The 57,439-nt window shown below is 39.1% G+C and carries 58 protein-coding genes, 2 tRNA genes and 2 pseudogenes; 39 read left to right on the top strand and 23 right to left on the bottom strand.

Features of this window, described 5'->3' with window-relative positions:
• Positions 1-2,383: 2,383 nt before the first annotated feature.
• From V3564_RS05090 to V3564_RS05080, 3 genes are all read left to right on the top strand, one after another.
• Positions 2,384-3,064 (top strand): alpha/beta fold hydrolase, encoded by a 681-nt coding sequence (locus V3564_RS05090; RefSeq protein WP_455481459.1) that lies wholly within the window; start codon positions 2,384-2,386, stop codon positions 3,062-3,064.
• Entirely contained in the window at positions 3,061-5,235 is a 2,175-nt protein-coding gene (locus V3564_RS05085) for an isocitrate/isopropylmalate family dehydrogenase (protein WP_455480511.1), read from the top strand. The genes V3564_RS05090 and V3564_RS05085 overlap by 4 nt, the downstream gene beginning before the upstream one ends.
• 938 nt (positions 5,236-6,173) lie before the next feature.
• Complete coding sequence (locus tag V3564_RS05080) at positions 6,174-7,067, top strand: N-acetylmuramoyl-L-alanine amidase (protein WP_455480510.1); 894 nt, start codon at positions 6,174-6,176, stop codon at positions 7,065-7,067.
• A gap of 874 nt (positions 7,068-7,941) precedes the next feature.
• On the opposite strand, the gene V3564_RS05075 is transcribed toward V3564_RS05080, so the two are convergent.
• Positions 7,942-9,144 carry a porin gene (locus tag V3564_RS05075; RefSeq protein ID WP_455480509.1) on the bottom strand — a complete coding sequence of 401 codons (1,203 nt, stop codon included), beginning with the start codon at positions 9,142-9,144 and terminating at the stop codon, positions 7,942-7,944.
• A 309-nt stretch (positions 9,145-9,453) separates the two neighbouring features.
• Between V3564_RS05075 and V3564_RS05070 the strand changes: the two genes are divergently transcribed.
• Positions 9,454-9,544 (top strand) — tRNA-Ser (locus V3564_RS05070).
• 274 nt (positions 9,545-9,818) lie between these two features.
• Here V3564_RS05070 and V3564_RS05065 read toward each other — a convergent pair.
• The 10 genes from V3564_RS05065 to V3564_RS05020 all read right to left on the bottom strand — a co-directional run bounded on the left by V3564_RS05065 (position 9,819) and on the right by V3564_RS05020 (position 18,667).
• Positions 9,819-11,060, bottom strand: coding sequence for an MFS transporter (locus V3564_RS05065; RefSeq protein ID WP_455480508.1), 1,242 nt, complete (start codon positions 11,058-11,060; stop codon positions 9,819-9,821).
• A gap of 264 nt (positions 11,061-11,324) precedes the next feature.
• Entirely contained in the window at positions 11,325-11,564 is a 240-nt protein-coding gene (locus V3564_RS05060) for a hypothetical protein (protein ID WP_455480507.1), read from the bottom strand.
• A 1,319-nt stretch (positions 11,565-12,883) separates the two neighbouring features.
• The gene (locus tag V3564_RS05055) at positions 12,884-13,927 is read right to left on the bottom strand and encodes a tyrosine-type recombinase/integrase (protein WP_455480506.1); all 1,044 of its coding nucleotides are present in this window, start codon (positions 13,925-13,927) and stop codon (positions 12,884-12,886) included.
• Between the two features lie 7 nt (positions 13,928-13,934).
• Positions 13,935-14,153 carry a hypothetical protein gene (locus tag V3564_RS05050; RefSeq protein ID WP_455480505.1) on the bottom strand — a complete coding sequence of 73 codons (219 nt, stop codon included), beginning with the start codon at positions 14,151-14,153 and terminating at the stop codon, positions 13,935-13,937.
• Positions 14,154-14,267: 114 nt separating this feature from the next.
• Entirely contained in the window at positions 14,268-14,891 is a 624-nt protein-coding gene (locus tag V3564_RS05045) for a lambda exonuclease family protein (RefSeq protein ID WP_455480504.1), read from the bottom strand.
• A 1-nt stretch (position 14,892) separates the two neighbouring features.
• Positions 14,893-15,720 (bottom strand): recombinase RecT, encoded by an 828-nt coding sequence (locus tag V3564_RS05040; RefSeq protein ID WP_455480503.1) that lies wholly within the window; start codon positions 15,718-15,720, stop codon positions 14,893-14,895.
• 145 nt (positions 15,721-15,865) lie between these two features.
• Positions 15,866-16,642 (bottom strand): hypothetical protein, encoded by a 777-nt coding sequence (locus V3564_RS05035; RefSeq protein ID WP_455480502.1) that lies wholly within the window; start codon positions 16,640-16,642, stop codon positions 15,866-15,868.
• Between the two features lie 17 nt (positions 16,643-16,659).
• The gene (locus tag V3564_RS05030; protein WP_455480501.1) at positions 16,660-17,418 is read right to left on the bottom strand and encodes an antA/AntB antirepressor family protein; all 759 of its coding nucleotides are present in this window, start codon (positions 17,416-17,418) and stop codon (positions 16,660-16,662) included.
• A 95-nt stretch (positions 17,419-17,513) separates the two neighbouring features.
• Complete coding sequence (locus tag V3564_RS05025) at positions 17,514-17,894, bottom strand: hypothetical protein (protein ID WP_455480500.1); 381 nt, start codon at positions 17,892-17,894, stop codon at positions 17,514-17,516.
• 155 nt (positions 17,895-18,049) lie between these two features.
• Positions 18,050-18,667: a LexA family transcriptional regulator gene (locus tag V3564_RS05020; RefSeq protein WP_455480499.1), complete on the bottom strand. Its 618-nt coding sequence runs from the start codon at positions 18,665-18,667 to the stop codon at positions 18,050-18,052.
• A gap of 110 nt (positions 18,668-18,777) precedes the next feature.
• Between V3564_RS05020 and V3564_RS05015 the strand changes: the two genes are divergently transcribed.
• From V3564_RS05015 to V3564_RS04995, 5 genes are all read left to right on the top strand, one after another.
• A complete protein-coding gene (locus V3564_RS05015; protein ID WP_455480498.1) occupies positions 18,778-19,032 on the top strand; it encodes a helix-turn-helix transcriptional regulator in 255 nt (84 codons plus the stop codon).
• A gap of 68 nt (positions 19,033-19,100) precedes the next feature.
• A complete protein-coding gene (locus tag V3564_RS05010; protein WP_455480497.1) occupies positions 19,101-19,580 on the top strand; it encodes a crossover junction endodeoxyribonuclease RuvC in 480 nt (159 codons plus the stop codon).
• Complete coding sequence (locus V3564_RS05005) at positions 19,570-20,715, top strand: hypothetical protein (RefSeq protein WP_455480496.1); 1,146 nt, start codon at positions 19,570-19,572, stop codon at positions 20,713-20,715. The genes V3564_RS05010 and V3564_RS05005 overlap by 11 nt, the downstream gene beginning before the upstream one ends.
• Positions 20,672-21,160, top strand: a complete 489-nt coding sequence (locus V3564_RS05000) for a hypothetical protein (protein ID WP_455480495.1) — start codon at positions 20,672-20,674, stop codon at positions 21,158-21,160. Before V3564_RS05005 ends, V3564_RS05000 begins: the two co-directional genes overlap by 44 nt.
• A gap of 171 nt (positions 21,161-21,331) precedes the next feature.
• Positions 21,332-21,658, top strand: a complete 327-nt coding sequence (locus V3564_RS04995; RefSeq protein ID WP_455480494.1) for a hypothetical protein — start codon at positions 21,332-21,334, stop codon at positions 21,656-21,658.
• A gap of 72 nt (positions 21,659-21,730) precedes the next feature.
• On the opposite strand, the gene V3564_RS04990 is transcribed toward V3564_RS04995, so the two are convergent.
• The gene (locus tag V3564_RS04990; protein ID WP_455480493.1) at positions 21,731-22,021 is read right to left on the bottom strand and encodes a HigA family addiction module antitoxin; all 291 of its coding nucleotides are present in this window, start codon (positions 22,019-22,021) and stop codon (positions 21,731-21,733) included.
• A 16-nt stretch (positions 22,022-22,037) separates the two neighbouring features.
• A complete protein-coding gene (locus tag V3564_RS04985) occupies positions 22,038-22,319 on the bottom strand; it encodes a type II toxin-antitoxin system RelE/ParE family toxin (RefSeq protein WP_455480492.1) in 282 nt (93 codons plus the stop codon).
• Between the two features lie 180 nt (positions 22,320-22,499).
• Between V3564_RS04985 and ssb the strand changes: the two genes are divergently transcribed.
• From ssb to V3564_RS04965, 4 genes are read left to right on the top strand one after another with little or no spacing between them, the layout of a single operon-like run.
• A complete protein-coding gene (ssb, locus tag V3564_RS04980; protein WP_455480491.1) occupies positions 22,500-22,937 on the top strand; it encodes a single-stranded DNA-binding protein in 438 nt (145 codons plus the stop codon).
• A gap of 10 nt (positions 22,938-22,947) precedes the next feature.
• Positions 22,948-23,499 (top strand): hypothetical protein, encoded by a 552-nt coding sequence (locus tag V3564_RS04975; protein WP_455480490.1) that lies wholly within the window; start codon positions 22,948-22,950, stop codon positions 23,497-23,499.
• Between the two features lie 53 nt (positions 23,500-23,552).
• On the top strand, positions 23,553-23,810 hold the full coding sequence (locus V3564_RS04970) for an AbrB/MazE/SpoVT family DNA-binding domain-containing protein (RefSeq protein WP_455480489.1): 258 nt from the start codon (positions 23,553-23,555) through the stop codon (positions 23,808-23,810).
• A complete protein-coding gene (locus V3564_RS04965) occupies positions 23,810-24,142 on the top strand; it encodes a type II toxin-antitoxin system PemK/MazF family toxin (RefSeq protein ID WP_455480488.1) in 333 nt (110 codons plus the stop codon). The genes V3564_RS04970 and V3564_RS04965 overlap by 1 nt, the downstream gene beginning before the upstream one ends.
• Before the next feature lie 32 nt (positions 24,143-24,174).
• Here the strand turns inward: V3564_RS04965 and V3564_RS04960 are convergent, their stop codons facing one another.
• Positions 24,175-24,771: a hypothetical protein gene (locus V3564_RS04960; protein WP_455480487.1), complete on the bottom strand. Its 597-nt coding sequence runs from the start codon at positions 24,769-24,771 to the stop codon at positions 24,175-24,177.
• 66 nt (positions 24,772-24,837) lie between these two features.
• Entirely contained in the window at positions 24,838-25,323 is a 486-nt protein-coding gene (locus tag V3564_RS04955; protein WP_455480486.1) for a hypothetical protein, read from the bottom strand.
• Positions 25,324-25,631: 308 nt separating this feature from the next.
• On the opposite strand from V3564_RS04955, the gene V3564_RS04950 reads away from it, so the two are divergent.
• The 20 genes from V3564_RS04950 to V3564_RS04855 all read left to right on the top strand — a co-directional run bounded on the left by V3564_RS04950 (position 25,632) and on the right by V3564_RS04855 (position 45,624).
• Entirely contained in the window at positions 25,632-25,949 is a 318-nt protein-coding gene (locus V3564_RS04950; RefSeq protein ID WP_455480485.1) for a hypothetical protein, read from the top strand.
• Entirely contained in the window at positions 25,930-27,255 is a 1,326-nt protein-coding gene (locus tag V3564_RS04945) for a PBSX family phage terminase large subunit (protein ID WP_455480484.1), read from the top strand. The genes V3564_RS04950 and V3564_RS04945 overlap by 20 nt, the downstream gene beginning before the upstream one ends.
• Positions 27,240-29,261: a portal protein gene (locus V3564_RS04940; protein WP_455480483.1), complete on the top strand. Its 2,022-nt coding sequence runs from the start codon at positions 27,240-27,242 to the stop codon at positions 29,259-29,261. Before V3564_RS04945 ends, V3564_RS04940 begins: the two co-directional genes overlap by 16 nt.
• A 22-nt stretch (positions 29,262-29,283) precedes the next feature.
• Positions 29,284-30,180 (top strand): hypothetical protein, encoded by an 897-nt coding sequence (locus V3564_RS04935; protein WP_455480482.1) that lies wholly within the window; start codon positions 29,284-29,286, stop codon positions 30,178-30,180.
• 99 nt (positions 30,181-30,279) lie between these two features.
• Positions 30,280-31,416 (top strand): N4-gp56 family major capsid protein, encoded by a 1,137-nt coding sequence (locus V3564_RS04930; RefSeq protein ID WP_455480481.1) that lies wholly within the window; start codon positions 30,280-30,282, stop codon positions 31,414-31,416.
• Positions 31,417-31,449: 33 nt separating this feature from the next.
• The gene (locus tag V3564_RS04925) at positions 31,450-31,881 is read left to right on the top strand and encodes a hypothetical protein (protein WP_455480480.1); all 432 of its coding nucleotides are present in this window, start codon (positions 31,450-31,452) and stop codon (positions 31,879-31,881) included.
• 54 nt (positions 31,882-31,935) lie between these two features.
• Positions 31,936-32,634 carry a phage adaptor protein gene (locus V3564_RS04920; RefSeq protein ID WP_455480479.1) on the top strand — a complete coding sequence of 233 codons (699 nt, stop codon included), beginning with the start codon at positions 31,936-31,938 and terminating at the stop codon, positions 32,632-32,634.
• Entirely contained in the window at positions 32,634-34,091 is a 1,458-nt protein-coding gene (locus tag V3564_RS04915) for a hypothetical protein (protein ID WP_455480478.1), read from the top strand. Before V3564_RS04920 ends, V3564_RS04915 begins: the two co-directional genes overlap by 1 nt.
• The gene (locus tag V3564_RS04910) at positions 34,088-34,516 is read left to right on the top strand and encodes a hypothetical protein (protein WP_455480477.1); all 429 of its coding nucleotides are present in this window, start codon (positions 34,088-34,090) and stop codon (positions 34,514-34,516) included. Before V3564_RS04915 ends, V3564_RS04910 begins: the two co-directional genes overlap by 4 nt.
• A 1-nt stretch (position 34,517) precedes the next feature.
• Positions 34,518-35,573, top strand: coding sequence for a tail fiber domain-containing protein (locus V3564_RS04905; protein WP_455480476.1), 1,056 nt, complete (start codon positions 34,518-34,520; stop codon positions 35,571-35,573).
• Complete coding sequence (locus V3564_RS04900) at positions 35,573-37,396, top strand: hypothetical protein (protein WP_455480475.1); 1,824 nt, start codon at positions 35,573-35,575, stop codon at positions 37,394-37,396. The genes V3564_RS04905 and V3564_RS04900 overlap by 1 nt, the downstream gene beginning before the upstream one ends.
• On the top strand, positions 37,389-39,632 hold the full coding sequence (locus tag V3564_RS04895; RefSeq protein ID WP_455480474.1) for a hypothetical protein: 2,244 nt from the start codon (positions 37,389-37,391) through the stop codon (positions 39,630-39,632). The genes V3564_RS04900 and V3564_RS04895 overlap by 8 nt, the downstream gene beginning before the upstream one ends.
• Positions 39,632-40,555, top strand: coding sequence for a transglycosylase SLT domain-containing protein (locus V3564_RS04890; RefSeq protein WP_455480473.1), 924 nt, complete (start codon positions 39,632-39,634; stop codon positions 40,553-40,555). Before V3564_RS04895 ends, V3564_RS04890 begins: the two co-directional genes overlap by 1 nt.
• Positions 40,548-41,528 carry a tail fiber protein gene (locus V3564_RS04885; RefSeq protein ID WP_455480472.1) on the top strand — a complete coding sequence of 327 codons (981 nt, stop codon included), beginning with the start codon at positions 40,548-40,550 and terminating at the stop codon, positions 41,526-41,528. The genes V3564_RS04890 and V3564_RS04885 overlap by 8 nt, the downstream gene beginning before the upstream one ends.
• Positions 41,529-41,537: 9 nt before the next feature.
• Positions 41,538-41,798 carry a hypothetical protein gene (locus tag V3564_RS04880; RefSeq protein ID WP_455480471.1) on the top strand — a complete coding sequence of 87 codons (261 nt, stop codon included), beginning with the start codon at positions 41,538-41,540 and terminating at the stop codon, positions 41,796-41,798.
• 17 nt (positions 41,799-41,815) lie between these two features.
• Positions 41,816-43,825, top strand: a complete 2,010-nt coding sequence (locus V3564_RS04875; RefSeq protein ID WP_455480470.1) for a hypothetical protein — start codon at positions 41,816-41,818, stop codon at positions 43,823-43,825.
• A 14-nt stretch (positions 43,826-43,839) separates the two neighbouring features.
• A complete protein-coding gene (locus V3564_RS04870; protein ID WP_455480469.1) occupies positions 43,840-44,505 on the top strand; it encodes a lysozyme in 666 nt (221 codons plus the stop codon).
• On the top strand, positions 44,502-44,729 hold the full coding sequence (locus V3564_RS04865) for a hypothetical protein (RefSeq protein ID WP_455480468.1): 228 nt from the start codon (positions 44,502-44,504) through the stop codon (positions 44,727-44,729). The genes V3564_RS04870 and V3564_RS04865 overlap by 4 nt, the downstream gene beginning before the upstream one ends.
• A 128-nt stretch (positions 44,730-44,857) precedes the next feature.
• Positions 44,858-45,076: a hypothetical protein gene (locus tag V3564_RS04860; RefSeq protein WP_455480467.1), complete on the top strand. Its 219-nt coding sequence runs from the start codon at positions 44,858-44,860 to the stop codon at positions 45,074-45,076.
• Between the two features lie 179 nt (positions 45,077-45,255).
• Complete coding sequence (locus V3564_RS04855; RefSeq protein WP_455480466.1) at positions 45,256-45,624, top strand: helix-turn-helix domain-containing protein; 369 nt, start codon at positions 45,256-45,258, stop codon at positions 45,622-45,624.
• A gap of 100 nt (positions 45,625-45,724) precedes the next feature.
• Here V3564_RS04855 and V3564_RS04850 read toward each other — a convergent pair.
• The 8 genes and pseudogenes from V3564_RS04850 to rpmH form a co-directional block, all read right to left on the bottom strand.
• Positions 45,725-45,809: transfer RNA gene (locus tag V3564_RS04850), tRNA-Leu, on the bottom strand.
• Positions 45,810-45,921: 112 nt separating this feature from the next.
• Complete coding sequence (locus V3564_RS04845) at positions 45,922-46,542, bottom strand: 2,3-bisphosphoglycerate-dependent phosphoglycerate mutase (RefSeq protein WP_455480465.1); 621 nt, start codon at positions 46,540-46,542, stop codon at positions 45,922-45,924.
• 28 nt (positions 46,543-46,570) lie between these two features.
• Positions 46,571-47,383, bottom strand: a complete 813-nt coding sequence (gene dapB, locus V3564_RS04840; protein ID WP_455480464.1) for a 4-hydroxy-tetrahydrodipicolinate reductase — start codon at positions 47,381-47,383, stop codon at positions 46,571-46,573.
• Positions 47,384-47,700: 317 nt separating this feature from the next.
• A complete protein-coding gene (locus V3564_RS04835; RefSeq protein WP_455480463.1) occupies positions 47,701-48,393 on the bottom strand; it encodes a glutathione S-transferase family protein in 693 nt (230 codons plus the stop codon).
• 139 nt (positions 48,394-48,532) lie between these two features.
• Positions 48,533-49,180, bottom strand: a complete 648-nt coding sequence (gene yihA / locus V3564_RS04830; protein ID WP_455480462.1) for a ribosome biogenesis GTP-binding protein YihA/YsxC — start codon at positions 49,178-49,180, stop codon at positions 48,533-48,535.
• A complete protein-coding gene (gene yidC / locus V3564_RS04825) occupies positions 49,177-51,015 on the bottom strand; it encodes a membrane protein insertase YidC (protein WP_455480461.1) in 1,839 nt (612 codons plus the stop codon). Before yidC ends, yihA begins: the two co-directional genes overlap by 4 nt.
• Positions 51,005-51,395: pseudogene (gene rnpA, locus V3564_RS04820) on the bottom strand (ribonuclease P protein component). Before rnpA ends, yidC begins: the two are co-directional and overlap by 11 nt.
• 118 nt (positions 51,396-51,513) lie before the next feature.
• Positions 51,514-51,648 carry a 50S ribosomal protein L34 gene (gene rpmH / locus V3564_RS04815; protein ID WP_208436117.1) on the bottom strand — a complete coding sequence of 45 codons (135 nt, stop codon included), beginning with the start codon at positions 51,646-51,648 and terminating at the stop codon, positions 51,514-51,516.
• Between the two features lie 602 nt (positions 51,649-52,250).
• Here rpmH and V3564_RS04810 point away from each other — a divergent pair.
• The 6 genes and pseudogenes from V3564_RS04810 to V3564_RS04785 all read left to right on the top strand — a co-directional run bounded on the left by V3564_RS04810 (position 52,251) and on the right by V3564_RS04785 (position 56,601).
• On the top strand, positions 52,251-53,345 hold the full coding sequence (locus tag V3564_RS04810; protein ID WP_455480460.1) for an Mrp/NBP35 family ATP-binding protein: 1,095 nt from the start codon (positions 52,251-52,253) through the stop codon (positions 53,343-53,345).
• A gap of 69 nt (positions 53,346-53,414) precedes the next feature.
• Positions 53,415-54,094 (top strand): annotated as a pseudogene (pyrF, locus tag V3564_RS04805) (orotidine-5'-phosphate decarboxylase).
• A gap of 52 nt (positions 54,095-54,146) precedes the next feature.
• Entirely contained in the window at positions 54,147-55,034 is an 888-nt protein-coding gene (gene rsmI, locus V3564_RS04800) for a 16S rRNA (cytidine(1402)-2'-O)-methyltransferase (protein ID WP_455480459.1), read from the top strand.
• Between the two features lie 4 nt (positions 55,035-55,038).
• Positions 55,039-55,407 carry a YraN family protein gene (locus tag V3564_RS04795; protein WP_455480458.1) on the top strand — a complete coding sequence of 123 codons (369 nt, stop codon included), beginning with the start codon at positions 55,039-55,041 and terminating at the stop codon, positions 55,405-55,407.
• A 104-nt stretch (positions 55,408-55,511) separates the two neighbouring features.
• Positions 55,512-55,757 carry a hypothetical protein gene (locus V3564_RS04790; protein ID WP_455480457.1) on the top strand — a complete coding sequence of 82 codons (246 nt, stop codon included), beginning with the start codon at positions 55,512-55,514 and terminating at the stop codon, positions 55,755-55,757.
• A gap of 52 nt (positions 55,758-55,809) precedes the next feature.
• Positions 55,810-56,601, top strand: a complete 792-nt coding sequence (locus V3564_RS04785) for a pyrroline-5-carboxylate reductase (RefSeq protein WP_455480456.1) — start codon at positions 55,810-55,812, stop codon at positions 56,599-56,601.
• Positions 56,602-57,439 lie beyond the last annotated feature (838 nt).

The raw sequence follows: 57,439 nt of genomic DNA, 5'->3' as shown, positions 1-57,439 counted from the left end.
ATAGCATCAGAATAAGTCGTTCTACTTTGAAGATACTTGATGTTATAACGGGATTAATGGAGACTCATTCTCAAAATACTCACAAAAGGGGTCGAGCCTGTTGCTCTCACAAGTGCTCCGATAGCTCTAAAAATAATATGAAAGGGTATGGGGCAGAATAACGCGCTAAACGTTCATGGCGAAGCCTATTTTATGATTTGCAAGGCGCACAACTTTTTTTATTTCTTAAATGCATGCTACATTCCACAATTTAATGCAGAAAAAAGGAAAGAATTTTTAAGTCTTTTTTACAAAATTCTTGAGGATGAAGATCAGCATGTTTAAAAAAAGATGACCATAAAAAATGCAACTTTTATACTCTGTCAAAACCCAACCCATGCACTGCACTTCAGCATAAAAGAAAAATTCAATTTGGTCGATAAAAAAATGGATAGAGCCCTTATTTAATATGAAGCTATTGAGTAAAATAATGCAATCTTTAAGTTGTCTTGGCTAGCTCAAAGTATCAAAAGCCAAGGGCAAAGGGATATGCAGATCATAAATAAAAAACATAGAAATTAAGAAAAATAGTGTATCAGTTGTTTCCTTATATGGAAAACAATGGTGGTTGAGATAAATTTTTCAGGATGCCTCCAATACATTTGCTGTACACAAAACCGCGAACTCTGGATTTTTTTCTACTTCTTCCAATGCTCTCTCGATTTCAATTTTTACTGCGGAGTACCCATTTTTTGCAGCCTCTTTTTGCAATGCCTCTGTAGATAGGGAAGCACTTCTGGTGATATATCCTCCACGACAATATATTAATCCATCTTTTTTTTAAGTTTCTAAAATTTGATGTTTATCGTTTTCTAGCTGTTGAATATCTCTGGTTTGTAATTTTGCATCAAATTCATTTGGATTGTAATGCTCTTGATCCATACAGTTCCCAAGCATAGTGCCAAGGACATCAAGCGGTTCAGGGCATTTAACATTGATTGTGTGTCGCTATTTTGTGAACTTTTCGAGTTTTGTAGCGTCGGGAAGTGGATCAAATTCGTGATAGGCATGTGATGCCATAAATAAGTTATCCAATTGTTTATGCGTATAATAGTGCGATAATATTTTAGATAGTAGGTTAATTGTTGCAGGGGGGCTGACGAAACAGTTGTTTTGGTGAAGATAATTGCACTTCTTACTTTTATTATACTATAGGTTGATGTGTATGCTGGTTTGTTAGACTATATCTCTACTCCTTCTAGCCCATATTCTTCTAGTTAATTTGCAGTTCAAAATAAAGTTTGCTGAATTATTATTGTGTGTGTTTTCTATGGAAAAATTGTTTTTATATTCGCATAAATTGCATTTTTGATGCTTGTAGAACGCACTGTATCAGTCAATTAATATTCAATCATTCATTTGTCCTGATTTAAAAAATGATAGGCAAGATTAAGAGATAGAGTGGAAGAGGGGCATGCTTAAACATATAAATGTTATTTTGTATGATGGGGGATACAGGATAATTTTTTCTTCTCTTAAGTTATACTAATCGAGAGTATGAAAAATCTAATTGCAGCTTGGGTGCAACATACTAGAATCAGCTATCGAAAGGGTTCGAAACCTATGATGAATAAAAGTGCAGCAGGTTTGTATTTGAGTAATTATATCCAGTTTATGCAATGCTGTTCCTAATATTAAGTTTTTTGTAACTGTAAATTCGTGAATTATTAATTAGGTATTTGTCAGCTAAAGGCGCTAGGAATTGCGTTTTTACACTTTGGCTTAAATGAAAGTGATATTAGATCCATAACTTGGCTGCTATGTTAGCTCTTTGGATCTATACGGTAGTATCAAAATCATAAAAATAGGCTATGTAGATGCGAGTGCTTTTTGTCGTATGGCAATAAGTTGTGGAGTTTATATTTTTAATTTTGCTAACTTTAATAGAAAGCCTCTTTTCTGGTACGATGATGCAAATGTGTACAAAAATAAAAGATATTTCGTCCTTAAAGATTTGCTTTTGATTTCAGTAAACAGTATAGCAGCTATGAAATAAGCATAGGGTTTATTGATGTTTCATGAATGAGAATGGAAACAGAAAGTAGGTAGGTTTGCTATAGAGGTATGGTTAGCGCTTTTTATGTATATGAAAAGAGTGATATTATCACAGGTAGAGATTTTGGAGAAAATTTTCAGGGTCGTTCCTGTCTTTGTCTATACACTGAAGTTTTATAATACTTTTGGGTTTAAATAATTGACGATAAGCGTTGAATATTAAGCTTTATTGGTTGGAGTAAAAATATATTTGAATATAGGGGAGGGATTTATAATTTGACAACTATACAAGCTTTTAAAACAAAAAGAGAAAGAAGTGCGAATGGTGTGAAACCACATTTCGCCTGTGATGTCCCTCTGGGATGAGGGGGCTTTTTGTTCTCCTTTTCAAAAGCTATGCTTGGAAAAAGGATTTCATGTTACTCCATTGGATATATTATCTCTTTTTTCCAGTGGTTCTGCGACAGAGGTTATTCCTTTAATCACAGAAAAACTCAAAAGTCGTTTTCGAGAACCCTTGTTGCTAGTGGGGTTTTCTACGGGTGGAACATTGGTACAGATTTTGGCCGCAGGGCTCCCAAATATACAAGCTGTACTTGCTGTGAGTGCACCGGGTTATCCAGATTTGCTTTTGCAACAGCGATTTAAACATGTTCTTACTTTATTGGATGATGGTGATTTGTCAGGGGCTCTAGAAACTTTATATGCTTTTTTACAACCTATGGGAGAAACTGCAAGAAAAGTATATATAAAGATTCCTGATGAGCAAAAAAGCACGGCACTTGAACGTATGCAAAGGGGATTTCGATTTTTGTTAGAAATGGATGCGCGCAGCGAGATCGTCAAATATGCTGGAAAATTTTTATGCTTGGTGGGAGAGAAGTCGCAACTAGCAACTATAGATAACCAAACTCAAAGCCATCGTTTGAATCATGAATATAAGATTATCTCTGGTGCAGGTACGCGTCTATGGGATGATAATCCTGCTATGATGCATGCAATTGTTAATGAATGGATCGATAGATTATGAAAAAGAAAGTTCTTGTATTATCTGGTGATGGCGTGGGACAAGAAGTTTGTGATACTGCGTTGATGGTCTTAGAGCAGTTTCAGTTACCGATTGAATTAACCTATGGCGACATTGGGTGGGAATGTTGGAAACAGGAAGGGGATCCGGTTCCTCAAGCAACGTGGCAAAAAATTGCTGAAAGTGATGCCGTTTTACTTGGCACCGTGACCAGTAAAGAAAAAGAAGCAGCTTTAAAAGAGCTTGCACCGCATTTAAGGGACAGTAAACCCACGTATATTTCTCCTGTTATTCAACTCCGCCAAAGATTAGGTTTGTTTGCTAATATACGACCTATAAGATACATTGTCGGTTCAAGAAAACCTTTTCATTTTTGTGTTATCAGAGAGAATACTGAAGGTCTCTATGCGGGATTAGATTTTCGCGGTATAACTTCTGAGACAGCGACATGGTTAAAACATCCCAATTTAAAAAAATATGGTCTTAATGAAGCTGCGTGGACGGTACGTTTACAGACACGTTTTGGTTTAGAGCGATTATTTGAATATGCTTTTTCTTATGCGCGTGCACATAGTTTCAAGCGAGTTACTTTTGCCGATAAGCCAAATGCTATGCGGGAAAGTGGTCAATTTGCTCGAGAAATTTTTGAACAAGTCGCTCAGAATTATCCAGAAATAGAAGCAGGTATTTATAATGTTGATACTGTTGCTTTATGGATTGCAACTAAGCCAGAACATTTTGGGGTGATTGTTGCTGAAAATATGTTTGGCGATATTCTCTCCGATCTTGCTGCTGGAATGATGGGGGGATTGAGGTTTGCACCCAGTGCAAATGTAGGGAACAAAATTGCTTGTTTTGATTCTGTTCATGGGAGTGCACTGCGTATTGCTGGACAGAATAAAGCAAATCCTTCTGCCATGCTTTATACCACTGCTTTACTTTTAGACTATCTAGGTTTTCAAGATGTAGCACAACAGTTGTCTGATAGTGTTGACCAGGTTATTCGCACTGGAAAAACTGTTACCTATGATCTGGGAGGTTTAGCCACCACACGTCAGATGGCTGAAGCTGTTCTCAGTTCCTTTGTGAATCCTGTTTCTGTTTGTCGTGCTGCGGTTATTACTGTTGGTGATGAACTCCTCTCAGGACAATATTTGAATACGAATTTGCAGGATTTGAGTCAAAGCTTAGAAAAGAGAAATATTCAAGTGACACGCCATTTCGTTTGTGCCGATCAATTACAGCAAATTAGTGAGACTGTTATTGCTTGTCTTGGGCAAGAAGATCTTATCGTTATCAGTGGGGGATTAGGGCCGACATCAGATGACAAGACACGCGATGCGATTGCTCAAGCTGTGCAGCAGCCATTGGTTCATGATGAAGCTGTTTGGCAAACGATAAAAGGCCAATTGCAACGCTTAGGTATCGCTCCGGATACCAATAATGCTCGTCAAGCATTGTTTCCTGAGACGGCAAAAGTGCTTGATAATCCTACTGGTACTGCACCTGGTTTTTACCTCTCTTGTGATGGAAGTTCTCTTGTGGTTTTGCCTGGTCCACCTACGCAAGCTCTTGCGCTTTTAGAAGATTATTTAGAATATAGCGAGAAGAAGTATTCTCCTGTATCGCGCGTTCAATATGCGTGGACTTTTATTGGAATTGATGAAAGTACAATTGCGCATTGGGTTGATTGTCATTTCGCAAATGAGCCATTTGAACGGCACTTTTTATGGAAGAGTCCTTATATTCTTGTACAATTGATTGGAAAGTTATCGACACCTTTGGCACAGCATTTAATCGAAGAATTTGAAAATCATTTTCGTCCATACTTTGTTGGCGCAGAAATTACCACTGCTTGTAAACAATTAGCGAGGCAAGTTGAGGTTCGTTGGTCGTCAAATGATCCGATGCTTTTAAAATATTTTCAGTCTACAGAAAAGAGTGAAAAAAATGTTCCACTGCTTGAGGTTGAAGTTAGCTTATCGCCTTCTTTGGAGACATTAGAAAACCAAGAAGAAAGCCTTGGAAATGCCACAATGACTATACGGATTAAAGACTATGGTGATGATCATATTTCTTTTCCTTATACGCGACCGCTTTTAGGTGTGGTCTTACAGGAATATGCAGCTTGGTTGGTTTTAAAAAGATATCTGCAAATGAAGAAAAGCAAATGATATTTGATGAAAATGTAGAAACACTCAAAAACAATTTCTGGTATTAAACACAGTAGCTGTTTCTAATGCTACAGATAGTTTATATTTGCATGCAGCTTTTTGGGGCATCATACAACAGTTCAATGGTGTCAAATAACTGGGAAATATTTTACTCTACAGCCTCACAGAAAAATGCGGGTGTTGTCGTTCAGATTTTTTCGGGATATTATTGAGGTTAGAACTCTATATTATTTTTTGCTTTGCAAAAAGATTTATTTAGTTCAGAAAAAATTCTCGTTACTTGTTAGCTAGAGATGAGAGATATGTTTTCAAGAGGGATGACAAGGAAAGCCTCTTTGTGAAAAAACAAGAAAGCATTTTGATTATTTGCGACATGTACAAAAAAGTTTGCAAGTTTTGTTGAAAAATATGCCAATGAAGAGTTAATCGGAAATATGCGTTATTAATTGCTCTGTCAATAAATTGCCACAAAGATTTTATAAACTGCTTCTTGTTGTTTTCATATGATCGCATGGAAGTTAGATGTCATATCTCGTGTGTAGTAGTGTTGGTCATGTGTTTTTGCTCAAACTTTAAGAGAAAGAACTGTTTTACGTACAAGATACGAAGAAATATTTGAACAGCGGTCTTGCTATACTTTGTGTCTGTTTTTTTATGGGCAATTCAGGCATTTGTTTGGGGAGATATGTGAGCTGTTGGTTTGTCGAATATTCTCAGAAACGCTTTTCTGGCTGCGTGTAGAGCGTTGAAGATATGTATTATTTTTGGTAAGAGCTTTGGTGTTTTTGATGGGGTAGTTGTAGGCATTATTCCTGGTCTTTAGATGGTGGAATGTGTTGCAAAAATTTTCAAAATTCGCTTCAGCACTAATTTTTGTGCTATCTGTTTTGATGAGATGTGCGATGGTGTTTGTGAACTAAAGAAAAGGAAGAATTTCGATGTATCAGATTGATTACAACAGTTATCGTTCTATCAAGAGTTTTAATCGTCGTGTTCGTTTCCTAGTAATGCATTATACTTCACTTGATTTTAAAGCGTCAGTTATGGCTCTGACAGGAGAAAATGTTAGCGCTCACTATCTTGTTCCTGATCCATCAGAGCAGACGTATATTGAGTCAGGATTTAAGGGGATGCGTATTTTTAATCTGGTTGATGAAAACGAGCGGGCATGGCATGCAGGTGTAAGTTCATGGGCTGGGCGCAGTAATCTCAATGATACATCGATTGGGATTGAAATAGTTAATTTAGCAACGAGCCACTCTAATTCTTCAGAGAAGACGTATGTTGATGAAGCATCTTTAAAGGATACGTGCATTTTAAATCCAGTTAATAAAGATGGGTATGAATTGCAGTCTGAGACAGTTAATTTAATTCCTCGTAACAATGAGAGCTTTACATTTCCCCCTTATAATCCGACGCAAATTGATGCAGTTAAGGAACTTGCATTGAATATTCTTCAACGGTATCCAGACATTATGCCAACCGATGTTGTCGGACACAGTGATATTGCTATTGGAAGGAAAAGTGATCCAGGGGCTGCCTTCCCGTGGAAACAACTTTATGCGGCAGGCATAGGGGCGTGGTATGATGATGAACTGAAGAGTCACTATCAGGAGCAGTTTTGCAAGAGTTTTCCATCCAAAGCGGATGTCTTAGCTAAGTTGAAGTGTTATGGATACGATATTTCGGTTGCATGTACTGAAATGGGGTATAAAGATTTGATTCGAGCATTTCAGCTTCATTTTCGTCAAAAAAATTATGATGGGATTTTGGATGTTGAAACAGCAGCGATTATCTATGCTTTGGTAGATAAGTATTTTCCGTCGAGTTAATTCAACTCAAATTTAATTTTAATACATGTAATTACTGAACTAGATGTTCTTTAAGGATGTTTTCTGCTTTTGGCCGATTGGGTTCGTAAAAGAAGCTCATTTATGTTGTAAAAATTACATGTAAAGACATTATGGGAAAAGAAAGAAGACACGTGACTTCCAGAGGTGAGCTTTGGGATTCCATTTCTTTATGTGTATGTAGAGCCCTCATTTAAAAAACACGTAAAATTAAGATGTTGTGTGTAATATAAAAAAAGCATAACGTTCGAGAATTGCATAAAAAAGAGGGAGGGAAGCAGATGATTTTCTCTCATAATCATTGGGTTAAAAAGAATGGATTGCAGTTTTGCACTTGTGGTGTGCAGGTATCATTCAACAATAATTGAAAGAAGAGAACAAGCAAGGCATGCACACTGTAAAGAATATAGGTGCGTTGTTTACAGAGCTTTGAGAAATGTACATCACTTTTTCTCTTGAGTAAATATTTTGAGTGTACCCACAAAACACTAAAGTTTTAAAGAACTCTATTAGCTAAATTAGCACTGTCATTTTTACTAAGGGTATTTCTGAAATTTATTATCTAACAATTTGAAGATATATTTATTATCTTTGATTGCTTTCGAGGATATTTGCATGATTTTTATAACAAAAATCAATATATGCAATTATTTTAATGGCATGTACATGTGCAAGAGTTATGAAGGCGATTATCAACACTCATCTTCTTCATTTTCTTAGAATATTTTTGCAAAGTAAGAAATTTTTATCAGAGACAGTAGAAGATCAATATCATGAGATATTGTTATGTTATTATAGACGATTTAAAAAACTAGCAACATATGTTGCTAGTTTTTTGAAGTGTAGTCCAAAAGGATTAGAATGAACGTTGGACGCGAATCATAGCTTGCAAAGCACTTTTTCCATGCAGAGCATGTGGTATATCATTGTTTAGACCCTTGAAAACGCGATTATCGTTCCAAGAAACATAAGTTAATTCAGGTGTAATTACAAAACCTGGAACCAGTGTGTATGCAACATTTATAGAAGTTGCAAAGGTTTTTACAGTACTATAAGAAACTTGAACGTTTAAATTTGCTTTTGGAGTAAATTTGTAAGTTGCTCCACCCCAAGCAGCCCATTTTCCTCCCCAATTTGCATAGATCGTTGTACTTTGTCGTGATAGCACATTGTCCTCATCCTTTGTGTAGTAATCAACACTATTTTTATAACCACCCATCATCCATAGATTGAAACGATCATTCAAATTGAAATCTACACGAACCTTACCAGCCCATTTTTTGTAGTAAGCATCATAAGCAGTAACTGTTGAAAAACCACCCCATTTTTGCATAAATTTTATACCAAAAACAAAATTTGGGGTGTAATTTTTTATTTTTTTACTTGGAAATTTATCGTCAGGAACGGCAACAATTGTATTATCGGGATCAATATAATAGTATGCGTCTCCGGTAGGTTTATCTGCATTGCCTAATTCAGCTCCAATAATGGCAGAAAAGCCAGTGTCACCACTAAAGGTATAAGAAATAAAGTTAGTGCGTGTAATACCTGCTGGCGCTATGCTGTCGTCGTTTATAACATTACCATAGTCACCAGTCCAACTGTTGAAAATTGTATCATCAAGACCTACACGAAAACCACCAAGTTCGATGTAAGCGGCTCCAAGTCTTGCAGAAGCTTTGTCAGCACCATTGCCCCAGCTCGAGTAGATTCGTGCATAGGAACGAAGTGTTCCTAATTCTGTTTCAGAAGCAGTCTGAAAAACGAGGCTTAATCGTGACGATGCGCCATAGGTTTTCCTTTTGTTAGCTAACTCGGCATCAGTTGTTGCATCAATGTTATCTCCCCCTAGAAGATCAGCGCGAACATTTCCTGACAAACGCATGCAGGTCTCTGTTCCAGGGATATAGAAATATCCTTTTCCGTATGCATCACAAACGCGAATATACCCTGCAGGCTTTTCTTCAGCAATCGATGTTGAAGTTGCTTGTGCTTCAGGAATTGCTAAAAAAACTGCTGCAGAGCTTAAAGAGCTTAAAAAGAGGATCTTAGTATTCATAGTGAATCTCCAATGAAAGGTAATTTAAACTTCGTTAGAGGGTATTATCTGCTCAATTCATTAGAGGTAGAGCAAAATACGTGACATTTAATAATTCTAGCCATACTGATTTTTTTTCTAATATACAAATATGAGATTATCTCTTTGAAGGATATTCATGCAATATTCAAGGCAATATGGTAAAAAAAAGAAAAATTCGTATTGTTATTAACGTATTATTGAATCAATAAGAAAGAAAAACTTCAGATATTTTTGAAAAAAATCGAAAATGTCTTGAACTTTCTATTGATACCATTTATGCACTTCCTTGGAGAGGTGGCCGAGTGGTCGAAGGCGCTCCCCTGCTAAGGGAGTAGGGCTCAAAAGGCTCTCGAGAGTTCGAATCTCTTCCTCTCCGCCATTCCCAATAAAATCAGTGCGTTATAAATAAGATCAAAGATTTTGAGTGCGTTGATTCGCTTAATTTATTTTTTGCCTGCCCCGAATCTTTTTATTGCTTCGAGAGCGTATCTCTTACGGTTTGTAGTTTTTTGTGTATAGTAAAGACAATAATAACCTTCTTATTGATGTATTTAATCTGTTTTTCATCATGATACGTCGTATTTTGAAACGTCGATGTATCGATAGTTCAAAGAAGTGTAGGGCGTATTTCAAGAGAAATTATTTGGGAACGGTCATTGTTGTATGTTTTTTTCTAATATAGAGTTACGAAAGTGCGTCATCCACCTCATGATAATCCAGCCACACATAAAAAAAGTCACGGTTGGTAATATAAGATAATAAGACGGTGGGACTGTTGCAGGAAGAAAAGAGATAACACTTAACACCAATACTGAACATATTCTTCCGCAGAAAGAGGTGGCGCCGATAATGCCGGAAATATGTTGGCTTTGTTTTTGGTTTAGCTCTAAAAAAAACAGGCTCTTTGCACCTATCGGTACGATACAAATAAATCCATGGATTAACGAGAACGCGATGACTGATGCGGCAATTTGATTATCATGAACTAAGAGATAAAGTGCTATGCACATGATGGCAGAAAAGAACGAAGAACATTTTATAGAGTTCTTATATTTTTTATCAAGAACATGATATTTAGACATCAATAAATTTGAAAAATATTGCGCTGAGAAGGCTCCTATATGACAGCACATCAGTACTAGCATCTGCGTGCTGTTGAGATGATCAATTTTGCCACCCGAGAGTATTATCGGTTGCCAAAAATGATAGATAATCTGAATGCCGGCACTGAAAAGGCACATAAGAAAAATAAACCATGCTCCTCCTACGGTGTTTTGAAAGATCCAAAGCGTTTCTTTAGTATTTTGCAGAATAGTTTTCGTTTTATTCTTTTCAATCATTGGTTTTGTTTCTTCAGGAACAGTGAGAAATATCAAAAAAATGATGCCCATAAACAGGCATGAAATGATATATCCTGTGAAATATTCTCCGGAATAGTATATCGTTCCAATTCCTACAATACCGCTGATAATGCTACCGAAGCAGTTTATCTGGTGATAAAGATGTGCATAATGCGAAAAGTGATCCTGTTTATTGCTCAGAGAATGGTAAATCCATCCGTCAATGGCGCTGGCAATGAGGCAGATCCCGGCTGCATAGAGGATTTGTGCAATGATAAGTAACGTCATATTGGGGACTTGAAGACATAGGAGATAAAACACTCCCGTCATAAAGACTCCAGCTATGACGGAGTATTTACGCCGATATCTGTCAGATAGAACAGCGCAGGGGAAGTCAAGAAGAATGATGGTAACGGAAAAGGCAACCTGAAGCAGAGCCAATTGTGCCAGACTAACACCCATAGACATTAAAAAAATCGCATGGTAGGAACCAATTAGCATTCGTACTGCGTTGTAGGATCCATAGGTTACAGCGAGCGTTCGAGGTCTGTTCATTGTTGCATTTCCTAGACTTTATAGCGAGGATTCTTTTTTAGATAATGCTCTTCTACAAAGAGCTGGCTGCTCCATATCCTCCATACGGCGATCAGTGAAAAGCAGATTGCCATAACCACTCAAAAATTTAAGAGCATCATTGGTGCAGATGGAATCTAAAAGAGCTTTAACGGGAGGAAATGTTGCGACTTTGAAGTTATTCTTGGTAGCAGCATACAGCATAGACTTTGTAGATTAAGCGGTCGTTTGTTTTGGGGAAACTTCCTATGGATGGTTGCATGAATAGCAACCGGTTTTTCCAGGTATGTAAAAGGGTTCAAATACAGCTATGTCATTGACATAGACAGAATTTGTATAGGCTTGTTTATTTTTTATACACCATTCATTTATCCATGGTACTAGCCGATCAGGTGCATCAGCAGAAATGATCCATAAATCAGCTTTGGACAATTTATTGATATCCTCTTTCACAGTGATCGACATTTGTAATTTACTAATCTCCATCTGGCTGTTTCTCCGTATCAGTTTATGTCGTAGTTGTTTTGGGAAGCTCTATATCTCGTTCAGTAAAAAGATTTTTTTTGGTAAGATTGGTTATCTCGATCAGATCATTTGTATAGAGAAAAATACCAAATTTTTTTTAAATTTTTCTCTTATTGATGAAAAACTGCTTTGAGTTCGCACCAAAAATTGCATCTTCTTCATGCATAAGGACACGTATGTGTATTTTCCAAAAACATATTGCTGTTCCATCGTTTTCTCTACACTTACTCATCAAATCAACTGTTCCCTGAAAAACAACTCCAAGGAGAAAAATCTTCTTATCAGTTAAAACATATATGATCCGTGATATCCCCCTTAACTTCTATGTCTTCATTATTAGCCATTCATTATGGTAGAGTGGGGACTACATAAAAATGTCATTATTGTAAATACACTTTTATGATGTAGAGTGAATGTTTCTATAAAAATATTCACGAGGACGATTTAGAAAAAGGAAGATATTTTACGTTAAGGTTTATTTTTGTGTTTGAAAAATAAGTGAAGTTTGTTTTTGGTAGGTTTCTCTTCTGTGGCGCTTAGTTAGTGAATTCTAATAAAATTCAAGTGATGTGCTACAGAATATTTACTTTACCGTTTCATGTTGCTCTAACATGGGAGATGACATCGGTTTTCTTCCTAATTGAAATATTAGATATCACTTTGTTTAAGTTATTCCTATTCTTTAACTTGATGGAATTACTTTTTGCATTCCGAAAAATAAATAGAGGAGTATAAAAGTAAATTTTGTCATTGATCTTTATTTGCATTTGTGCGGTTATCGAATGCAGTGTGTTCAAGTACATCTTTTTCTGGAATGAATTTTGAATAGCAGTTTTTTATGGTTTAGGATGTAAGTCTACCGATTAAACAATGACTTTTAAAAAGTTAAGTTGCTGTTTATGATTTTGTTAAAATAGTATACTTTTTCAAAGAGATCCAAGAAAAGTTTTTTTTGAGTCTCAATGATTATGATGAATAAGAGAGATTTTTAAAGGTTTTGATTATTTGAAAATGCAAACACTTTGAACATCTGAAGTGACTGAAAACACCCCCAAAAGAAATTCTGATTCAGAGTAGGCTATAAAGATACGTTTAAAGATCCTATTTCCTAACTTTTATTTGCGCACTTTGAGCTTTTATATATAAAAAACCAATCATTTATTCACAGCTTAGATGCATATGGTGCCCAAAAGAGGGGCGATATTTTATAATAAATTCAATATGTTAACTCAATATTGGGGAGTTTTGCGATTATTGATTCTATTGAATTTTTTAGAGTTCTATCCCTCATGTTTTTGTAGCTTTTTTATCGCTTCGAGAGAAAGTCTTCTGCGGTCAGCGCTTTTGGTGTAAAGAGATGCCATTTTATCTTCTGTCCAGCCAAAAAGCGCTTTCATTTGAGAAACTGTGGCGCCTGAATTAGCAGCACGTGTTGCTGCTAATTTTCTCAATCCATGTGCTGACTTTTTTATTCCTGCTGCGTTACACGCTTCACGAAATAGATTGCCAAAACTTTCTTTAACAAGTTTATTTCCGCTTTTCCCACAAATGAATGTTTCATCACCGGCAGGACCAATTTTAAGGGTTTCTGCGAGTTCAGGCAAAATGGGAAGAAAAACATCTGTTTTAAATTGGCTCTTTTCTGTCTTTAGATGAATGATGTTATCTTTTACGTTTTTCCAGCCAATACGTACTGCATCACCACGTCGCAAGCCCGTATATAAAAGAACATCAATCAAGACGCGCTCATGAGTGCCACTAGGCCATTGTTGATAATATTGCTCTATGTCTTCTTCTGTCCAAGCGGGAAACCCATCCTTGTTTTTCAAAGGAGGTCTCTTTACCCCAAAGGCTGGATTATTTTCTAAAAGTCCTTGATCGATTGCCCATTTAAAAAGACCATTGAGTGCTTTCAGAAAATTTTGGGCGGTTGTTGGTGTTTCCTTGCGTCGTTCAACTCCTGCTGTAATATGTGCTTTTTTGATTTCTCTGTATGGAAGGTTTCCTATGGCATCGCACACTTTCATAAGAATGAGTTCTCTTTGTCTTTTCGTAGCTTTAGCTAGGCTGTGCCAATTGACGCTGTTAAAATATTGTTTGAGAAGCCATGCAAAGGAACCTTCAATAAGTTTTCCTGGTTTAGGTTTAGGAGGGACTATGCCTTGTAATTCGGCAAGTGCGCTTTTATAGTTGTCAACAAATTCTTGCGTTCCATAGATTCCGTGGATTCTAATTCGTTGCCCATGACCGATACGTACATACCATACAATTTTGCCATGTTGGGTAACTTGTTTAACAAGATGAGGAGGACGTGGTTTTGGCATAGCAGCTTCACATCTTAGAGAGCAAAGCTTCGTAATATTCATTCTTTGGCAAATCTAATAATTTGTCTGGATGAGTAGCAGTTTTAGGTACTCCGATTCCCGTATTAAGGTAGATTAGCAATTCACCAGTGGGCTTAATTTCTATTAGTTTGCAGCCTTGTTTTTTAGCTTCTCTTAGGGCACGAGCAATGGCTGGCTGTGTTATGGTGGGAGGGCGATGTGCCATATCTTTTCTCCTAATTTTAGATGCATTTTATCTGTGGCGTGAATCACGCATTTAATAAAAAGTTGTTATGAAAGAGGGCGGGGGTGCCGAGGAGGAGAAAGCACCCCCATAGCGTTAAGCGGCTTTTATTGAGATTTGTTCCATGTCTTGTTCTATCTCTTCTAAAAACGCTTCAACAGCTTTGTTGATGTGTTCAATCTGTTCTTCATCACGGCGAATGCGTCGTATTTTGAGACGTAAATGTGATGATTGGTCGGTAAAGCGTGGATCGTAGCTCACAAAGTCACACCATTCGCGCCTTGTACAAGCCATTTGGAATTGCATTTGTGCGACATATTCAGGCTTGATCTGGTTATCAATAAAGAAGCGTATATGGGTTGTTGATTTGGGGCATTTGACTTCGATTAATCCATGCTCTCCAATGAGTCCATCAGGGCTTGCACCTGCCATTTCAATTGTTGGATGAGGCACAAAACCGCATCTTGTTACATTGGCATCATAAATGAAGCTATATTCTTCGATGGCATCATTCTCATGCTCAATGCCCCATCGCATGTCCTCAGTTTCATAATGTGGGCTTATTTCTCTTGTTAAGCGTTCTGTAATGAGTTTGATTTTGTATTCGTCATATTTGCTTGTAGGCAGTCCTTTGGCTGTTCTATTAATGACACTGTAAACGTTTGAGGCACTGACTTTTCCCAACCGCGCTTGAAACCATTCTGCTGTTCTTTGTTTCATATTACACTGCCGTTGATTGTTCTTGTTGTGTTGGTGCATATTCGATATCTTGGATATGAATATATTCAGCATCCTGTATAGGAGCGTCTTGTTGTTCTTGAGATGGTAAGGACTGTTGTGCTTCAGTCATTTGTAAGCGTTGTTTTTTCTTTAAACCATTCAAGACGGTTTGAGCTTTTTCATAAGACAGATCGCTAAGCCTTTCGACTTTTGCAAAAGAAAGCACATTTGCTTCTTGAGTTTGTGTTTGATCCATTAATTCTTGGATTTGTGTAAGAAGTTCATTTGAAATAAGCTGGTTGTGTGCATTATTGTTTGTGCCGTTAATACGTGCTGCTTCGTCTTCTTCATAAATGCCCGAAAACCCAAAAGCATAACGTGCGCATTGTATGGTCGCTTTATGGCGCAACATGCGAGCAGGGTATTTTTGCCAAGTGTCTGTTTTTTGTTTGCATTCTGACAAATATTCGGTGACCTCTATAGGGTCTTGAATGTTTTTTAAACGTATTGCACATTTGATAGCAACCAAATTGCCATTGTTATCGAGTTGATCTTGGAAGGTCATGCCGTCAAAGTTTGGATTCGCTTTAATGATCTTAATCCACCCATCAATAGACACAACAGGTATAATGCCTCCACCTCTTTTGGGCAGTGCGTAGATTTCTTTTGTTAGCGGATTAAGAGCGTAACTATTTGCAACAGAGATAAAGGCAGCAAACTCTTCGTCAGAGAAGTTATAATTGATGCAAGTTTTGATAATAGTTTTTCGGAACTCATCATAGGAGAAGCCATATTTTTGCGCCATGGCAGTTAATGGAGAATTGGTCATTTAAGATCCTTCATTTGAGCGCAATTCATTCGTGGCGTGAATCACGCTTTTGTTAAAAATGGTTGTTTATGCTGTTAGAATTTTGTCTTTTAAGACTGTCTCACTTATCAGTGAGTTTGTTTTTTAAATTAGAAATTTCTTATCTTCAGACGATTTCATTCTCAGAGATTTTTGCATCGTCACAAACTTCGGCATTGCTACTAACTTTGGCATTGCCATAAACTTCGGCATAGCCATAAACTTTGGCATAGTCATAAACTTCGACATTGTCATAAACTTTGGCACGGCCATAAACTTTGGCACCGCCATAAACTTCGGCACGGCCATAAACTTCGGCATTGCCACAAACTTTGGCACTGCCAAAAACTTCGGCATCGCCATAAACTTCGGCACCGTCATAAACTTTGGCACCGCCATAAACTTCGGCATTGCCATAAACTTCGGCACTGCCATAAACTTCGGCATCGTTATAAACTCTGGCACTGTCACAAACTACAGCACTGTCACAAACTACGGCACGGCCATAAACTTTGGCATAGTCATAAACTTCGACATTGTCATAAACTTTGGCATCGCCATAAACTTCGGCATAGTCATAAACTCTGGCACTGCCATAAACTTCGGCATAGCCATAAACTTCGGCATTGCCATAAACTTCGGCATCGTCATAAACTTCGGCACCGCCACTAACTTTGGCACGGCCATAAACTTTGGCATCGTCATAAACTTTGGCATTGCCATAAACTACGGCATTGCCATAAATCCAACAATTTTTATCATGCGATAGGTTTTTTTCACACTCTATAAACCCACCTAAATCACCTGCTTTTACATCTCCAAAGTCTCTAACAGCCTTAATGCGGTGCAGTTCAAGCCCATTGGATTCGATTTTTTCATCGGCAAGTTCGTATTTCTTTTCCATAATTTTGCTTCCTTATCTTAATGTATGCTTTGTTTTTGTAATTTTTGAGAAAGAATGCTGATGCCTTTTGTTGTGATTTTGGTTGAAGGCAAAACTTTTTCTGTGCCATCGGGTCTTTGAATTATAATGGTTGGACAATCCATCAGACCTCTCTTGATTTTATCCTGATAAGGCAACAATGGAGACCCCGGAGCACGCCGGTAAACCCAATCATTTCCACGTAAGTAATCAATGAGATCCTTTGGTCTTACTTCCAATACCTTTGCAGCTTCTGTAAGACCAAACAAACCATCAGAGCGGGTTAAGCTTTCGAATGCCGTTGCTTTTGGTTTGAGTTCAGCGATGGTCGTGTCTTTCTGTTCTATCTGTCCTTGTAGATGTTTCAAAAAACCAATCATTGCTTTAGGACTCGAGTAATCGATCTGAGGTGCTGCTACTTGTTTTGCACGCCGTTCACACTCTATAAAATATTGTCGTGCTTGTTTGCCTTTTTCATTCCGCTCCACCATGGCAAGTTCTTTTGCCATGTCGAGTGTGAGGTGATAATCTATTGCAATAACAGCTCTAGATTTTGTGCTCGCCAGATTTGGCGACCGCAAATTTTGTGTTTTTATAAAGTCTTGGTTTTCTATAAAGCTGTATTTATTGATACGATCTTTGATCCAATTTGAAAAATCTTTTCCTATTTTCAAAAACGCGTGTAATTCACGCGCGTTTACCGTTTGAACAGTTTCATTATCAACAGTGTTTTTTGTGATGGTTATAAGATTATGCATTATAAATTCCAGTATTCATTGTGCTGAATAGCAAGAAGCTCTTCATTGTGGGTTTTGTATTTATTGAATTGGAAGGAGCGCTTTCTAGAATGCTATTAGATTACGTCAGAAAGGCGTAGACGGTGCTGTTGTTCGTAGGTACCGTATAGTATATCTTCATATTCTTTCTTAGCGACTTCATCTAACAAATCATGATATGCATCGCTGTTTAGAATAAAGTCGTGAGATATTTCATTTTCAAAGCACATATTTTCATGGTTTTTAATATGGAATTCTGCAATCTCTTCTGAGATATCTTCACAACGGTTTGTTGTTGGTTCAATGCGGAAAATTTGAACAGCGTTATCAACGTTATTGATAAAGTCGATAATGTCGTTTTCTTCGTAGAATGGTCCTGATTGAGCCATACTGTCTAGCTCATTACGACCCATCACTAGCAGAATTTCATTTGAATTTATAAAAAGTGGCTTTTTCATAATTGCTCCCCTCTAAACGCCTCTTGGCAATTCTTTGTGCGTGGTTTATACAATTACTTATATAACTATAATTATAAAATAGCAAGCAAAAAGTTATAAAAAGTTATATTTTTTATAAAAATCGTTATAATATTTTGCTGAATAAGAGGGGGTAGTTAGCGATAAGTCCGAATCATCTTTCTGTAAGAACTTATTGGTAAAATAGCAAATATCTCTCCAACCCACACAATTTTAACATTCTTAATGGGTAAGGCATTCCAAGAAAGCAGATCTATTTCACCATTCATGCCTCTGCTAATTTGCTTTATATATCTTTTATTATCATGTGTTAAAATAACGGCTTCTTTGCCAAAGAAGGATTCTATCGTTTTGATTTGGCGCCGTCTTACAATAACCATATCTCCATCTTTATAAGCCGGAAGCATAGAATCTCCTTTAACTTCAAAAGCAACCATATCATCAGGCAAAGCAAAAGGAATTTCTACTTGTTCAAGACCACCTTCTGGGATTTGTTCAAAGCTTGGATCTATCTGTGTTCCTGCTCCGATATAACCCATAAGGGGAACAAAGGTTGTTAAGTGGTTATCCCCTTTTAGTTCTTTATATAATTCTAAAATGGCATCTCGGTTAGAGCCGCGGGGATCAGAATCTTTTAACCACTTAGACACTGAAGCTTGTGTTACATTTAGCCGTTTGGCCACATCTTCTTGTGTTAAGTTAAATTCGGTCAAAATCTTTTTTAATGTGCTTATGATATTAGATTTATTACTCATACTTCTGCTTACCTTATTTTTTTGTCGTTGATAAAGATAAATTTCCTTGACTTTATATAACTATAATTATATGAATAAATTAAGATAAAGCTGTAATTGGAGCTTTTATAATGATTCAACGAGAAGATTTTAAGAATTTGACTAAGTCAATACGGGTCAAATTTAATTGGACACAATCAGAAATGGCAAAAATGCTTGGTGTAACTCAAGCCGCTGTTTGCAAGTGGGAAAAAAGAGGATCTATCTCCTTAATAAATTATCTAAAACTGCAACAGTTGAAGGATAGTTCAAACTCAACATCATCCTTTGTCAATGATTTCGATTTGAGTGCAAACTGCGGCGTTTCACAAGAGCACAATTTTTAACGATTTAATGATCCCACGCTCTAATTATGGCGTGCAAATAAATAAGCACCAGCCTTAAGGGGGGGATTATGAGCTTTAATTCACAAACCATTTTTTGCCTTGATTTAGGTACCAAGACAGGCTGGGCGATCTGTGGCTCTGATGGTCATATCATAAGTGGAACAGCCAATTTTCAACCACGTCGTTTTGAGGGCGGGGGAATGCGTTATTTGCGGTTTAAGCAATGGCTTTCGGAAATAAAGAGATCCGTTGATGCAATTGATGCGGTGTATTTTGAAGAGGTGCGTCGTCATGTGGGCACCGATGCTGCTCATATTTATGGCGGTTTGTTAGCAACTTTAACAGCTTGGTGTGAACACCACCAGATTCCTTATGAAGGCATTCCCGTTGGTACGATTAAGAAGACGCTGACAGGTAAGGGGAATGCCTCGAAAGAAGAAATGATAAAGGCGGTGTGTGCAAAAGGGCATGCACCACAAGATGATAATAAAGCAGACGCTTTAGCAATTTTATATTTAAAGAAAGAAGGGGGCATACATGTCCAGTAAATTACCGTGGACGAGGCTATTTGCAGATAAGTGGGCGATAGTTGTCGATTATTTACCTCCCGTAGAAGGTAATATCTATATGAGATTGCGTTTTCGCATGCTTCGTACTGGTGAACCTCTTTTTTGTAACATTAAAGTTTTATCTCATTACACTGGTTATTCATTAAAGAAATTTGAGGCTGCACTGAATGTTTTGCTAGAAGAGGGATACATCGTTCGATTAGCAGATGGTCGTTTATGGAGTTTAGATGTTGAAGAAGAACTAAAAGAGTTCAGTGAAAAAAAGGAGCACATATCACAAGTCCGCAGCAAAGCTGGTAAAAAAGGTGGGCAAGCAAAAACGCATATAAAACAATCAATTACTAATTTTTCTGAAGCAAACGATGATTTTGTTGAAGCAAATGCTAAGCAAAATGTTTTTTTTGCTAAAGCAAATAATGATTTTGCTGAAACAAATGATGCTGAACAAAAAGAAAAGAAAATACCCCCCCACACCCCCCTAAAAGAAAATAAAAATATAAATAAAAACAAAAAAACTAACACTATCGTGTTATCAAAAAAAGAAAAAGAAATTGGTTCTGAGAATTCAGAAACTATCGATTTGGTTGACGAGCTAACAGAGGTTGATGTTCTCGAGAGGCAACCAGAGCAAATCGCGGTGGTAGCAGAAACACAGCCATCCCTTCATGAGCCAGAGAACATTCCAAAAAAAGCAGAACGGTCTAAAGCCAAGCGAGGTTGTCGCTTGCCAGAGGATTTTGAACCTGATTACGCTTTCGCAATTGCAGAGGGCTTGTCTCCAGAGTGCGTAAAAGTTGAGATTGCAAAATTCCGAGATTATTGGCGCTCAAAATCCGGAGCAAATGCAACTAAAACGGATTGGCCAGCAACATGGCGTAACTGGATTAGGAATTCAAAAAGTTACGGAAATAGCAAGATAGGCGGTAATTATGGAAATAACTCTCAAAGACAAAAAAGCATTGGCGAGCGCATCGCAGACTGCGTCCTTGATATCGGGAATCGAGGTTACTTTGAAGCAAATTCACGAAATGATAGCTCCGGGATTTCCCTTGATTTTGAAAATTGGCAGTGTGTTAACGAAACAGCAAGAAACGACGGCATTAGAAGCTTCTGATCGGCTTCAAGAGTTGTTTGCAGTGAAAGCTGGAAAAGAGGATATAGCAAAAGCCATTCGCATGTTGTCATGTGGTTTGAGAATATCGCAACATTCAGACCATGAAGGTATGGCGCTTACGTATGGAATGGTTCTCGAGAATGTTTCGGCATGGTCACTCATGCAAATGGTTAAACGGATTTTATGTGATGAGATAGAAGGTTTATCCGATACGTTTTTCCCGAGTACTCGTGAGCTTGTGAGATTGTGTCGTAATTTGGAAAGCAGTCTTTTGACAAGAGCAAGTATTGTTCGCAAAGCTGTTTTGAATACTCGTGAAAAAACAATGAAAGCAAAGGGAGAGAGAAAACCTTTGCAACCACTTACGCTTATTCAGAAGCAAGAGCTTGAAGAGGTTTTTAATGGCATTGGAGGAGTAATGAAGGATCTTAAGTCAGCAAACTAGTGAGAAGTGGTGATTGTTTTGTGTTTAGATATGCTTTTAAATCGACAAAATGGCACCGTGGAGCGCAATCTATAATTTTTTTGATGAAACCCCAACATGAAATACATAAATCGCGCTGTACGATCAAATTTAAGGCAAATAAATCCATGCGATCAAATTAAGGATTAATCAATGCAAATTTTAAAACATCTGGTCTTAAAAAAACGTAAACAGTCACTGCAAAAAAGGTTTGTGGCAACAGCTGTTGGTCATGCTCCATGGGGTCTTGGCTGTGCTGAATATTTTTATAATCTGTATGAGCATGAAGATGGCACCAGAGAGTATGAGGAGTTTGATGGAGGTCAATACCATGATATGCCTAGTAATGCAGATTTCAGTACTAAAGCACAAGTGAAAGCATGGGTTTATGGAGGTAAAGTTCCCAGCACAGTGCTGAATCTTGAACCTCTTATAGACGAGATCAACAAAGGTATCAAAAAATTATCGGAAGCTGCTTAAATGCTTACATTATTTGGGAAAACTTTACGCAAACTTCGCATTGATCACGCAGAACACCTTTACGAAAAGTATTCAAAATTCTGCTCGCTCTAAAAGTGCAATCTGTGGAATTGGATTATTGTATCGCGCTTGCCATAGGTCATGTTTTTGTTGCAATTTAAGCCAAAATTCCGCGTCATTTAATCCTGCTTTCTCTAATCGCAAAGCTAGGTTAATACTGATTGCTGCATGACAGTTTAAAACGCGCGATAGAGTTAAACGTGCAATGCCCAGATGGTTTGCAGCTTCTGTCACTGTTAACCCTAGCGCATCCAGCAATTCTTCTCTCAAAATGTTGCCAGGGTGTGGGGGATTGTACATCATAATAAACACCTCAAAATTAATGGTAATCTTGGTAATCAACAAGTTCAACATCAGTTCCAATGAAACGAAAAGTAACGCGCCAATTGGCATTTACACGCATTGACCAATAGCCTTTTAAATCACCGGTAAGCTCATGCAAACGATATGATTTAATCGTCATTTGTTCAGGTGCAGATATCGTATCTAAAATTACCAAAATATTTGCTAGTTTTTTAGCATGGGAAGATTGTATTCCTTTGTGAGATCCTTTTTCAAAGAATAATTTTAGCCCTTTATGCTTAAAACTAATGATTGCCATATATCCACCTCGTGATACTTGATACGATACACTTTGCATTTATGTCAATCAATCATTTGTAAATTAGCACGGCAAAACATAATGTAATATGTTAATATATTATTATATCTATTTGAAAAACAAAGCAATTAATGCTACAATATCCGTTGTTTAAAATGCAAATCTTATGGATATACAAATATGCTCAATAAAGTGACACTCATTGGTTATCTTGGTGCTGATCCCGAAAGCAAAACGATGGCTTCTGGTGCTGAGGCTGTAAATTTTAGCATGGCCACTTCTTATAGCTACACCGACAAAGGGACCAATCAAAAAGTAGAAAAAACCGAATGGCATTCCGTGGTAGTTTTTAATCCACACCTTACAAAAATCGCCCTTCAATATCTCAAAAAAGGGAGCAAAGTGTATATCGAGGGGCGCTTACAAACGCGTAAATGGCAAGATAACAAAGGGATTGAACGTTACACTACAGAGGTTATCTTACCACAGTTTAAAGGTGAGCTGTATTTGCTTGATACAAAAAAAGATCAGTCTCCCTCTGTCACTGCTCAAAGTTATGCTGTTGCTTCAGGCGCTGCTGATTATACAACACCTGTTAATGATGATATTCCGTTTTGATTGAACAAGTATGGCCAAAAAGAAAAAACATGCAAAACGTGGACGACCACGGATTAAGGGACGTATGAGAGAACCAAATGGTCGTATTTCACGTGCGAAAACGCCCCGTGAACCAGTTCATAAATTAACCATTGAAATGCGTGCTAAGCACTTTGGTTTGAGTGTGGAAGAGGCAAAAAATCCCCTTTCTGGTACATATATCGGGCGGCTTTGTTTGCAGGGTGAGCTTAGTCAAGATCAGTATGATGCTGCGCAACAGTATCTACAAATTAGAAACGATTATTTATGTGCGAAAGGTTTTCCTGGAGCGATTTATGATGAAACACCATCATCTTCGGATGATGAGGCGAGAGAAAAATGGGTAAAAATGGCAACACACCAATTCTTGGCCATGCAAGAGATTGTTCAAGAAGTACAACACTTGTATCACCAATATAATTTTTATGCAGCGATACAATATCTTGTTATAGAAGATAAAGTGTTGTCATATCTTGTGAATTCATTGCGGATTGTTCTTGATGCTCTCCATAAATATTTTTTACAAAAGCAAAAAAGTTATTGAATAGTAGGCTTTAGAATATTATATTTTTATATAATATTTGGAGAGAACGTTTTATGCATACAACAAAATTACGTAAAGTTGGAGGGTCAGTTATGCTCTCTATACCACCTGCATTGCTTGATGTTCTTCACCTTACTGAAAATGCGCAAGTCGGTTTGGCAGTTGACAATGGACGATTGGTTGTAAAGCCACAGCTATCTCCTAGTTATACTCTTGAAGAGTTATTAGCCCAATGTAATCTTTCAGATGACTTTGTGGATGAAGATGCGGAATGGTTCGATGTTAAGCCTATTGGCAGAGAGCTCTTGTAATGAAGCGGGGTGAAATTTGGTTAGTATCCCTTGATCCAACTTCTGGCTATGAGCAAAAAGGGATGCGTCCAGTGTTGATTGTATCCCCAGAGGCATTTAATCGTGTAACGAAAACACCCGTTGTTTTGCCCATTACAAATGGAGGAAATTTTGCAAGAACAGCAGGCTTTACTGTCTCATTAATGGGAGTGGGATTGCGTACAACAGGCGTGATACGCTGTGACCAACCACGTGCTCTCGATATAGGAGCGCGTCAGGGCAAGAAACTGGAAACAGTTCCCCCCATGATTATGAACGAAGTACTTGCCAGATTGTCAACATTCCTTACGTAATTTTTTACGATTTTATTAAAATGATATAAGCTCTAACTTGGACTCATTATATTGTATATCGTTTCTAAATTTCTGCAAAACTGAGGTATTTGTTTAATATTTTTAGCATAATTAGCGTTTATATGACTAACGTTTACACTAGACACTAAATCAATAAGTTGCGTTTTAGGACTAATGCCATTTTCGCTTTTAAGAAACTTTTTTGCGTAACTAATCATTGAATCTGTAGAGTTCATGGATACATTGTATGCCCAAATAAAACTCTTTTCATCCCAACCGTATTCGTGGCGTAAGTTAGCTATTGTATCCGGCAGCATTGCCCATGACATCTCTTCATTATAATCACCTCGCAAAAAATTCACAAAACGTCCACATAAAACAACAAGTATGTGGCGATGCATTATGACGTCAAATTTTGGAGCCATATTTTGATAACCATAACTATGCATGTAGAGTCTTGCTTTTTCTTGCTTTTCGAAATGTTCAAAGCCTTCGTATTTTTTACTTGCATATTCTTCGTAAAGCTTATTGTATTGATCTAAATCGTCTACACGAGTGCATCCAAATAACATCAGTACAGAAAAAAAAGTTATAAATATCATGGCACGAATTATGAATGATGATTTCATTATCTTAATCTTTTATATATTCATCTAAAATACGATCAATAAAATGCTTAATAAATATTTTGATTGTTAGACAATTTTCCAAATAAATTTGATCAACGCTATCAACGCTATAAGACCAATTAATATCGATGCTATAGCCGCTACGATCGGTATAATTTCATCTAAATTTTCTATTATAGCAATAATTATAGCAATAAAAATTAACAATCCTAAAAGTGTTATTCCTATTATGGGATAAAATACAAAAACTGCCGCTATAGCTGCCCATAACACTGTTTTGCATTGGAGGAACAAGAGCGCATTAAATGTGCTGCCAATATTTTCAGCTTTTAGGCTTAGATCTTCTCGGTCTACACATCCTCTTAGTATACAAATATACGATAAAAATGCTACAAACATTGGTGCAAATAATTTATCTTGTTGTTGGTCATTTAATCCGAAGGGATTAAAACCCAATATCACCAAGCCAATTATAGCAGAGAGTGGTAAAAACAAAATTAGTGTAAATATCTTTTTAATTCTGCATAAAGCTGCTTTTTCGAAAAATAACATTGAAAATTCCCCCGCCTTATTTGTTAGTTGTTAGCCATGTAATTGATTCGTTTAGAGGATACAACTGTGAATTGCTTGGTTCTAAAAATACTAAATTTAGGCAAGAAAATAAAAAAATACACAATATCGTGATTTTTTATGTTGACAATGTGTGAGAAATCGTATTTAATGACGTTGCTGCACTAGTATTATTGTATCTAGAATTATAGTGAAGTTATAACCTCTCTTATTAATTGATATAATTATTTATTGTTAAAGCCCTGCGTTTGCGGGGTTTTTTGTTATCCTTTTCATAAAAGGAAATATCTATGAAAACGGCTGCTGAAAAACCTGCAAAAAGAAAGCCACCCAAGGCAGGTCAAGGGCGGGTAAAAGGTGTTCCGAATAAGACAACGCGTATTCTTAAAGAAGCGGTGATTAAAGCTGCTGAGAGAGCGGGGGAGAGATATGGCGATGATGGTTTGATCTCTTACCTCGAAAAGCAAGCACTCAAATGTCCAGCTGCTTATCTGTCATTGTTAGGGAAGATTTTGCCTCTTCAAGTGACAGGAGAAGATGGTGGGGCGATAAAGATGATAGGGCGTGTGGAAATCGCTCCTTTAATAGATGATAACCAGACAGATTAAGATTGTACCAAAGCTTATCCCTATTTTTACAGGTAAGGCGGCGGTGCGTGCAGCTTGGGGGGGGAGAGGATCTGGCAAGACAAGATCATTTTCCCTGATGGCGGCGTTAAAAGGCTATCAGTTTGGTGTGGGAGGGATATCAGGAACCATACTTTGTGCTCGTCAATTTCAGAATTCGCTTGCCGAGAGTTCTTTGGAAGAAATTAAACGCGCCATTGAAGCTCATGACTTTTTAAAGGACTATTACAAGGTTGGGGAGTCTTCGATTAAGTCGCTTGATGGTCGTATAGCTTTTCAATTTTCAGGACTTGATCGCAATATAGCAAGTATCAAATCGATGGGGCGCATTTTGCTCTGTTGGGTGGATGAGGCAGAACCTGTCACAGAAACGGCTTGGCAAACTCTTATTCCAACATTGCGTGAAGAAGGGGAAGGATGGCGCGCAGAGTTATGGGTGACATGGAACCCGCTCCGTGAGAATGCTCCTGTTGAGAAGCGGTTTCGTTTTTCAGACAATGAGGCAATTAAGCGTGTTGAGATAAATTGGTCAGACAATCCAAAGTTTCCAAAGATTTTGAATGAAGCACGTCTTGATGATCTGAAAAACCGTCCTGAGACTTACAAACATATTTGGGAAGGGGATTACCTTAAGGCTGTTCAAGGTGCTTATTTTCAGAAGGAAATGTTGGCCGTTGAGGAAGAGGGGCGAATAGGGCGTGTTTCTCGAGATCCTCTCATGCAAATACGTGCCTTTTGGGACATTGGTGGAACGGGGGCTAAAGCCGATTCAACAGCGATATGGATTGCACAGTTTATTGGCAAGGAAGTGAGAGTGCTTGATTATTACGAAGCACAGGGACAGCCTCTCTCAGAGCATATAGGGTGGTTACGTCAGAATGGCTATGAGAAAGCATTGATGATTTTGCCACATGATGGAGCGACCAAAGATCGCGTGCACGATGTGAGTTTTGAAAGCGCTTTGAATGGTGCTGGCTTTGAAACGCAAGTTGTTCCTAATCAGGGGGCTGGTGCGGTCAAGATGCGTATTGAGGCGGTACGGCGTATTTTGCCATCTGTTTGGTTTCATGAAGAAACGACAGTTGCCGGTCGTAAGGCACTGAATTGGTATCACGAAAAGTGGGATGAAAAACGCGGCATTGGTTTGGGTGCAGAACATGATTGGTCGAGTCATGGTGCTGATGCTTTTGGGCTGATGTGCATTGCCTATGAAGCGCCACGCGTTAAGCCTAAGAAAGAGTACTATCGTACCACAGAAAGAGAAGCGGCATCATGGATGGCATTTTAAGTCATGACTCTAAGAAAGTGACAAACTTCAATGATTATGAGCTCTATAAACGCTTAAAGTCTTGGTATTCAGAAGACATCGAGCACGTCAATGAGTGGCGTGAGCAAGCGCGTGAAGACTTTGATTTTTATAATGGCCGTCAGTGGGCAGAAGAAGATCTTGCAGTTTTAAAAACACAACGCCGCCCTGTGATGACGTTTAACCGCATTGCTCCACTTGTAAATGCAATTGTTGGTGCGGAACGCAATAACAAACGTGAAGTGCAGTTTCAACCACGGCAAGTGGGAGCAGCAATATCCAATGAACTGCTGACTGGAGCAGCAGAATGGTTTCGCGATGAGGCAGAGGCAGAATATGCTGATTCTGATGCTTTTCAAGATATGGTCATTTGTGGCATGGGCTGGACAGATACGCGTTTGGATTATGAAACAAATCCCGAAGGGAAACCCACCATTAGGCGTTTAGACCCGTTGAAAATGGTATGGGATGTTAACGCTATAAGACCAAATCTCGTCGATGCACAACGTTTGTGGTATGTGGATCGCAAGCCTGTTGAGGATGCACAAAACCTTTTCCCTGATGTGGCTTTTGAAGATCTTAACGCTGATTGGGCTACGGATAGTACAACGTCTTGTGAGGATTATCATGTATCGCTTGATGTATATAATGATAATTCCAATTCTCCATCAGAGCCGTTTTCTAGAAAACAGTATGTCACACTCGTTGAATGCCGCTGGTTTGAGTACGAAACTTATTACAAGGCGACTGATCTTCAAACAGGTCAGATGCGCAATTATAGCAAACAAGAGTTTGAACAGCTTCAAATGATAATGCCACAGCTAAAAGGTGTGCGTTTTAATAAAAAAGTAGTTAAACGCGCCTTTTTGGGACGGCGCCTTTTAGCAAAACCTGATAGGCCATTAGCGCCGGATGGGCAGCTTGGGTGGGAATGTATTACGGGTACGCTGGATAAGCTTAAGAACCAGTTTTACGGTATTGTTCGGCCAGCTAAAGATCCTCAAAAATGGTCGAATAAATATTTTAGCCAAGTGATGTATATTCTGAACAGTCAAGCGAAAGGTGGCTTGATGGCGGAACGCGATGCCTTTGATGATGAGCGACAGGCGCTAGAAAGTTGGGCACGAACGGATACGATTACATGGTTAGAAAAGGGGGCTCTTACCAATGGGAGAGTTCAATCAAAGCCAAGTGCACAATTTCCCAATGGTTTCTTTCAGCTGTTCAATGAATCCCGGGAAGCGATAACGCATGTAACAGGATTATCTGCTGAATTTATAGGGACACGGGAGGTCAACCAAGCGAATGTGCTGGAAAATACGCGCCGGCAATCGACACTTAATTTACTTGCTGGCTTGTTTGATAATCTCAAGCTTTATCGATGTAGGCAAGGAAAAATTATTCTTTATCTCATCCAAAATTATCTTTCTGATGGTCGTTTGGTGCGCATTTCTGGACCAGAAAATGCTCAATATGTGCCATTAACGCGTGAATCTGTGACGACTCTTGAATATGACATTATTGTTGATGATTCACCGACAAGCCCGAATGAAAAGGAAAGGACTTTTGCGGCAGTTACTCAAATGTTGCCGTTGCTTGGTGGTTTCATAACACATGACATGATTCCAGATATTCTTAAGCTTTCGCCACTACCAGCAACGCTTGTGGCAAGTTTAACTGCAAAGGCACAGCAGGCACAGGCACAACAGCAGCAACAACAGATGATGCAACAAAGCCAAGGGCCACAATTAACCCCAGAACAACAAGCAAAGATCGCTGCCCTACAACAAGAAACACAAGCGAAGAGCGCACTTTATCAACTTGATGCGCAACAAAAACAGACAGCATTGCAGCAAAAAAATATTGAACTTTTCTTGAAGCAAGAACAAGCGCGGATGCAGCTTGAACTGCAAAGAGCAAAAAATGAAATAGCGCAGCGCGACCTAGAGCATAAAGCCTTACAAGCACAGCTGGGACAAAAAGAGTGATAACTTATTAAAGGGATAGAATATGGAAGAAGAGTTTACCCCCGAGGAACAAGCAATCTATGATGAACAATTCGCGGACGATCATCCTATTGAGCTTGTTGAGCCTGAGCAAGTTACGGAAGTCTTTGAAGAAGAGGAAAACTCTGAACAGCTCCCTCCAGAACCGCATCAGCAGCAAGCAAATTATGATTCAATAGAGCAAGAACGGCAAGCACGCCAAAAAGCAGAGCAAAACGCTAGTGAAGCACGTGAACTTGCAATCGAGCTTGCACAAAAATATGCGGCAATACAGGAAGAGGTGGCGCGACACTATAATGAAAATGTTCCCGCACTAGAAGATGATCCAAAAGCACATATTTTATGGCTCAGTCATAAGGTACAAGAGCAACAGAAGTTGCTTAATGAATTTTCTCATATGAGAGAACAACAGGAGCAATTGAGGCAAGAAGAATATGATCGGCAACAATTAGGGAATTATTTTGAGGCAGCAAAAGCGGAAATACAAGATAAGTACCCAGATTTAGATAGTATTACAGATTATCTTTATGAAATAGCAGACAATTCACTACAAGCGCAAACTAGTCTCTATCCGCAATGGAAAGACCCCGTGGTCAGGCAACAACAAATTGGTGCTGAATTACGTCAAATATGCCAGCAGTGTCAAAAAGCCGGGATAAATCCAATCGAGGTGCTTGTGCAAAAAGCGAAAGCTTTTGGGTATAACGGGGTGCAGAATAAAGATAAAGTTGAAGTTCTTCAAGAGCGGAGTCAAGCAGCTCGTACACTAGCAGCGCGTGGTGGGCAAGTTCCAACAGGTGGTGTTGATGTGAAGACGCTCTTTTCTATGCCAGAGGCTGAATTTGCAGCATGGGTTGAGAAAAATCCCGGAAAATTTGAACAAATTATGAGCAGAGCGTGAAGATATGCGCGATGGCGCGACAGAGATAACTCAAGTGATTGTTATCACTTGGTTATGCCGTAAGGAAATTTTTAAAAACCAAGAAAGGCATTGTTTGAAATGGCAGTAACACAAGTAAAGCTCAATGACCCATTAGCCGTTGGTGTTTGGGCTAAGATGCTCAATACAGAGACTTCAAAAGCGTTGCCAATTGCACCGCTGATGGGAAAAGGAAAAAACAGCATTATTCAAGTTTTGGATATGTTAGGAAAAAGTGCTGGTGATTCAGTTACAAGCGGATTACGAGCTCAGCTTATGGGTGATGGTGTTAGCGAGGGACAAACGCTGGAAGGCAATGAAGAAGCACTTCAGTTTATGAATGAAACTGTGCGCATCAATGAGCTTGTTCATGCTGTGCGCGTTAAATATGAAGGCACGATTGACCAGCAACGTGTTTTATTTAATTTGCGCACAGAAGCAAAAGATGGACTTGTTGATTGGTATGCAGATCGTTTAAGCCTGATGTTCTTTATTCAGGCAGCAGGGTATACAGCACCATGGATTCAATTTGAAGGTCGTAAAGTAACGATTAAACCGGTGCATTACGGTTTTAATACACCATCAGAGCCAAGTAAATTGCGTGTTATTCGCTCGGGCAATAAAAAGACAGATGAAGAGCTCACAAAAGATGATACTTTTACATTAACTCTTATAGATCAAGCTGTTGAACGTGCTAAACTGGCTAATCCGCGCTTGCGGCCTGTTCGTGTTGATGGAAAATCAGCTTATGTAATGTATTTGCATCCAACACAGGTGACTCAATTACGAACGAATACACAAAGCGGTCAATGGTTGGATATTACCAAGGCAGTTTATGAGGGTTCGAGGTCTAAGAATCCAATTTTTGATGGCTCTTTGGGCATGTATAACGGTGTTATTTTGCGTGAGGCTGAGCATGTGCCAAATGGCGTTAATTCGAAGACGCAAGAGCCTATTTCCTCTGTTCGCCGTGCTGTTTTGCTTGGTGCGCAAAGCATTATCATGGCTTATGGTCGTGTTGGCAATGGTACAACGGGAGGCAATGGTACGACACGTTATAAACTTGTTGAAGAATTGTTTGATTATCAGCGTGAATTTGGTGTTGCTGCAAAGACCATTATTGGCATGAAAAAGTCACGCTATACCTTGCCTCATTCTAACCAAGGGGGACAAGACTTTGGGACCATCGTCATTCCTTCTTTTGCGGAAGCTAGCTAATTAATTTCAATCTCATTGAAGAGGATTACAATTATGGAAGAACAACAGCCAATTGTGCGGCCATCTGTTGGTACTGTTGGCATGACCGATGAGGGAATGCCGCTTATTTTGCAAGGACGAGATGTCTATACGCAGCAAGTGAGTTTTTTGCGGGCTCGCGTTAAATACACGGATCGCGGGTTAACTACGCAAATTGGTATTTTGCCACGGGATGCTTTTATCAAAAGCGTGACGGTTTATACGCTAACCGATTTTGGGGGCGCAACAGCCAAGTTTGGAAAAGAGCCAAAAAACAGTGATTATGGTACTGCAAAACTTGCAGCTGCTGGTGTGGAAGAGCTTGAACTCTCTCTAACTGAGCGGAGCATTCCGTTAGAGGTTGAGACCACGATTTATATGACACGAGACAAGAGAAGCACTAAAGGTGATGCGGAGGTAATTGTTGAGTTTTACACAAATCGTTAAAAATAAGGGGACATTTGTTTTTTGTGTCCCCCGAGAGGTTTGGAAGAGTCTGATATGGCAGTAACGATACAGACAGGGGGCCCGATTGTAGAAAAAGGAGCCATTATTCCTCATGATAAAAATTTCATCCAAATGTTAAACGATATTCAGGATGAAATCGATGACCAAACGGAGGAATATGTTGACCAAGTTCAAAAGGCGATTTTTTCAGCTATCCGGTTTTGTGAACGCTTGCCTTTTTATTTCAATGAAAGCCGCGAGATTGTTTTTCCAACCATAAAGGGGAAAAGCCGCTATGGAGCTGAGGAAAATCCCTATATTACAGATTTTACGCGTATTGTTGATGCTTACATTTATGAAGACGAACACAGTAAATCAAAGCTATTGCGTGTAGATCCGCTCTACATTGAGAGCATTGATAACGATTTTAATGATGGCACTCCTACGCAATATGCTTATTTTGAACAAAAGCTTGTTTTGTATCCCATACCAGACCGTGTTTATTCTATTAGGCTCATTCTTGATCCTGTGAAAATAAAAAATATTGAGACTATGCAAGAAGTTTCAATATGGTTTTGTGAAGCCTATGAACTGATCAAAACCCGTGCAAAATATGAATTATATACAAATATCATTAAAGATCCGCAGATGGCAGCGGCGGCCTTTGCTATGTTTCAAGAGCAATTAGATGCACTTAAGATTGAGACTTCGCGGCGCAAAAACTTGTTCAAAATTCAACACACGGATTTCTGATGACCTTTATTCCTATTGCTGAATATCGACCAGATATTGCATTTATTAATAGCAGCTATTCCAATGAAATAGTGAACGTTTTGCCTGCACCAAAATCGTATATTCCATTTCCAACGGTTGCGTCAGCATCAAAACCTTTCCCTGATGTGATCTTAGGAATCTATGCTGTACGATCGTTGAATGGTGTGCGTATAATAGTCGGATCGCCAACAAAGCTTTACGAGTTTGATAACATTACGCGTGGATGGAAAGATATAAGTAAGCTTGGCACGCAATATCACGCTAACAAAACAGCGCCTTGGTCTTTTACTTCCTTCGGCGATCACATTATTGCTGTTAATAGCAATGATCCGCCACAGATGCTTTCACTGAAAACAGAGGAGAGGTTTTGTGATTTAGGCGGTAATCCCCCACATGCTGGTATTGTGCGTGTATGGGGTGATTTTGTTTGCCTTATGAAGCTTACAGATAAGCCAAACCGTGTGCATTGGTCAGGTCTAAATGATGCTGAATGTTGGACTGTTGGGCAAAAAAACTGCGATTATCAAGATTTTCCAGATGGTGGATATGTTCAAGGTTCTAATGAAGCGACCAATCCGCTTATTTTTATGCGATCGGCTATTTATCATGCAACGTTTGTACCCGGTTCTAAAATAATATTCAGCTTTGCAAAAATAAAAGATAAAATGGGTGCTAAAAGCAGCACAGCAATTGCAAGCCGTGGGGACTATACTTTCTTTATATCTGATGACGGTTTTTATCAAATCAACAGTGCAGGTGAGATACTGCCTATTGGTTTTGGCAAAGTCGATAAAACGATCTTTACGCTTTACAATAATTTTTCCATTGATGAAATGAAAGCGTGCATTGATCCAGTACATTCACGTGTTTACTTTTCTATCAATGATGATGTTAGGGGGATGAATATCTACGTTTATGATTGGCTTCTACAAGTATGGAGTGTCATTAGCGGTCAGAAACTCCTCTTATTTCCACTATTTTCAGCGGGTTACACATTAGAAGGTTTAGATGAAGCCGTCGAGCATCTTAGAGATTTACCTGCCTCTCTTGATAGTAAAATGTGGCAGCATGGTGCACCAGTGTTGGGAGCATTTATTCAAGACAATACATTTGGTTTTTTTTTAGGTTCTCCAATGGAAGCTATCATTGCTTCACAAACTGTGGGAGATACGGGAAGACAAATAAATCTTATGACCGAGGCTTTCGTTCAAGCTGACACGATAGATGGTGGTTTAAGCATTGGTTCTGCTTTCATCATTGATAACAGAAATCAATTAAATTGGGCCAAGGAACGTTACGCGGGCTATAATAACGGGATGTATAATATTCGATCTCGGGCACGTTATCATGCTTTGCGTTTGAGAATACCAAAAGGCACGCCGTGGACTCATATAACAGGCTTTGACGTTACGCTCAAACCCGCAGGCATTAGATGAGTTTTAAGATCTATAATACAGAAAAATGGAGCACTGAACAAATAGCTCCTTATTTTGATAATGTAATAAAATCAATATCTTACTTTAATAAAAAGTTTCCTGATGATTATAATACAGAGACTATTTTAAACGATATTTTAAAGGGAGAAAAAGTTCTTTGGATTATTGTTGATGAGCAGGAAAATTTTATGGCTCATGTCACAACGGAATTACAAAAACTCGTCACTGGAGCACTGCGGGCGGTTATTGTAACGCTTGGAGGAAAAGGTGGAGAGTCCTTAACCCAGCTTATCCCTCAGATTGAAGCATATTATAAGAAAAAAGGGGCAAAAGAGCTTATCATCATAGGTCGGCGCGGGTGGGAAAAATCTCTTAAATCGCATGGATACTTCGTTAATCTTTTAGAATATAGAAAGCAGCTTTAACATGGGAAAAAATACGAAACCAATCCAAACTACTCAAAATACGACACAAACAAATGCACCACCTGCATGGGCAGAAGGTATCTTTGAAAGCGCTGCTAAAGATGCCATGAATTTTTATAATCAAGGCAGCGGAAAAGCTGTTTATGATGGGGAGCGTGTTGCCGATTTAAGTAATCAAACTAAAAATGCGATCAATGGACTTAACAATAGTAGTAATAATTATAATAACAGCGTTTTGAATGGATTAGCTACCGGACAAAATTCAACAAGCAAAAACTTAAATAATATGGCTTCCGGTAAAGAGATGGGCAATAATCCTTACTTTAATGAAGCGCTTCAAAATACACTAAACAATGCTGCAAATTCCATTAACAGTTCTCTGTCGGGTGCTGGTCGTTATGGTTCAGGTGCACATACGGGTGTTCTTGCTGACGAATTGGGCAGTATAGCAACCCAAACTTTATCGCAGCAATATAATCAAGACATTAACAATATGATGAATGCTAACAGCTTAATCGACCAAGCAAACCAAAATCAGTTAGCTGGTGCTAATAACTTTTTTCAAGGTCAAAGTCAGGCAAATATCAATGCGTTGGCTGGAGGCGGTTTGATTGATGCAAATCGTCAGCAGAAGTTAGACGAAGATCGACAAAAATGGGAGCAGCAGAACAATCTTGATTGGGATCAGTTAAGTAAATTACTTGCAGCTGGTAGGGCTGCTGCTGGAAATTATGGGACGCAAACAGGGCAAACGATGTCATTTATTCCGCAGCAAAAACTTAATCCATGGCAAATTGTTGGGAATGTTGGAGGCATTCTTGGTGGATTTTCTGGGCTTAGCGATAAAAGAGCGAAAGAAAACATCACTGAGGTTGGACAGAGAAACGGATACAAACTTTATGAGTATAACTACAAGGGTTTTCCAGAGCGCTATCGCGGTGTGATGGCGCAGGAAGTTTTAAAAACAAATCCCAAAGCTGTTTTTTTGAATAAGGCAACAGGCTTTTTGCATGTTGATTATAGCAAACTTGGCTTTAACATGGAAAGGGTACAGTGATGGAACAAAAAGAATCAAACAATATGAGTATGTTAAGTTTGCTTGATCCAAAAATTCTTTATCCTTTTGTGACCCAAGTTTTGCTTCGGCCAGAGAAATTTCTAAAAACGCTTTCTGCGCCTCCAAGCACGCCGTTTGCAGGACAATACAGGCCTAGTTTTTTAGAGCGTGCTGCTTTTAGCACGGATCCTTTTTACAATACCGACAGATCTGATAACCCGCAAAAAGTTAGTTTTTCGGAGCTTATTCGTGGATCTCGTGGGGGGAGAGAAGCAACTGAGAAAAAAGAACCAGCAGAACTGCTTATGTCCACTGAGGATTTAAAACATCAAGCGCCTCCCTTGCCGGATTATTCGAAGTACTCTGTTAGAACACAAGAGGCGCAAGAACAAGATAATCATAATTTTTTAAAGGGAAGAGACGTTGAATCATTGATCCCACAATCTCCGCTTGTTGCGAACATTGATAGACCTAATGAGGGTGAGGCACAACGACAGCAGAAAGATGCGATGAATTATGTCGCTGAGCTCAACAAGAAATCTGTACCAGAAGAGCTACAGAGAGAGACTCCTATCAACGAGGAAATGCTCTCTGATACGCCTTTGCGAGAAGAAAAGGATTTAGAGGCGAATAATGGGACTTCTGAACAGGCAACCGATTATGTAAACTCACTGAAAGATTTTATCCATACAGATGCAAATCCGGGTACTTTGTGGGAACGATTCAAAAATTCGGAATTTTCTGGGCATTTAATGGACTTTTTTTCTGGTTTAGCTTTAGGAAACACACCACAAGAGAGTTTTTCAAATGCGGCTATTGCTTTGCAACAAGGCAACAATGCAAGGGCACAACGTAAACAAACTTTAAAGTTTTTACAGTCTAGGGGGTATAGCGAGAAAGATGCGCAAATGATCGCGCAATCCCCTGATCTTGCCATGAAAATTATTGGCAGTGCATTAAGCCCTCAAGAAGGCTATAGAACACTAACGAAAGAAGAAAAGGCAGGACAGGGGCTCCCCGATGATATGGCTTTCCAGGTCTCAACAAGCACAGGGAAAATTACACCTATACAGGGAGGACAACAGTCCGCTTCTAAGTCCTGGACAGATAAATTGGGGCTAGATTTTGGGAATACAGTATCAAAGCCTGAAATGGGATATCAGTATATTCCGGATAAAAATGCACCAAATGGCATACGTGCTATGCCGATTGCAGGAACTGCTGCTGAACGGAAACTGATAGAAGAAAGGCAGAAAAAGCAACAGCAAATTATGGAGACAACCGCCAAATCAGAACTTGTTATAAAAACGTCAGAAAAATTAATGAAAATAGTTGATGAAAGTCCGCACATTGTTGGCGGGTTGGGTTATTGGCTAGCAAAAATTCCAGGATTTGAGGCCGCACGATTTGGGCATATGCTCGAGACTCTGAAGTCTAATATTGCCCTTGATGCATTGCGAAAAGCAAAAGCATTTTCACCAAATGGCGCATCTGGCTTTGGGAATTTGTCTAATATGGAATTGCAAGCGTTGCAAAATTCTATAGCAGCACTGAATCAAGACCTTTCAGCAAAACAAATGAAAGAATCTCTACAAACCGTTATCGATACCTTCAATAAATCCAATGCAGCGACACGGGCAATTCTTTTTGGTGGTGCAGAGCCAACACGTGAACTCATTCGAGCTGCTTATGGAGAAGATGCTTATAAGGGAAATCATGCACAGTCAAATGATCCACTAGAAAAACAGATAGAAGCATTGCCGGAAGGTGTGCTGTTTGTTGATAGTGACGGCCGCATTAAGGAGAAACAAACCAATGGCTGAGTTAATCCCCCCTCTTATTGATCGTAAAAACACAAGAGTCATTGGGCATATAAGTGACTATACACCAGAACAGCTTCAAGAGCTTTTCTCGAAAAATAAGGAAAGGCCAAGTGGTTCTGTTACAGGAAATAATAGTGCAACAAAGGAAGATGGTCCACATCCAAGTGCTGCTGGTGCTTTTGGATGGGGTTCGCTTCACGGGTTTACAATGGGCTATGATGATGAGCTTGCAGGAATATTAGCAGCTGGTCCTATTGCTTATTGGAGTGGAGATGAAGAGGCAGTTAAAAAATATAAAGAAGTGACAAAGAGATGGCGTGATTATCAAAGGGCTGCGGATAAGGAACATCCTTATGCATCCATTGCAGGCAATATAATGGGTGGAGCAGGGGCTATTGGCACCACGGCACTTATTCCGACGGCTGGTTTAACTGCTGGCGCTGCGCGTGTAGCAGCAGCGATGCGCAGTGCGCTTGGTGCTGATGTTATTTTGGGAAGTAGAGCAGGCGCTATGGGAGCACAAGTAACAAGTAAAGCTTTAGCTGCGGGAGAAAGGGCAATTCAATCTGCTTTAGCCGGAGGTGCTAACAGAGCAGCAGCAAGGGCAGCAGGTGAAGCAGCAATGAAAGCAACCGCAAAGAAAGAAGCAGCAAAGTTTAGCCGGCGGCGTGCGGTAAAATACGGTGTAGGTTATGGCGCGATAGCGGGTAGTGGTGAGGGTGAAGGCCTTGAAGATAGCATAGGATCTGCCATACTTGGTGCTGGGTTCGGTTTGGCGACTCCGTTTGTTGCAAGTGAAGTATCAAAAGTGACCCCTTTTGTTACAAGCTTTCTCAAAGGAACAGGTAAAGTATCAAAAAAAGCATTAAGAAAATTTATAAACCCAGCTGAAAAAGCAGCATTCTCAATACAAAAGCCAGAGAAAGAGGTCTTTAAAATAAGCAAAAAAGCGCTCAAAAAGGTAAGCCATACATTAGGCGATGAAAGTGTTGATAATCTTGACATGCTCTTAAAACAGCGTGGTTCTGACGCAATGATTATTGATCTTCATGATGGTCTTTCCGCAAGAGCTTTTGAGTCTGCAAAAAAAGATCCCGATACATATTCAATAGTAAGTAACCGTTTAGGAGCTAGACAAGATGCGAGTGTTGCACGAGTAAAGGACGAATTGACGGAAGCGATGGGTCCCAAAGTAGATACGCTCGATTTAAAGAAGGAGATTATCAAAAAAGCACAGGAAAAGGCTGGCCCATTCTATAAAAAAGCGAAAGCTGCTCCCATTTCAAATGCTGTAAGTGAAGATTTATCACTCTTGCAAGAAACCCCTGCATTCCAAAAAGCATATACAAAAGCAATTGCGCGAATGCCAAATGAAGTGGATGCAACAGTTATAGGGAGCAATGGATATCCAAAGCTGAATATGCGGATTTTACATAAGATGAAAGAGGTTTTGGATGATCAAATTAATTCTGCTCGTATCAAAGGAAAATGGGGATATGCTCGAGATTTGACTGACTTCAAACAACGCATTCTGGACGTTTTGGATACGTCATCTCCAGACTATGCCAAAGCGCGGAAAATTTATCGTGGCGAGCTCGAGATTGGTGATGCTTTAGACCGAGGAAAAGAGGCAATGCAAAAGAGTGTTGATCTTGATACGATCAAAAATCAGCTTTCGGATATTGGTTCGATGGAACGAGATGCATTTAAAAAAGGTGTTCGCGCACAGATAGAACACGCAGCAGGCAATGCAAGAAACCCTGAACACAATCTATCAAGCTTATTTGATACAGAAAATGGTTACCAAAAATTACGGATGATTTTTGGCGATGATAAAGCAAAGCAGCTTATAAATGTGTTGCGACCAGAGGTTGAAAGATCAAAGCTTTTTGCACGATTGCCAAGGCACATAGGTGAAGTGGAAGCTAATGCAGCAAATAAAGCTGATAATATAAAGAAGAGTAGTCTCATGAAGTTGGCAACAAAAATATTCACAACGCCATGGGGGAGAATGATACGGGCATCTCATAGAGAGGTAGAAAGAGATATTGCGGCTCTCGTAACAGCGCGAGATCAAGGGAACTTTGGGTTAGCAAGACAAAAAGCTGTTGAGTTAATTAAAACGTTTCATGAAGCGGAAAAGAAACGCTTAATAACGCGGGAAAATCATACAAAACTCATCAATTTTCTTGGTGTTCTTTTAAATGGTAGCGCAGATAGAATGGTTATAAACTAGTGATAAATTTTTCTTCCAATGTTAATCGCGCTATAGCACAGGCAGCACAAAAATATGGTTTGCCGGAAAATTTTCTGAAACGCGTTGCTATGATAGAAAGTCATGGGAATCCAAATGCAAAAAGTAAGAAAAGTAGTGCGGGGGGGCTGTATCAATTTTTAGATTCAACAGCAAAACAGTATCAACTGAATAATAAGTTTGATCCTTTTCAAGCAACAGATGCTATGGGGCGATTGACAAAGGACAATGTACGTTATTTGCAAACAGCATTGGGCAGAGAGCCATCAGAGGCAGAGCTTTACCTAGCACATCAACAAGGGCCAGCAGGGGCGGTAAAGCTCATTAAGAATCCCAATATGCTAGCAAGTCAGCTTTTAGGTCGACAAGAAGTAACACTCAATGGTGGATGGAGTGAAGCTACAGCCAGGGACTTTATGAATCATATTTATAAGTTCTACAACCAAACGGCAGGGGCTTCGAATAAAATGCCACAACTGCAGCAAAACAATTGGCCAACGGCTAATGATGAAAGAGTTTCATTGCCAGATAATGTTTTGTTACACGAGCAATCATTGCACGGCATTGAATGGTTACAAAAGGCGATGCAGGGGGACAAATTAATTGCAGAGAATACACAGCAATCCCCTGAAATGATGTCTCCTAATCTTAAAAAGGGTTTTTCTGGTTTGCTTCATTTGATGAAACAGAATGCGGATGCACAAAATCATCAAGTACAGATGGCACAGCAGCAAATGATGCAGGAGCCAATCATGGCAGGCTTCTCATCATCAAGTACACGTTCTACGGATTTAACATCTTTAATTGATCCATCAAGGAAGAAGTCTGTTAGCTCATATGGACGGCAAAAAGAAGAGCAATTACGGGAAAAGTTATTAAGAAGAACTGGGGTTTATAATGTCTGATATTTACGATTGGTCACTGATAGCTGATAAAAATGCTAATTCAGATAATGTCATTAATTGGGCAGAAGGGCAGCCTCCTAGTTCTGTCAATGATAGTGCGCGTGCGATGATGCAGCGTGTGCGTGAATATCTTGCAGATAATGGTGGCTCTATTAACTCAACTTTTATTGCAAATGCAAAAGAAAAAACAACATCAATCACGCTGACAACGGTTTCGCCCATAGCAAAATACAAAAATGATATCATTGTACGTTTTAAGGCCTGTGATGTGAATACTGGTTCTACGACGGTAAATGTTAATAGTATAGGAGCGAAACCACTCTATAAAGCCACAAATATGGGTATCATGCCATTAGAAGGTGGTGAACTACAAAAAGGCGGTATTTATGAAATAGTTTATAATAGTGATGTGTCAACAAAAGATCATGATGGCTGGTATCTCTTAAATCCTACACCGCTTCCACCACCAAAGGTAGAAACCTTTCCTTCTGGATTTATTGCGGCATTTGCTATGCAAGAAGTGCCAAGCGGTTGGCTTTTGTGTGATGGTGCAACTTATGAACGCAAAGATTATCCGCAATTATTCAAGGCAATAGGCGACAAATGGGGAAAATACAGCGATACAACCTTTAAAGTTCCTGATTTTAGAGGAGTATTTTTACGTGGCTTTGATGCTGGTCGTGGTATAGACCCAAATAGACAATTTGCTTATATACAGCAAGGTAGCATAAAATCACATACGCATTTTGGCTTCATTGAAGAGGCAGGTGAGCATACACATCAGTTTCAGTATAATGGAGTTGGGATGAACGCCAATGACATTGGTCACAGGAATCCTTATTATAGGCGTGAAACCATATCAGGTACGACAAAGTTTGCTGGTGCGCATACGCATGGGATTACTATTTCTGCAACGGGTGAGGCAGAAACGCGGCCTGTGAATGCAACGGTTGTTTATGCCATAAAATCATGAGGTTTTCGGATGCTCAATAACCTATCCGCTATTGATGATATTGCGGACGCGGAGCAGATTCGCGTCCTTTTTTATGCAAGTCATAAAATAGTTCATGCGCCATTGAATAAGATTCTTGATCTTATCAAAAACGATGTTCGGCATGATCTTTTAAGCGCTTTTACAGCTTACCAAGAAGCAACAGATAAACGCATAGAGACCATGCAAAAAGTCATTGATGAATTGCGATTGCAATGTTCACCTTCTAGCACACCCCTAAAAATCAACTAATTAAGGAATTGAATGCGATGCCACTTCTCCATCACACGCATAAACTTATGATTGAACCAGCAACAAAAGAAGAAGTCAAAGAAGGTATTTTAGACGATAAAGTTCTTGCTCCCACTTCTGTTGGTAGTGCGGCGGCTTATCAGGTGGAATATTTTGCTTCTGCTGCTCAGGGGAAAAAGGCTGATGAAGCGGTTGCAAAGAGGGATATTGGGGCACTTGCTTATAAAGACAAAGCAACAATTTACGATATTGAGGCAAAAGGGGATCCTAGTAAGAATACCGTATTATCAGGCGTTGGCTGGGTAAACCCATCTTCTTTAGGGGTTGGTGATATGAACGCTGCTGCATATGATCCTGACAATGTGAAGTCAAATGCTTTTTCTATGGAAAATATGACTGAAGGCGTTACAAAAAAGATTTTAACCAAAGAAGAAAGGTTAAAACTGCAGTGGTTAACCCCTGTTCAGCCAACAATAGAAAAGTGGTATATGGGAGATGAAGGGGCTAATTATCCTATATCTCCCTGTGATCTCAAGGAAACCATTAGTTATTTTGCGCTATCAAAATCGGTCTATGATCCAAATCAAATAGAAAAAGATGCTTTTGATATGGATAATATGAAAGAAGGAAAAAAGCATTTTATATTAACATCTCAAGAACGTACACTGATTGCAAAAATTGATACAATTGAAAAAAATGTGCAAGAGGGTGGACATGCAATAGGTGAGGCAAAAGACATTGCAAATCTTGCATTAAGTACAGCAAAGGATGCACAAGATCATGCTGTAGAGGCAAAAGATGTTGCGGTAACTGCACAAACAACAGCCAACACTGTAAAAGCCGTGGCGGATGTTGCGCAAACGAAGGCCGATAAAGCACAAGAAACAGCTGATAAGGTGCAAAAAGAAATTGATTTAATTCAACCTCTTGAAAAACAAGACTGGATAGATGGTACAAAAACAGTTGATGCGCTTATATCGCCTGCCAATCTGATGGCTTCAATTAAAGCGAATAATGACAGCAGTGGTGGCGGTAACAGCAAGCCTCTTGAAATTCTCATAACAGAAAGTGGAGAGATCCCTTGGCCAGAAGGAGTCACTGGTGAAACTGAGCTTGAAATATGGGCTTGGGGAGGTGGCAATGCTGGAGACAGTTTTTATGATGGCAGTGGGGGAGCTGGTGGTTGTTGTGCCTATGTGAGGACAAAGAAAAAGTTTCTTGGAAATAATCCATCAGTGCGTATTGGAAAAGGTGGTGTAGCTTCTGGCAATAAAAATGGTGAGTCCACACAAGTTGGTAATTTTATTAAGGCTTTGGGTGGAGCAGGAAAACACCCCTATGGTGGTGTTGATGGTGCTCTTGGTTATAGAGGGGAAACTGTTGGTTCCTTCGGTGGTCGCGGCGGTAAAGGCTTTATGGGTGGAAAAGGTGGTAATGGTGGTCGCGGAGGAGATGGTGGGATTGGTGGTGACGGAGGAGATGGGGGAGAAAATTTTTTATCCAATGGTGGTCGCGGAGGAGATGGTGGAAAGAGTGGATCTAGAAGTGATGGGGATGGTGGCTCTGGCGGTGCTGGGGGTTATGGTGGCGACAGTATTTATGGCTGCGGTGGTTGCGGTGGTAAAGGGGGTGATGGTACTAAAGGAGGGCGTGATGCCTCTGGTAACTGGAGTGGACTTGGTGGTCATGGCGGTGCTGGGGGTTATGGTGGCAACAGTGTTTATGGCGGCGGCGGCGGCGGCGGTCCTTATGGACGCGGTAGTGATGGGACTGATGGTAAAGCTTTTGGTGGCTTTGGTGGTCGCGGAGGAAACAGTGTTTATGGCGGTGGTGGTGGCGGTGGCTGCACTGACATTCGTTTTTTCAGGAGTCTTGGTGGCCATAGTATGTGGGGTGGCAATGGTGGTGATGGCGGCTATGAGATTTGCCACGGTGGTGGTGGTGGTTACTTTCCCGGTAAAGATGCGACATCTTCATCAGGCGGTGATGGTGGAGATGGCGCAGTGTTAATAAAGGTATATTTATAAAGTGGGATTGAGCAATGGCACGGAAAATAAGTAAAGATTGTCTACACTGTCTTAAAAAATGGGAGGGCTTGCGACTACATGCTTATCAAGATGTTTCTGGCATTTGGACTATTGGTTATGGTCATACCGAAAAAGCTGGTAAACCAAAGGTTGTTGAGGATATGGTGATTACAGAAAAACAAGCCGAAACCGTGCTTTTAACAGATTTGCGGCAATATGAACGGGCGGTGGAAAAAGCGGTTTGTGTGGACTTAAGTGATGAGCAGTTTGGTGCTCTTGTTTCCTTTTGTTATAATGTGGGGCTGGCAGCTTTCAAAAGTTCTACACTGCTTAAAAAGCTGAATAAAGGGGATTATGAAGCCGTACCGACTGAATTACAGAAATGGACCAAAGCGGGAGGAAAACGTCTTCAAGGTCTTGTCCATCGGCGTGCAGCAGAAGCAGGCTTATGGGCAAAAGGCTCTTATGTTTCTTCCAATTATCAAGCAGTAGAGACAAAAGAAACAACAGGGCTTTTCAAAATAGAAGCACTTGCCCCCATTATAGGCTCTTTTTCTGGACTTGGAGGCTTGTTAGCAGGCAATGGTCCAGTTCAATGGGCTTTGGCAGCCATTATGATTATAGCTGCCTGTATCGGTGTTATGTTTATAGCCAAACGTTTTCATGAGCAGCGCTTATGATCTGGCGGGTAAAGAAAAACTTTGTACTCATGATGGCAGCTTTGGCTGCTTTTTTTATGGCCATAGCGAAAGCCTTTTACCTTGGAAAGAAGTTTGAACAACAGAAGCAAACAAAGAAAGTTTTAGAAGCAGCAGCAACAAGGCTTAAGGTGGAAAATGAGATTAACAAGAAAAGTGATGCTGATGTGCGTGCTGATCTCTCTGACTGGGTGCGCGACAAATAGGTCTGTTTCCTGTCTAGGTTGGATGCCCATTTACTTAAGCAAACAAGATCTGAACGCCATCAGCTCAAACTTAGCAAGAGATATCTTAAAGCATAACAAACAAGGTGAATGCTTGTGCTGGTGGAAACATGGTCAGAAAAAAGACTAAAAAAACAACAGAGCTTACGGAAGCAGAAAAAGAAATGCTTCAAGAAATGATCTTTACCTACCAAAGTTTGAAAGTGATGTCTCGTTTTATGAAATGGATCGTGTTCATCATCTTTCTATTCATTCTTGAATTTGCACGCCTCATGGATGCACTAGACAATATTTTTACGCATCTAAAGCAGTGGTTTTCAAAAAATTAAAAATACAATAATTCTATATTATTTATAGTAATAAATCATACAGAATTATAATAATAGAAATTATATTTATAATATATTATACTAATTTAGTAAAAAAATGAAAATATACATAAAATGTAGTATTTCTTATTAAAAAATTCTTATTATAGTTTTTATGAGATAAAAGAAAAGGTGTTTAGATGCTCACATCATTTGGTAAAATTTTACGTAAGCTTCGCATTGATCGCTCCGAACGCCTTTTCGACATGGCTCAAAAATTAGGCGTATCTTCAGCATTTTTATCTTCTGTGGAAATTGGAAAAAAGTCTGCACCAGCTCGTATGGTGGAAAAAATCATTGAACTCTATGCTTTGGATCAGGATACTGCTTCTCTTTTAAGAAAAGCAGATGATGCTTGCCGTACGAGTTTTACAATAAGGCCTTCTGATTCATTGAGTCGTGAAGTTGCCGGTATGTTCGTTAGAAACTTTAATCGTTTTTCGCAACATGACCTAAAAAAATTTAAGGCGTTAATAGAAAAACTTGGCGAGAAAAGATGTGCTTTATAGAGGCACATTTGAAAATCCTATTCCCTCACCTTTATTTACGTATCCCTCACCTTTAAAAAAATAAATAAAATCAACAATTTGTACGTTGTAAAAAAGAGTATGGTGCCCAAAAGAGGACTCGAACCTCCACGCCTTGCGGCACAGGTACCTGAAACCTGCGCGTCTACCAATTCCGCCATCTGGGCCATAAAAATCATCTAAGCTTGTGAGATAATTCTGTCAATAAAATTATAGAATTTCTTTTCCAGCTGAAAACTATTGGATTAAACTATCGGTATTCATTACAGTTTTAGGAATTTAAGGCTTGATAATTGTCTTTGATGCAATTGTTGAGTCGGAATTGAATGTGTAAATAATAGGAATGCCAGTTGCTAATTCTTGAGATATAATTTCCTCACCGTTTAGGCCTTCAAGTACCATAATAAGAGCACGAAGAGAGTTGCCATGTGCTGCGATCAAAACAGTTTGAGAGCGCAAAATATGCGGTTGAATATGGTAAAGATAATAAGGCCAAACACGTGCCCCAGTATCGCGTAGGCTCTCTCCATTAGGGGGCGCAATAGCATAGGAGCGACGCCATATTTGCACTTGTTCTTCCCCCCATTGTTGACGTACTTCATCTTTATTTAGACCAGATAGATCACCATAATTGCGTTCATTCAATGCGGGGGTTTTTATCAGTTCCAAATCTGATTGTCCCATTTGTTCTAAAATGTGCTGAGCCGTTTTTTGTGCACGTTGTAAGGCAGATGTATAAGCGATATCAAATTTTAGACCAGCTTCTTTAAGTTTTTTTCCTGCTGCTATTGCTTCTGCATGACCTTTTTCTGTCAAATCTGGGTCTTTCCAACCGGTAAAAAGATTTTTGAGATTCCATTCACTTTGTCCATGACGGATTATTACAAGCGTGCGTCCCATTATGAATTTCCTGTATTACATTGATTGTTTAAAATTCATCATTCAACCCAAGAACATCGAGCATTGAATAAAGGCCATTTTCATGGTTCTTTGCCCATAAAGCTGCTTTTAATGCACCATTGGCAAAAATAGAGCGTTCTTGCGCTATGTGTGAAAGAATGATCCGCTCATTCTGGCCGGCAAAAGTGACACTATGGTCGCCAACAACCGTTCCACCTCGTGAACAGGTAAAGCCAATAGTGCCTTTTTCGCGTTCACCTGTATGGCCACTGCGTCTGCTAACACTCACATTTTTTAGCATAACACTGCGACCTTCAGCTGCGGCTTGCCCAAGAAGGAGAGCTGTTCCAGAAGGGGCATCAACTTTGCCAGAGTGATGCATTTCATAAATTTCAATGTCAAAATCATCGGATTCTAATGCTTGTGCGGCTTTTTTTACAAGGTTTGCTAAGAGATTTATTCCAAGGCTCATATTCCCAGATTTGACAATAGTTGTATGGTTTGCGAAATCTGCAATTTGTGCTTCTTCTGTTTTGCTAAACCCAGTTGTTCCGATGATATGGACAAGTCCTTTTTGAGCAGCATAGTTGGCATAGAGAATGCTAGCTTGTGGCTGCGAAAAATCTAAAATACCTTCTGTGTTAGAAAAAGCTTTTGCGGGATCATCAGTGACACGAATGCCAAGAAGGTTTGAGCTAATCAATGTACTGGCATCTTTGTTGACGAAAGGTGATCCTTTGCGCACGAGCACAGAACAAAGTTCTATGTCTTTTCTACGCTGGATCGCTGTAATAAGCTCGCGTCCCATTCTTCCATTCGCACCAACAACTGTAAGGCGCATATTTTTCTCCTTAAGACACTTTACTTCTTACAATATAGGAAAATTCTCTCCTTCTTTCCAACGGTTCTTTTTTCCTAAAGGGAAAAATTTTACTTCTTTAGTTATGTGAAGAAATTGCCCGTTTATAGAAGTGCATGATGATAAACACCTTTTTGCTTGTATAGAGTAAACAATGTGAATGTTATACAATACGTTTTCAACATATATTTTGGAGAATAGAGATTATGCATAGTGTATAAAAATGTATAAGACTTTATCGGTACAGAGCTATATTCTCTTTGATGTGAAATATTGCTTTCACTTTTTGGGAGAGGTGCTTAGAAGTCAAGATCTGTATAATGAGGACTTGCTACAATTCCTCGGATGCGATCTGTTAAAAGAGAGCGAAAAGAAGGTCGCGATTTAATCCGCATATACCAGTCTTTGGCGGCGGGGGATTGATCCCAGTCAATTTCTCCTAGAAAATCAAGTACAGAAACAGAAGCTGCGGCTGCTAGATCCGCATAAGATAATTCAGAGCCGACTAACCAGTCGCGAGATGCACAGAGCCAATTTAGATAGTTCATATGTGGTAGAATATTTGCGCGTGCATTGCGTAAAATTTGTGAATTGGGGGCACCACCGCCAATGGCTAACGGCATTTCACGTTTATAGATTCGTTCTCGTACAATATGGCGCGTAGCTTCATTTTCAAATTTATTTAAAAACCAGTCATTGAGACGGCGTACTTCGGCACGATCTAAAGGATTTTCTGGAAAAAATTTATTTTCTTGTCTTAGGCTTCCATATGTTTCATCCAAATATTCGCAGATAACTATGGCTCCTGATAATGGAACTTCGTGTTCATCAAGAAGAACAGGGACATGGCCAGCTGGATTGAGTGCGAGAAACTCGTGTCTTCTGGCCCATTCATGTTCTTCAATAAGTTGAGTACTTATACTATATTCTCCAAGAATAAGGCGTATAAAGCGGCAGCCAGAAGATAAGGGAGAGTGAAAAAGTGTTAGCATAACCTACACTATAAAATAGAGTTGATAAGAATTCTTTAAAATAATAGGAATTTTTATAAAGGTGCTTTACTGGAAGTGCAAGTTTATTAGCAGCAGCTAACAATTATATTTAATAAACTATTAATGACAGGAATGTATTCTATACTGCAATCGCTTGCAAAATGGCAGCACGCAATTCTTCCAAACCTAATGCTTTTTCTGAAGATGTCACAAGAAGTTCAGGATAAGCTGCTGGACGTTTAAGGAGCTTTGCTTTTGTGGTTATTATTAATTTTTCAAGGGCATTCGATTTTATTTTATCACTTTTAGTTAAAACAACTTGATAAGAAGCGGCTGCCTTATCAAGGAGATCTAGGACGTCTGCATCATTTTTTTTGATTCCATGACGTGAATCAATCAAGACATAAACACGTTTTAGTGTTGTGCGCCCCCGTAAATAGCTAAAAATTAAATCTGTCCACGCATCAACTAGGTTTTTAGGAGCTGCGGCAAAACCATAACCTGGCATATCTACAAGTGCCATAGGGGGAAGATCTCCTGGTTGCCCACTGAAACCATCGGGTACAAAGTAATTAAGTTCTTGAGTACGTCCTGGTGTGTTTGAGGTGCGTGCCAAGCTTTTTTGTTGGACGAGTGCATTGATCAAAGATGACTTCCCAACATTGGAGCGTCCCGCAAATGCGATCTCTGGTGGTCCTTCGGGTGGAAGAAAGCATAGTGTTGGCACACCACAAATAAAAATCCAATTACGAGAAAAAATTCCAGAAAAGGAAGGATATTTTGTCATTTATGCACTTCTTTTTTAGGTGATTTTCGCCATATAGCTTTAAGGTTATCAAAAAGTTCAATTTTAACTCCTTGACGTTTCATCATGATCCCTTGCTGAATCATCGACAATATATTGTTCCATGCCCAATAGATGACAAGACCAACAGGGAAGGAAGCAAGCATAAAAGTAAAAACAACCGGCATCCACGTGAAGATCATAGCTTGTGTTTGGTCTTGAGGGGCTGGATTCATACGCATTTGTAAAAACATCGTTATTCCCATAATCAAAGGCCATGCACCAATCGTAAGAAACGTTGGAGTTGCGTATGGTAAGAGGCCAAATAAGTTAAAAAGAGAAGTTGGATCGGGTGCTGCTAAATCTTTAATCCAACCAAAGAAAGGTGCATGCCGCATTTCGATGGTGATATACAGAACTTTATAAAGAGCAAAGAATATTGGAAATTGAACAAACATTGGCCAACAACCTGCAAGAGGATTAATTTTTTGGGTTTTATACAGTTCTATTATTGCTTGTTGTTGTTTAACTCGATCATCTGAATACTTTTCTTTAATTTCTAGCAACATTGGTTGTACAAGCTTCATGCGCGCCATAGATTTGTAGGACTTATTCGCTAGCGGGAAGAGAAGTGTTTTCAAGAGCACTGTGACTAGAAGAATGGCGACACCAAAATTGCCTGTTTGCTTATAGAGAATGTCAATGAGAGAAAACATTGGTTTTGTGATGAAATCAAACCAACCCCAATCGATTAAAAGAGCAAATTTCTTAATTTTCAGGTCATTTTGATAGTGATTAATGATTTCGACTTGTTTTGCACCAGCAAAAAGACGATTTGTAACGGTTTTTGTTTCATTCGGGGCAATAGTTAAAAGTGTCCCTAGCAAGTCAGACTGATAATGCGTCTGCAAGCGGTCAAAATAAATAAAGCGACTTGTATATTCTTTATCTTGTGGAGGGATAACTGCTACAGCCCAATATTTATCAGTAATACCAATCCAACCTCCTGTCACTTTGGAGAAACTTATACTTTTTTGGCCATTATTAGGATTAGGATCAAGTTCCGCTAAGTCCTTATATTTTTCAGTTTTAAGTGAATCACCTGCGATACCTATCATGCCTTCATGAAGCAAATAGGTTGCATTCGTATCTTTTGGTGGAGCTGCACGTGCAACGCGGGCATAAGACGAGAGATATACCGGTTTATCTCCCTCATTACTGATAGAGTCTTCAATGGTAAACATGTAGTGATCATCAACAGAAAGGATACGGCGGAAGATCTGTCCCTGTCCGTTATTATAAATTAAAGTAACGGGTGTTGAAGGGGTCAGTGTCGTATTGTTTCCTTCTATTTGCCATAGTGTGTCAGATTGTGGTAAGGATTCTGCTGACAAAGATGAACTTGCAAAACCAAATTCAGCAAGGTAGGTCGTTGTGAATCCTTTGGGGTTTAACAAAGCAATTTCTGGTGAGTTTTTATCTACTGTCAGGCGATATTTTTTGAGCAGAAGATTATCAAATTTTGCACCAACAAGATTAATGGAGCCTTCAAGTTCATTGGTTTTAATCGCAATACGGTTTGTTTTGGCTAATTCAGCATTTCGAACTTCAGGAGTCATTGGACGATTGATTGGAGATATTGATCCAGGTGTTGGTGCAATGTCAGAGAAATTTGTTTTGTCAGTAGCAAGTGCGGACTGTTGTTTTGAGAATTGCTGAGCGATTGCTTGTTTTTTTTGTAACTCAGCCTGTTTGGGAGCAACATAAAGAAATTGCCATGCGATAAGCACTACGAAAGATAATCCAATGGCGATAAAGAAATTGCGGTTATATTCCATTCGTACTACCCTGTTGAACGTTGCTGATGTTTTGTTTTTTGTTTTATTCGTCGATTTAATTCATTAATCAAAGATGTAAAAGGTACGTGGAGCACATCAGGATGCGCTACAATCACATAGTCTGTTCCTGCTTCCATGTTGCCTGCTAAACCAATTCGCACTGCTTCACGCAGACGTCTTTTGATACGATTGCGTTTGACAGCATTGCCGTTTCTACGCGTAACAGTAAAGCCTACACGTGCAACAAGAGGAGATTTTTCTGCTGTTTGTTCATGGGACTTAACTTCGAGCAAAAATAAAGGACCACGTCGTTTTTCTCCTGTGCGTACAGCCAAAAAATCCGCTCTCTTGCGAATGCGGCAGGGATGTTTTTTCTTCATAAAGAACATTTTGCAATTTTGCTAAATGCCTGCAAAAGCAGGCATCAGAGGTTCACAACGAAAATTTCACAACGGAGAAGTGATGGGCAATACCCAACTGTTGTGAAAATTTGAATAGTTAAGCAGATAGTCGCTTACGTCCACGGGCACGCCTTGCAGCAATAATTTTACGGCCACTAGCTGTTGCCATACGTGCACGAAACCCATGGCGGCGTTTACGGACAAGTTTAGAGGGTTGGTAAGTACGTTTCATTTATTTAAATACCGCGGAGTGCGGCCCTTCTTAATTCTATGGGCAGTTAGATGAACAGTCTTATCCTATCATACGACTGCTAACCCATAAGGAAAAACATAAAAAAAGTCAATCTCAGATTATTTTTCTCTCTCTCTTTTAAAAAGACAAAAAGCTTCTCCTGTACGTACGTTTTGTTTGTAATACCTTAAAATTTAAGGAAAATAATTACTGGTTACAATGACTCAATTGACAGTTATTTCTTTTTATAACACAAGTAAATGATTAAGGTCTTAAAAGAGTAAAAAATAATCGTGACTTTTGGTGGTATGATTATAGTCAAAGTATATTTAGCATAAGAAGTTCGCTCATGTTTTACCTCTTAAAGGCCTTTGTAGAAACGTTCGTAAAGTGATTGTATGACAAAAATGCTTAATAGAATTTTATACTAAATTTTCTGCTTGAGGCTTTTATTTGAGGTTGGTTTAGTGCTTAAAAAGAGATAAAGTATAAGATATTTACATTTTACAAGAATTGTAAAATGGGAAACTTCAAGTGGTTAAGTTGAAGTGTTTTTGGTTCCTGTTGGTGTATTTCTGGCATTTGTATAAAGAGGAGAAAGCGTGAATCCTATCACAAGTGAGGTTATCCGCAATGCGTTACATAAAGTCAAAGGGTTGGATTTTGAAAACGATATTGTATCATTGGGACTTCTTTCAGAGATATTGATTGCTCATGGCAAAGTTTTCTTTTCCATTACAGTTCCGGATGGGCGTGTGCAAGAGTGGGAACCATTGCGCCGTGCTGCTGAAGAAGTGGTACGTGCTTTGGATGGGGTTGAATCTGTTGTTGTCACACTTACGGCAGAAAAAAGACCGAAGGTATCTTCTCAGGTGCATAGAGATACAGTTTTTTCTACTCCAAAACGTAGAGCAGATGGATTGCCTGCAAAAAAACCTATAGAAGGTGTGCGGCATGTGATTGCGGTTGCTTCTGGAAAAGGGGGGGTTGGAAAATCTACAATGGCAATAAATATTGCCTTAGCTTTACAAGATTCTGGATTCAAAACGGGTTTGATGGATGCGGATATCTATGGTCCATCTTTGCCACGTTTGACAGGACTTGTTAACCAAAAACCACAGCTCATTGATGGGAAAAAGCTTAAACCTCTTGAAAAATTTGGCCTTAAACTAATGTCGATGGGATTTTTGGTTGAAGAGGAAAAGCCGGTGGTATGGCGTGGTCCCATGGTCATGGCGGCTGTGACGCAATTGCTAAGAGATGTTTTATGGGAACCTCTTGATGTTTTGGTGGTTGATATGCCACCAGGTACAGGGGATGCGCAATTGACGCTTGCTCAACAAGTGCAGTTGACGGGTGCGTTGATTGTTTCTACTCCGCAAGATCTTGCTTTAGTTGATGCGCGTAAAGCGATAGAAATGTTTATGAAAGTCAATGTTCCTATTTTAGGACTTATTGAAAATATGAGTTATTTTATTGCTCCTGATACGGGAAAACGCTACGATATTTTTGGCTATGGTGGTACCCGTGCAGAAGCAAAATGCCGAGGGGTACCATTCTTAGCAGAAGTGCCACTTGATGCTGCATTGCGGTCTTCTTCAGATGATGGTGTGCCAATCTTTGTTGCTAAGCCTAATGAAGAGCATACAAAGCTTTATCGTATGATAATTGATCAGGTAAAACACAACTTTTTTTAAATTTGTGTTTTTCTAACAGCTTTTCTTAAGATACAATCATCAAAGAACATAGATGATTGTTTTATGGGAATTGCAGTAGGTGAGTGTCTTATTGTTGAATTAGATGTTCCAGATGTCAAACAAGCAGAAAAATTGATCATGCAATTGGGTGATTAATGTCTGTTTTATAAAATAGGCTATCAATTGGTTTTTGTTGGTGGTATGAAATTGGTTAAAGATCTTGTTCAAGCGTAGAAAAGGTCTTTTTCAATATGAAATTGCTGGATATTGATCATACCGTTGCAAAGGCTGTGGAAAGTATTGCAATTAAGTGTTTCAATGTTAACGGTTTATGCTTGTCCCAAAACGATCTTCTGCTCAAGGGAGCGATTTATGTTTGCTTGAGTAATGGTTTTGATGTCGATGGATGAAGTTCATTTAAAAAAATGCAGGTTATAAAGATAACCCAGAAAATTTAATCTTGAAAAGGGCTGAATAAGATCGAAATGTAGAAATGTGGGGAATTGTCGCATCGGCTCTTGAAGCAGAAGCTTTGCGGAGGGTGATTGGTGTTGATAGGATGTTGGTCACACTGAGAATTTGTTCTGTTGGAAGCTTAAGGATGAGCAAAAACGAGTTATGATATCAAAACAAGTGTGTTGGCTGTAGGAGCAAGCCATCTTGTTGTGGCAAGGCCAATTATTCGAGCCGCTGATCCTTTAGTAGCGGTGAAAAAATTGACAGAAATGCACGATGATGATCATGAATAAAGATATTGGTAAAATCTAGTGGTGAGGGGATATTTAATTATGAAAGAAAAGTATGAGTGAAAAAGCATATTTTATAGGTTCTCATGCTTATTTTGCACCCGTCATAGAACCGGGGCTTTATCTTGTGGCAACACCTATCGGAAATCTTGCAGATATTACTCTTCGTGCTTTGCAAGTACTTGCAGGAGTTGATGTTTTAGCGTGTGAAGATACGCGGGTGACGCGTGTTTTGTTGGAACGCTACGGTATTCAGAAAAAAACTTTTCTTTATCATGAACATAATGCACGAAGAGCAGGGCCGAAGTTATTAGCGGCTTTGGCAGAAAATAAAACTGTAGCGCTTGTATCAGATGCTGGGACACCGCTTATTTCTGATCCCGGCTTTCGGCTAGTGGAAGAAGCGCGCAAAGCTGGTTACAAAATTATTCCAATTCCTGGTGCATCAGCTCTTTTAGCTGCTCTTGTCACGACGGGGCTTCCCACCGATAGCTTTTTCTTTGCGGGTTTTTTGAGTGCACGCAAGGCACAGCGTCAAAGGCAATTGGAACAATTAAAAACTATTTCCGCAACTTTGATTTTTTATGAATCTCCGCATCGTCTTGTCGAGACTTTACAGGATATGGTCTCTCTTTTTTCGTCTGATCGCCCTGCTGCAATATGCCGTGAATTAACAAAAAAGTTTGAAACAGTGGATGTTTCCAATTTAGGCAATTTGTTTGAAAGTTACAAGAAACAAGCACATATTCGTGGAGAAATTGTTGTGCTTGTTGGAGAAGCACTTTCCTCTTTTGAAGTGATGAGTGATCAAAAAATTGATGAAATGTTATTAGAATTGGCGCGTACGCATTCTGCAGCTAGGGCGGCAGCTTTGGCAGCGAAGAAAACTGGCTTAAAAAAGCAAGAACTTTTTCGGCGGTTAAATTTTTTGAAGGATGCGTAAGCTTATGCAAAAAGAGCAGAGACAAAAGTCTTTTTATCGAGGTGTTCGTGCAGAAAAATGGGCCGCTTGGTGGTTACGCTTCAAAGGGTTTTACATCGTTGAAATTCGTTTTAAAACAAAGTGTGGTGAGATTGATTTAATTGCGCGGCGTGGAAATCTTGTTTTAATTGTTGAAGTAAAAGCGCGTTCAACATTGGCTGAAGCAATGGATGCGGTTTCTCGGCTAAGCGAAAGGCGCATTGAAGCAGCAGCTGATATTTGGCTGGCACGACAAAAAGATTATGCTCTTTTATGTATACGCTTTGACTTGATCGCGATTGTGCCATGGCGTTTGCCGCGACATATTCCCTCATTTTTTACGTCGGATAAATAAGAGTTTTTATCCCGTTTTGACTATGGTAAAAACATTTCATTTTTATGAGCACATGGCATGGAAAGCACGTAATATAACAGCTTGAGTGCCACGAGGAGAAAAATATGGACGATTATGAAAAATTTGCGACGGGTTTGTTAATTGTTTTTGGAGCGCTGATTATTGGTGGTTTAATGGCAATGCATATTGTGCTCATGAATAAGGAAGGCTTTTTATTTGCGTTAGCGGCTGCTGTCGTTGGTTGGTTTTCTGCTTTTGCGATTCTCTTTGATAAGCCAAAAGTTTATTTGGGGTTGATTATTCTTTCTGTGTTATGTGTTGCTTCCTCAATTAGTGTTTATGTTAGTTGAAATATATGAACTGCTTAAGCCTCATTTAAAATTATAAGAGCGAGGAGTAGAAATGAAAGTTGGCTTTTTGGGAACGGGGAAAATCAGCGCTTCAATGGTTGATGGTTTAATGATGAGCGCTTTTGACGTTTCTTCTATTATTATTTCACCGCGTAATGCGCAAATAGCAGAGCGCCTTTCGCACAATTATGATAAGGTTATAATTGCTGAAAACAATCAAATATTGTTGGATGACAGTGACTGTGTTTTTTTGTGTTTGCCCAACCAAACTGCAGAAGAGGTCTTGCGTCCTCTTCATTTTCGCCCAGAACAGCTTGTCATTTCCGTGCTTGCCATGGCAAAAGCAGCAGACGTTGAAGAGTGGATCAAGCATAAGGTTTATCGTGCTGTTCCGCTTCCTTTTGTGGCAGAATGTAAAAATTTGACACCAATTTATCCGGACCATCCATTTTTATGCAGTTTATTTGATGCATTGGGTGGAACATTGGTGTTGGATGCGGAAGAGCAGTTTGATCTTTTCATGACTGCTGGTTCATTAATGGGGGTTTATTTTAATTTTATAGAAACAGCGCATCAATGGTTGGTGACACAAGGGTTAAAGAAACAGCAGTCGGCAAACTTTCTTGCCATGATGTTTGGAAATCTTACGGATGAAATGCGCAAGATTATAACTACTGGTTCTCCTGCATCTCTTGATTTTGCACTGCTTGAGAAAGAGTTTTCAACGAAGGGAGGAACAAATGAATTTTTGTCAAACTGTTTTTCTCGCCAAGGGGGAAAGAGAGCTTTAATAGCGGCTCTTGAGACCACTTTGCAAAAAATAAATACTCCGTTTACGCATTAAAAATGCTAGCCCAATATTTTTTCTGATCTCGATGAGAGGGGTATTGCTGCATTCGTTGATAGTTCTGCGTGAACACAGATCTAGACAATTGTCTATTATATACATGTTTAAGAGCAAGCAGCTTGATATTTAGAATTTTTCTATAGTAATAAATTGATTTATAAAGTTAAGTCCTCGTTTTTAACTTGAATGAGAACACTGAATACAGAAAGCTTTTTTCATTTCAATTCCTTTTATCATGAATCAAAAAACATTTGCTTGTATGTCACAAGAGGGATCAACGTAGAGATAAAAGTCGTTTAAGATAGGGGTAAATATGTTTCTTATGAACCAAGTTAGTGCAAGAGTAGATGCAGCAATGGGAGTTGGAAAATAGAATGATGGTGTTTGCTCATACTTTCATAAACGTAAAGATGGTAGTGCTAAATGGATTTTGCGTTATATTATCCATAGAAAGTACTGACAATGGGAATTGGCCTCATAGAGATATTTTTCTAAAGTAAGTTTGTGAATGAGAAGCCTAATGGCGTGCTGTTCTTCGTAAGGGAGAGAATGAGAAAAGCAAAAGCGTGAGGCATTGTGCAATCTGTATTATTTAAAAGATATTGTTGTAGTTGTTTTCGAAGGTTGTAAAGCTGAATTAAAAAAATAGTGAAGATGAGTGATGGTTTGCGTCTTTACAGCAGAATGGTAAAAATTATCTTAGTCATTGTTTTATCATTGATAGATAAAAAGTTTTTTAATAACAACATATTATAGATTTCTCTAATGAAAAAAGTAATTTGGTAGTAAGAGTATTTTATGTGGGAGTAGTGATAGAGTACGTTTCATATTGTGA

The organism is Bartonella sp. B12(2025), assembly GCF_053795135.1.
Note: the sequence above shows the minus strand (reverse complement) of the source record. Positions and strands in the feature narration are given on the sequence as shown.

Excerpts from the sequence above, each read along its gene's own strand:
- V3564_RS05090 (WP_455481459.1), top strand. The coding sequence starts at position 2,384 with ATGTCCCTCTGGGATGAGGGGGCTTTTTGTTCTCCTTTTCAAAAGCTA.
- V3564_RS05085 (WP_455480511.1), top strand. The coding sequence starts at position 3,061 with ATGAAAAAGAAAGTTCTTGTATTATCTGGTGATGGCGTGGGACAAGAA.
- V3564_RS05080 (WP_455480510.1), top strand. The coding sequence starts at position 6,174 with ATGTATCAGATTGATTACAACAGTTATCGTTCTATCAAGAGTTTTAAT.
- V3564_RS05075 (WP_455480509.1), bottom strand. The coding sequence starts at position 9,144 with ATGAATACTAAGATCCTCTTTTTAAGCTCTTTAAGCTCTGCAGCAGTT.
- V3564_RS05065 (WP_455480508.1), bottom strand. The coding sequence starts at position 11,060 with ATGAACAGACCTCGAACGCTCGCTGTAACCTATGGATCCTACAACGCA.
- V3564_RS05060 (WP_455480507.1), bottom strand. The coding sequence starts at position 11,564 with ATGGAGATTAGTAAATTACAAATGTCGATCACTGTGAAAGAGGATATC.
- V3564_RS05055 (WP_455480506.1), bottom strand. The coding sequence starts at position 13,927 with ATGCCAAAACCACGTCCTCCTCATCTTGTTAAACAAGTTACCCAACAT.
- V3564_RS05050 (WP_455480505.1), bottom strand. The coding sequence starts at position 14,153 with ATGGCACATCGCCCTCCCACCATAACACAGCCAGCCATTGCTCGTGCC.
- V3564_RS05045 (WP_455480504.1), bottom strand. The coding sequence starts at position 14,891 with ATGAAACAAAGAACAGCAGAATGGTTTCAAGCGCGGTTGGGAAAAGTC.
- V3564_RS05040 (WP_455480503.1), bottom strand. The coding sequence starts at position 15,720 with ATGACCAATTCTCCATTAACTGCCATGGCGCAAAAATATGGCTTCTCC.
- V3564_RS05035 (WP_455480502.1), bottom strand. The coding sequence starts at position 16,642 with ATGGAAAAGAAATACGAACTTGCCGATGAAAAAATCGAATCCAATGGG.
- V3564_RS05030 (WP_455480501.1), bottom strand. The coding sequence starts at position 17,418 with ATGCATAATCTTATAACCATCACAAAAAACACTGTTGATAATGAAACT.
- V3564_RS05025 (WP_455480500.1), bottom strand. The coding sequence starts at position 17,894 with ATGAAAAAGCCACTTTTTATAAATTCAAATGAAATTCTGCTAGTGATG.
- V3564_RS05020 (WP_455480499.1), bottom strand. The coding sequence starts at position 18,667 with ATGAGTAATAAATCTAATATCATAAGCACATTAAAAAAGATTTTGACC.
- V3564_RS05015 (WP_455480498.1), top strand. The coding sequence starts at position 18,778 with ATGATTCAACGAGAAGATTTTAAGAATTTGACTAAGTCAATACGGGTC.
- V3564_RS05010 (WP_455480497.1), top strand. The coding sequence starts at position 19,101 with ATGAGCTTTAATTCACAAACCATTTTTTGCCTTGATTTAGGTACCAAG.
- V3564_RS05005 (WP_455480496.1), top strand. The coding sequence starts at position 19,570 with ATGTCCAGTAAATTACCGTGGACGAGGCTATTTGCAGATAAGTGGGCG.
- V3564_RS04995 (WP_455480494.1), top strand. The coding sequence starts at position 21,332 with ATGCAAATTTTAAAACATCTGGTCTTAAAAAAACGTAAACAGTCACTG.
- V3564_RS04990 (WP_455480493.1), bottom strand. The coding sequence starts at position 22,021 with ATGATGTACAATCCCCCACACCCTGGCAACATTTTGAGAGAAGAATTG.
- V3564_RS04985 (WP_455480492.1), bottom strand. The coding sequence starts at position 22,319 with ATGGCAATCATTAGTTTTAAGCATAAAGGGCTAAAATTATTCTTTGAA.
- ssb (WP_455480491.1), top strand. The coding sequence starts at position 22,500 with ATGCTCAATAAAGTGACACTCATTGGTTATCTTGGTGCTGATCCCGAA.
- V3564_RS04975 (WP_455480490.1), top strand. The coding sequence starts at position 22,948 with ATGGCCAAAAAGAAAAAACATGCAAAACGTGGACGACCACGGATTAAG.
- V3564_RS04970 (WP_455480489.1), top strand. The coding sequence starts at position 23,553 with ATGCATACAACAAAATTACGTAAAGTTGGAGGGTCAGTTATGCTCTCT.
- V3564_RS04965 (WP_455480488.1), top strand. The coding sequence starts at position 23,810 with ATGAAGCGGGGTGAAATTTGGTTAGTATCCCTTGATCCAACTTCTGGC.
- V3564_RS04960 (WP_455480487.1), bottom strand. The coding sequence starts at position 24,771 with ATGAAATCATCATTCATAATTCGTGCCATGATATTTATAACTTTTTTT.
- V3564_RS04955 (WP_455480486.1), bottom strand. The coding sequence starts at position 25,323 with ATGTTATTTTTCGAAAAAGCAGCTTTATGCAGAATTAAAAAGATATTT.
- V3564_RS04950 (WP_455480485.1), top strand. The coding sequence starts at position 25,632 with ATGAAAACGGCTGCTGAAAAACCTGCAAAAAGAAAGCCACCCAAGGCA.
- V3564_RS04945 (WP_455480484.1), top strand. The coding sequence starts at position 25,930 with ATGATAACCAGACAGATTAAGATTGTACCAAAGCTTATCCCTATTTTT.
- V3564_RS04940 (WP_455480483.1), top strand. The coding sequence starts at position 27,240 with ATGGATGGCATTTTAAGTCATGACTCTAAGAAAGTGACAAACTTCAAT.
- V3564_RS04935 (WP_455480482.1), top strand. The coding sequence starts at position 29,284 with ATGGAAGAAGAGTTTACCCCCGAGGAACAAGCAATCTATGATGAACAA.
- V3564_RS04930 (WP_455480481.1), top strand. The coding sequence starts at position 30,280 with ATGGCAGTAACACAAGTAAAGCTCAATGACCCATTAGCCGTTGGTGTT.
- V3564_RS04925 (WP_455480480.1), top strand. The coding sequence starts at position 31,450 with ATGGAAGAACAACAGCCAATTGTGCGGCCATCTGTTGGTACTGTTGGC.
- V3564_RS04920 (WP_455480479.1), top strand. The coding sequence starts at position 31,936 with ATGGCAGTAACGATACAGACAGGGGGCCCGATTGTAGAAAAAGGAGCC.
- V3564_RS04915 (WP_455480478.1), top strand. The coding sequence starts at position 32,634 with ATGACCTTTATTCCTATTGCTGAATATCGACCAGATATTGCATTTATT.
- V3564_RS04910 (WP_455480477.1), top strand. The coding sequence starts at position 34,088 with ATGAGTTTTAAGATCTATAATACAGAAAAATGGAGCACTGAACAAATA.
- V3564_RS04905 (WP_455480476.1), top strand. The coding sequence starts at position 34,518 with ATGGGAAAAAATACGAAACCAATCCAAACTACTCAAAATACGACACAA.
- V3564_RS04900 (WP_455480475.1), top strand. The coding sequence starts at position 35,573 with ATGGAACAAAAAGAATCAAACAATATGAGTATGTTAAGTTTGCTTGAT.
- V3564_RS04895 (WP_455480474.1), top strand. The coding sequence starts at position 37,389 with ATGGCTGAGTTAATCCCCCCTCTTATTGATCGTAAAAACACAAGAGTC.
- V3564_RS04885 (WP_455480472.1), top strand. The coding sequence starts at position 40,548 with ATGTCTGATATTTACGATTGGTCACTGATAGCTGATAAAAATGCTAAT.
- V3564_RS04880 (WP_455480471.1), top strand. The coding sequence starts at position 41,538 with ATGCTCAATAACCTATCCGCTATTGATGATATTGCGGACGCGGAGCAG.
- V3564_RS04875 (WP_455480470.1), top strand. The coding sequence starts at position 41,816 with ATGCCACTTCTCCATCACACGCATAAACTTATGATTGAACCAGCAACA.
- V3564_RS04870 (WP_455480469.1), top strand. The coding sequence starts at position 43,840 with ATGGCACGGAAAATAAGTAAAGATTGTCTACACTGTCTTAAAAAATGG.
- V3564_RS04865 (WP_455480468.1), top strand. The coding sequence starts at position 44,502 with ATGATCTGGCGGGTAAAGAAAAACTTTGTACTCATGATGGCAGCTTTG.
- V3564_RS04860 (WP_455480467.1), top strand. The coding sequence starts at position 44,858 with ATGGTCAGAAAAAAGACTAAAAAAACAACAGAGCTTACGGAAGCAGAA.
- V3564_RS04855 (WP_455480466.1), top strand. The coding sequence starts at position 45,256 with ATGCTCACATCATTTGGTAAAATTTTACGTAAGCTTCGCATTGATCGC.
- V3564_RS04845 (WP_455480465.1), bottom strand. The coding sequence starts at position 46,542 with ATGGGACGCACGCTTGTAATAATCCGTCATGGACAAAGTGAATGGAAT.
- dapB (WP_455480464.1), bottom strand. The coding sequence starts at position 47,383 with ATGCGCCTTACAGTTGTTGGTGCGAATGGAAGAATGGGACGCGAGCTT.
- V3564_RS04835 (WP_455480463.1), bottom strand. The coding sequence starts at position 48,393 with ATGCTAACACTTTTTCACTCTCCCTTATCTTCTGGCTGCCGCTTTATA.
- yihA (WP_455480462.1), bottom strand. The coding sequence starts at position 49,180 with ATGACAAAATATCCTTCCTTTTCTGGAATTTTTTCTCGTAATTGGATT.
- yidC (WP_455480461.1), bottom strand. The coding sequence starts at position 51,015 with ATGGAATATAACCGCAATTTCTTTATCGCCATTGGATTATCTTTCGTA.
- rpmH (WP_208436117.1), bottom strand. The coding sequence starts at position 51,648 with ATGAAACGTACTTACCAACCCTCTAAACTTGTCCGTAAACGCCGCCAT.
- rsmI (WP_455480459.1), top strand. The coding sequence starts at position 54,147 with ATGAGTGAAAAAGCATATTTTATAGGTTCTCATGCTTATTTTGCACCC.
- V3564_RS04795 (WP_455480458.1), top strand. The coding sequence starts at position 55,039 with ATGCAAAAAGAGCAGAGACAAAAGTCTTTTTATCGAGGTGTTCGTGCA.
- V3564_RS04790 (WP_455480457.1), top strand. The coding sequence starts at position 55,512 with ATGGACGATTATGAAAAATTTGCGACGGGTTTGTTAATTGTTTTTGGA.
- V3564_RS04785 (WP_455480456.1), top strand. The coding sequence starts at position 55,810 with ATGAAAGTTGGCTTTTTGGGAACGGGGAAAATCAGCGCTTCAATGGTT.